Below are 55,616 nucleotides of genomic sequence, written 5' to 3' on the forward strand. Positions count from 1 at the left end.
TGGCGAAGTCGGTCAGAGTGCTCATGCGCATGCCTTTCGGAGAACTTTGTCTAGGCCGTTAGCATAAAGCAAAGCGCCGGTGTCGTGGCAACGACAAACGAGGTCAGACGGTGGGACGAGGAACGTTGATCATCCAGGGAATGCCGAAGCGGTCGATCACCATCCCGAAGCCCAGGGCCCAAAACGTTGCCTGAAAGGGCATGTTGACGCGACCGCCAAGTGATAACGCCTGAAAATAACGCTCGCCCGCGGCCAAGTCGTTGGAGGCGATCGACAGGTGGTAGCCGGTATGTGTCGCGCCTTCCTTGCCGTCGCCGTCGGACATCATCACATTGCTGTCGCCGATCTTGAGCGTGGCATGCATGATCTTGTCGGCCGAGTCCGGCGCGGGCGGGCAGTCGGGATTGGGCGGGGCGTCTTTAAAGTGCAGCTTCATGAGGACTTCGGCGCCCAGCGCCTGGCGATAGAAGGCGATGGCTTCCTCGCAGCAGCCTGGGAAAAAAATATACGGTTGGACTTGCATGGCAGATCTCCTGCGGTTGGGGGGCGGCGGCGAAAGGTCGGGGGCAATCGCCCGGACAGAAAAACGACAGTGGAAGCGAAATATAGTCTATGACATGCAGTTTTGCTCGGGCGAGCGCATGGCGCCCATGATCGCTTGTCATGACAGTGTCCGGACATTAAAATGAATGCATTGAGAACCCGCAGGGGTAATGTATGAGCACTTTGAATCTTTCCAAAACAGAGCGCATCGATGTCCGGGCCAGTAGCCCGGTCAAGCAGCTCCTTCAGGAGGCTGCGCGTGCTTGCCACAAAAATGTCAGCGAGTTTCTGCTGGACGCGGGTGTGACTGCGGCCACGCAGACGCTGGCGGATCGCCGACAGTTCTTGCTGGACGAGACGCAGTGGCAAGCGTTTCAGGATGCACTGGATCGTCCGGTGGTGCACAAGCCACGCCTGAAAAAGCTGCTGGGTGAGCCAGGAGTCCTGGATTGAGCGGAGGCTATTCGCCCGTCCGTAAACTTGCGGCAACGGACGAGGTTGATGCCTTCGATTGCGGCCAGGTACCATTGGATCAGTTTCTGCAGCGCTATGCACTGGTCAATCAGAAGGCCAACAGTGCGCAGACCTACGTGTGCAACCAGGGTAACGCGGTGGTCGGTTTTTACAGTCTTGCCGTTGGCAGCGTCGATCCGGTGGGGGCGCCTCCCAGGGTGCTTAAAGGTCTGGCGCGCCACCCGGTGCCGGTGATGATTCTGGCACGGCTCGCCGTGGACAAGGAACACCAACGAAAAGGCCTGGGGAAGGCCCTGTTAAAGGATGCCCTTCTGCGTACATCGCACGCCGCCGACATCGCGGGCATCCGATGCCTGCTGGTGCACGCCAAGGACGACACGGCGCGGCAATGGTACGAATCCTGGGAGTTCGAGCCCAGTCCGAGCGACCCTTATCACCTGTTCTTGTTGCTCAAGGATCTGAATAGCTTGTTGGGTGTCGCTTGAGTCGGCTCCAATGCCCAATGAACATTGATTACAGAAAAAGGACCGCTCACCGAGCGGTCCTTTTGGGTTTTAGCCGTCGCAGACCGTCTTACTGCTCGCCATCCTTCTCCGCACTACGCGAGTCGTAGTAGTCCTTGTTGTCCAGATAATGCTGGTAGCGCGCCATCTTTAGATGGTGTGTGTGCTTGAACTCCAGCAATCAATACAAATGGTTGGGGTATCAGGTGGATGTTGCCTATGGCTTCTCTGTTTTTATATGACGAAAGCATTGTTGTTTTTGAAGTCTAGCATTATCTGCTATGCATATATTAAGCATATGGGGGTGATGAAATGCTTAATTCCAAAACAACTGTGATATTAGGGTTTTTGAGTCTTCTAGGGCTGGCTGCTTGTGGGAGCAAACAAGTGGCCATGCCTGCTGAAGCTCCCGCCGCCGCTTCAGAATACCAACCTGCCGCATCAACCCTTGCAGTGGAAAGCTCGGCAGGCGTTGTCGCTCCAAATGAAGCAGGAGGCATCACTGCAGATAAAAACAAAGCAGAAGGCGTAACTGCCGATAAAAATAAAGCGACAGGAGTCACACCCGAAAAGAATGAAGCAGGAGGTGTGACTGCCTATAACAACGATGAAGAGGTCGCTAAAAAAAGAGAGGAATACATTAACGCTTTGCATAAGGGAAATGCGGTAGCCGCTGGCCCGAGCGACCTTGATTTCGGTGTGAGCGCAAAATTCATGCTGCGATATTCGCCTAAAAAAAATATCGAGCAGCTTGCGCAAGAGGTGAGAGAGACCTTTCGTAAAAATGGGTATCAGAATGTAGAGGTTCAAAGCGGAGGAGTCACTGCTGGGTTTACTATGAAAGCCGAGTTAACGGGCAGCCCGGACCAAGTGGATATTGTTGCGGATAGTGGAAATGGCCCGTCTGGCGTACAAGATGTCCTTAATGCGAGGGATCGCACGTGGATTTGGTATGTCAGGCCAAAGGTACTTTCAGGCGATATCCCTCTTCAATTTCATCTTTATGTCGTCATGCCCAAAGAACTGGGAAAGCCTGAACTGCTGGATACCCTTGATAAGAAGTTGATTGCTCATCCAACAATCGTTGGGGTGTTCCAAAAGTATTGGGTGATTGTTTCAGCCGTTGGAGGCTCGTTAGGTTGGTACTTCCGTGAGTTTTTTAGGGCGCTTTTGAAGAGGCTTTTTGGAACTGGTGAGCGGTAATCCGTTTTCTCTTCGTCCAATGGATAAAGAAAACCCCGGAATCCCCGCGTCCTTATACTCGACACGTTCATCCGGGGTCTTCAGTTTTGCTACAAAACGATCAGTAAGATGGGTCTCATCGTTCGTCACTGGGATCGAGCGATACAAACATCATCTAAAGCAGGCTACTGTTCGTCCTTCTCCGCGCTACGCGAGTCGTAGTAGTCCTTATTCGCCAGATAGTGCTGATAGCGCGCTTCCTTTTTGGCTGCGCTCTCGGCCAGTATGCGCGCCTTCTCGTCCGCTTCGGCCTTTTTACGGGCTTCCTTGGCGGCCTTGTTGGCGGCGATGCGGGCGGCCTCAAGCGCTTCCTCGGCGGCGATTTCCTCGCGACTCTTGCCCGGGCCGGTTTTCTCGAACCAGGCCACCGATTCGACGTGCGCGGTGTGCGGGAACATATTGATGATGCCGGCGGCTTTCAGGGTGTAGCCCTTGGTATTCACCAGGATGTTGGCGTCGCGCGCCAGTGTGGCCGGGTTGCAGGAGACGTAGACCAGGCGCTGGGGCGCGGTGTCGTCGTTGAGTGCCTTGCAAAGCTGTACCGCGCCGTCGCGCGGCGGGTCGATCAACATCTTGTCGAACTTGCCCAGCGCCGCGAAGCTCTCTTCGGTGACTTCGAACAGATTGGCCATTTCATAGCTGACACGGTGTTGCAGACCGTTGTGCGCGGCGTTTTCCTCTGCGCGGCGCACCAGCGGCAGGCTACCCTCCATGCCGTGCACTTCGGCGCCGGAACGGGCGATCGGCAAGGTGAAGTTGCCGATGCCGCAGAACATGTCGGCGATGCGCTCGCCAGGCTGCGGGTCGAGCAGACCCAGCGCGCGCTTGACCATGATGGCGTTGATCTGCGGGTTGACCTGGGTGAATTCGGTCGGGTTGTAAGGCATCTCGACGTTGAATTCCGCCAGGCGGTAAGTCAGGCGCGGCGCGGTCAGCGGGTAGAACGGATAACAAGTCTCCGGGCCTTTGGGCTGCAGCCACAGTTGCAGCGGGCGCGGGCCTGCGTGACGATCGGCGAAGGCGCGCAGCAAGTCTTCGTCGGCGGTGCTGATGGCATCCATATTGCGTAGCACCAGGACGTCGACGTTCTCGCCCACGGCCAGCTCGACTTGCGGCATGCGTTCGCGGATCGACAATTGGGCGATCAGCGCGCGTAGCGGCAGCAGTAGTGCCGAGATGTGCGGCGGCAGGATATGGCATTCGCTCATATCGGCGATGTAGCTGGAACGCTTTTCATGGAAGCCGACCAGCACGCAACCCTTGCGTGCCACCCAGCGCGCCGATAGGCGGGCGCGGTGGCGATATCCCCAGGCCGGCCCGGCGATCGGGGTCAGCATGCGCTCCGCCTTGACCTTGCCGATATGCTGCAGGTTGTCTTCCAGCACGCGCTGCTTGATGGCCACCTGGGCGGAGAAATCGACGTGTTGCATCGAGCAACCGCCGCAAGTGTTGTAATGCGGGCAGCGTGGCGTGGTACGGATGAAACTTTCTTTTAACACCGATACCGTGTCGGCGTTTTCGAATGTGGGTTTTTTACGATAGGAGCGGTATATTACCCGTTCATATGGTAGTGCGCCGTCGATAAAAATTGTTTTGCCATCGACGTGAGCGACGCCATGCCCTTCATAGTCGAGCGACTCAACCAGGGCAATCGTTTCGGACGGATTCATTGTTCGGAGCCAGATCAACGACTAAAGTGGCGATTTTCTCAAAAAGCGGCGCATTGCGCTGGTTTTTTTGTGAAGTCGACCAACGAGCAAGCGCGTGTGCGCGGATTCATCGGGGTGAAGGTCGGGATGTCCAAGTTTGTAGCGAGTATTTTGCTGGCGACGATTTGCCTGACGGCACGTGCCGGTTTGCCTGAACCGGATGTGCTGGTGGTCGAGCATGGCCGCCAGGTGGTGATCAATGTGCCGCAGACGCGGTTGTTCCTGTACCAGGACGGCAAGCTCGTGAAATCCTGGCCGGTGGCGGTGGGCAAGATGCTGACCGGCACGCCGACCGGCAGCTTCGACATTACCGGCATTTACCATGACCCGACCTGGCACGTGCCCAAGTCGATCCAGGCGGAAATGCGCGCCCAGGGCAAGCCGGTGCTGACCGCCGTGCCGCCCGGCGACGACAATCCGCTGGGCAAGGTGTTCATCCGCTTCGGCGAGCCGGGGCTGGGGCTTGGCATGCACGGCACCAACGCGCCGGGCAGCGTGCCGGGGTTCCGTAGTCACGGCTGCGTGCGGCTGAAGAATCCGGATGCGCTCGATTTGGCTGGACTGGTCAGCGTCGGCGACGCGGTCACGGTGGCTTATCAGGCGATTCTGCTCAATCAAGATCCAGCCGGAAATCTGTGGCTGACGGCCTATCGCAATCCCTATGGCCACGACGATGTCTCGATGCCGTGGCTGGCTCAAGTGCTGCTCAAGTGGCAGCGCGATCACAAGGTGGCGATTTTCGGCCAGCGCGTCGACGAATCGCTGCATCTGCGCAACGGCAAGCCGGTGTGCCTGACATGCCAGGGATCGGCGCCGGATTACCGAAACGTCGGGCTGACGGTGTACCGCTGGTTGTCCAATCCGCCGGATAGCACGCTGCCGGGCGATAGTTCGGCATCGCAAGGTCGACCGCCGGCCAGCGAATCGTTGCCGCCGCAAATCTGAATATCCATTTTTCATAGTAAAATCGTCGCTTTCCTTCTGATCGAGAATTGGCGATGACCGCACTGAGCGAGCATGTAGGCGATTTGTCGGCCTGGGCGCTGTCGCGCGAATATGCGCCCGGCCAAACGGTGGGGCCGCATGCACATGCCGAGGGGCAACTCATCGTGTCGATCGGCGGAGCGATGTCGCTGCAGTGCGGCGATCGCTTGTGGCTGCTGCCGCCGCAGCGCGGCGTATGGATGCCGCCGGGCAGGGTGCATTGCATGCGTGCCCGAGGTGCGGTGTCGTTACGCACGCTGTATGTGATGCCGGATTCGCGTTATCTGGCGCGTTTGCCGACCGAGCCGCGCGCCTTGACGGTGTCGGCGCTGTTGCGCGAACTGATCCTGCGTTTGGTGCGCACCGAGCGGGTGCGCTGTTCGGACGAGCGCGAGCAGCGGGTGATGCAATTGCTGGTGGACGAACTGTCCTGGTCGGACGACCTCGGTTTGCCGATGCCGGTCGATGCGGACGAACGCTTGAGCCGAGTGTGCCTGCAGTTGGTCGCCGATCCGGCCGACGGTCGCGACCTGGAGACGCTGGGCGTGGCGGTGGGGGCGTCGGGGCGCACGCTGTCGCGGTTGTTCGCCGACGAACTGGGCATGTCGTATCAACTCTGGCGCCAGCATCTGAGCGTGATGACGGCTTTGCCGCGCCTGGCGGCCGGCGAACCGGTGAGCGTGGTGGCGCTCGACCTCGGCTACGATAATCCTGGCGCTTTTGCCGCCATGTTCCGCCGCTTGATGCAGCAGGCGCCGTCCGAATATGCCCGGCAGTTCGCCGGTTGATGCGATGTTGTCCGGTTCGCCGCCGTGCCTGTCGGTTTGTCGGCGGCGCGGCGTTGGCGACATGTCTAGCATGACAGCCATTCCTGTTTTTGAAAGGCGTGTCGATGGACAGGCGCTATCTTGCCGCGCTGGTCGCGGCGACTTTTTTGTTCGGTTCCACCTTTCCTGCCAGCAAGCTGGTGTTGACCCAGGTCGGCCCGTTGTGGACGGCGGCCATGCGCTTTGCTTGCGCAACGTTGTCGCTGCTGCCGCTGGTGTGCTGGCAGCGACGGCGGGCGCCTTTGGCCGGTCGTTTGCCGCTGGGGCGTCTGGCCTTGATTGGCGCGCTGCAGACCGCGGGGTCGATGGGCTTCCTCAACTTGGGGTTGCGACATACCGCTGCGCCGCGTGCGGCGATTTTGATGGCGTGCACGCCGTTATTGGTCGCGCTGCTGTCGCGATTGTGGCTCAAGACGCCGATTCGGCCGCTGGCCTGGACAGGATTGGGGTTGGCCTTGTGCGGGGTGGTGCTGTGTGTCAGTCCTGGCGGATTGGCGGCGCCGCAGGCTGGCGATCTGCTGGTGCTGGGCGGCGCGTTGTGCTGGGCGGTGGCGACGCTGGTGATCAAGCGCATGCCGGTGGTGCTGGACATCTGGCGTCTATCGTTTTGGCAGATGTTGTTCGGTTCGCTGCTGTTGGCCGGCCTGGCGCGATGGCAGGGCGAGCCGATGCATTGGCCGCACGCCGCGGCGCTGGCGGCGTTTGTCTGGTTGGCGCTGCCCGCCACCACCGGCGCCATGGCGTTGTGGTTCCTGGCCCTGCAGTGGGGCGGCGCGGTACGCACCAGCGGATTCTTGTTCCTGTCGCCGCTGTTCGCCACCTTGTTGTCCTGGTGGCTGTTCGGCCGGCCGTTGTCTTGGCCGGAAGCAGCGGGCGGCGTGCTGGTCGGCGCGGGGCTGTATGCCCTGGCCCGCGGGGCGGAGGCGCCGGCCGAGATCACTTTTGTTTCGAGGTGTGCCCATGTCGCTTGTGACTGAACGTGCGCCGTTGGCGATGACCCCGGCGCAGCGCGGCCGGGGTATTTTGCCGCTGGCGTGCCTGGTGGTATTTATGGCGCAGATGGCGACGACCGTGTATCTGCCGTCGCTGCCGGAGGTGGCGCGCGATTTGGCGCTGCGGCAAAGCCAAGTCGAGCTGTCGATTTCCTTGTTCGTGCTCGCGGCGGCGCTGCCGCTGCTATTCTGGGGGCGAGCCGCCGACGCTTACGGGCGGCGCGCGCCGCTGCTGGGCTCGCTGGCGCTGTTCCTGCTCAGTAGCCTGGGGCTGGCGTTCTGCACCACGTTGACACAGTTACTGTGTCTGCGCGTCGTGCAGGGCATGGCGGCCGGCGGAGCGACCATCGTCGGCCGCATTCTGGTGCGCGATTATTGGCAGGGCAACGAGCTGGCGCGGCGTTTGTCGCTCTTGTCGATGGCCTTTATTTGCGCGTTGGGCGGCGGGCAGTTCGTCGGCGGCTTGATCGCGCGCTATGCCCACTGGCCGCTGGGGTTCGGCTTGATGGCTCTGGTAGCGCTGTTGGCACTGGGCTTGACGTTGGCGGTGCCAATCGAGCCGGTCGCAACGGCCAAGGCCGATGCCGGTTGGCACGCGGTGCGCTGCCTGCTTGCGCGCCGCCGTTATGTGCTGCCAGCCTGTGTCGGCGGATTGGGGTATGCGGTGTTGGTGACGCTGCAAGAGTCGAGTCCGTTTGTGTTCCGCCACGATTTTTCGCTCGGCGCGGCAGCGTTCGGTAGTCTAGGGCTGCTGTTTGCCCTGAGCTATCTGGCGGGTTCGCTGCGCGTGCATCGCCAGGCGCTGCGATTGGGCGCGCCGCGGCTGCTGGTTCGCGGTGCCCTGCAAGTCGGGTTGGCGGGGCTGGCGATCTGGTTGTTGATGGGTGTCTGGCATGCGCCGGGCCTGGTCGGTCTGCTGCTGTTTGTGCTGTTGTATGGCTTGGCGGTTTTCGGCCAGGCGGTGCTGTTTCCCAATAGCATGGCGTTGGCGGTGGACGAGGGGCGCGATCAAGGCGGCATGGCGATGGCCTTGTGCGGCTTCCTGCAGCAGATGCTGGCCGGCGCCGCCGGCATGCTGGCACTGGTACTGCCGCATGGCGCCGGCTGGGCCGTGGCGGTGTGCTGCCTGGGGCTGGCGACTTGGTGGTTGGCGCGTTTGGCCGTTAAGTGATTTGCGGGGCCTTTTGCCAACAGCGTACAATATGCGTTTATTTTTCCCTGCTGGACCCGACTCATGATCCGTACCCGTTTCGCTCCGAGCCCGACCGGTTTTCTGCATATCGGCGGCGTGCGCACCGCACTGTTTTCCTGGGCCTATGCCCGCAAGCACCAAGGGGTGTTTGTGCTGCGCATCGAAGATACCGACCTGGAGCGTTCCACCCCGGAGTCGGTGAAGGCGATTCTCGACGGCATGCATTGGGTCGGGCTGGATTACGATGAAGGCCCGTTCTATCAGACGCACCGCTTCGACCGCTACAAGGCGGTGATCCAGCAGTTGCTGGCAGACGGTCACGCTTACCTTTGCTATTGCAGCAAGGAGGAGTTGGAGACCATGCGCGCCGAGCAGGAGGCTCGCGGCGAGAAACCGCGTTACGACCGCCGCTGGCGTCCCGAAGCCGGCAAGACACTGCCGCCGGTGCCGCAAGGTATCGAGCCGGTCGTGCGCTTCAAGACCCCGCTGACCGGTGTCGTTGCTTGGGACGATGCGGTCAAGGGCCGGATCGAGATCGGCAACCAGGAACTGGACGATCTGATCATCGCCCGGCCGGACGGCAGCCCGACTTACAACTTCTGCGTCGTGGTGGACGACTGGGACATGCAGATCACCCATGTCATCCGCGGCGACGACCATGTCAACAATACCCCGCGCCAGATCAACATCCTGCAGGCGCTGGGCGCGCCGCTGCCGGTGTATGCCCATTTGCCGATGATCCTGAATGAGGATGGGCAGAAGATGTCCAAGCGCCGCGATGCGGTCAGCGTGGTCGACTATGCCGACAAAGGCATCCTGCCCGAGGCTTTGCTCAATTATCTGGCACGGCTGGGTTGGGGGCACGGCGACGACGAGTTCTTCGATATGCCGCAGTTCATCGAGTGGTTCGATCTGCAGGACGTCAGCGCCTCGGCCTCGCGTTTCGACGGCGAAAAGCTGCTGTGGCTCAACGCTCAGCACATCAAGTGTGCCGACTTGCAGCGGCTGGCCGATCTGGTGGCGCCGCGCCTCGCGGCCGAGGGAATCGCGCTCGCCGACGGCCCGGCGTTGACCGAGGTGTTGTCGCTCACGCGCGAGCGGGTACAGGATCTGAACGCGCTCGCGCGCGAGGCCGATTACTTCTACCGCAAGCGCGAGGCTGCCGACGAGGACGTGGCCAAACACCTGTCCGACGAATCGCGTGCGCGCATGGCGCGCTTCGCCGAGCGTCTGGCGGCGCTGCCGACTTGGACCGCCGAGTCGATTCACGAACTGTTCAAGCCGTTCTGCGCCGATGAGGGCATCAAGATGGGGCTGCTGGGCATGCCGCTGCGGGTGCTGGTGTGCGGTACCGCCCAGACGCCGTCGGTGGATGCGGTGTTGGCGTTGATCGGCAAGGACGAAGTGCTTCGGCGCATGAAGGGCTGACTTTGTAAATTTATCCGGGGGAAGCATGACCCGGTCGGAGGATGGACCTTTAAACATGCAAACCCCGGATATTCTCCAGGCCCTACTGGTTGTCGTGCTGTGGGGCTTCAACTTCGTGGTGATCAAATGGGGCGTCGCGGACGTGCCGCCGCTCCTTTTGGGTTGCCTACGTTTTTCGCTGTTGGCGCTGGGCGGTCTTTTTTGGGTGGCGCGTCCGCGCCTGCCTTGGCGCTGGGTGGCGCTCTATGGCCTGACGGTGGGTTTCGGTCAGTTCGCCGGTCTGTTCTGCGCCATCAAATTCGGCATGCCGGCCGGCTTGGCCTCGGTGGTGCTGCAATCCCAAGCATTTTTCACCATGCTGCTCGCCGCTCTGTTCCTGCGCGAGCATTGGCGTCCGGCCCAACTGGCCGGACTGCTGCTTGCCGCGGGCGGGCTGGCGCTGATCGGCCTGGCGCGCGGCGGCAATATGACGCTGATCGGCTTCGTGTTGACCTTGCTGGCCGCGAGTAGTTGGGCGCTGTCGAACGTGGTGGTGCGTGCCATGGTACGGCACGGACTGCAGATCGAGCCCTTGGGCTTGGTGGTATGGTCCGGCCTGGCGCCACCACTGCCGTTTCTGGCGCTGTCGCTGTGGCTGGAGGGCGGGGCGCGCGACTGGCATGCCCTGACGCATTTCTCTTGGGGATCGTTGGCGGCCGTCGCTTATCTGGCTTTTGCCGCATCGATGCTCGGTTACGGTATCTGGAGCCGCTTGCTGTCTCGCTATCCGGCCAACTCGGTGGCGCCGTTCTCGCTATTGGTGCCGTTGGTGGCGCTGTTGTGCTCGACGGTATTGCTGGGCGAGCAGCTGACGGCCATTCAGATGCTGGGCAGCGTGCTGTTGTTGTCAGGGCTGTTGGTCAACCTTTTTGGGCCAAAATTGTTGAATTCTTTGTTAAAACAGAGCAGTTAAGATTCTTATGCTCAAGTTTTTCTTTAATAGGTCGATGTAGCGGTTGACGTTGGCTGGTAATGGTTCATACCATTCGAAATATTACAAATGGGGTCTGACATGAGAAATACCTATAAAACCATCCCGCTGCTACTGTTGCTGACGGCTTGTGCCCATGCCGATAACCCTCAAGTCATGACACCCCCCGCTCCCGAACCGGTCGTTGCCGCGGCGCCTGCCCCCGCACCCATGGCGCAAGTGGATGCCCGTACCGGCGTTGGCTTCGTCGGCGCGGGTATCGAACCGGAGGCACCGAAGGTGGTGGTTAAGGAAGTCGACCCCTATCAACCGATCAAGATCCGAGTGACGGGGCAGGGCACGGTGCCGGTATCCAAGGCGCTGTCCGCCTCGCAACGCAAGCTGCTGTCGATTCGCGCCGCCAAGCTCGATGCTTTCCGCGCTATCGCCGAGCAGGTGCAAGGGATGAAGTTGGTGGGCAATAGCTCGGTGGCGAACATGGTGTCCGTCAGCGATAGCTTCCGTACTTATGTCGATGCCTATCTGCGCGGTGTGAACATCGTGTCGTCGTCGATGCAATCCGACGGCACCAGCGAGGTGGTGGCCGAGATCGTGCTCGACAAGGATTTCTACCTGCAGTTTAAGTCGGCGCTCAGCCAGACCGGCAGTGTGATGAAGGCCGCGCAGCAAAACGGTGCGCAAGGCGTTCAGTGCGGCACGGATAATTGTGCGTCCGCGCGTTACGGCAGCAACTTCTATAACGCCCAATAAACAGGATGCCATGCGCCTGAACAAGCTCTCCGCCGCCCTTGTGGCGGCTTTGTTTTTATCTGCGGCCGAGGCCGCGCCGATCGAGGCCAATGGTTCGGCGCCTCTGGATGCCGGCGTGACCGCCGCGCGCGAGATGGCGATCCAGGATGCATTGCGCCAGGCGGCGCTGTCGCAGGGGGCGCAGGTGAATTCGGCGCAGTACATGAATTCGGGTGTGGTGAGCGAATCCACCAGCCTGTCGGCGGCCCCCATTTCCGGCAAGGTCAAGGTTCTGGATGAACATGCCGATGGCGATTTATATCAGGTGCGGGTACAAATCGACCCCGATCAGCCCGTTCAGTCTGGCCCGTCCGCCGGCAGGGCGCCTGCCGGCTGTGGCGTGCCCGATGGCCGCGCGTTGCGTCGTCGGGTGGCTGCGGCCTATTTCTATGTTGATCATCCGGCGGATGCCAACGACCTGGATGCGCTGGGCGTGCGCTTGGCGCACGATATGGCACGCCGCCTGGCGCTGCGCAGCAATGAGTTTGCGGCGCGCGATGCCGGCAATATCGGCCTGCTGCCCAACGACCGCCTGACCGAGCCCGCCTTGGCCGCCGGCACCGTGCGCCAGCTGGCGGGGAGTACCAATGCGCAGTTCGTGGTGGCAGGACGGGTATTATCGACGTCGGTCACCAAGCGCGCACTTCGTCCCACGCTGTTCGGCTCGACCGTCACCAGCCAGCAGGGTGCGTACTATTCCGGTCCGCTCTCGGCGCTGTTAGGGCCGGGAGTGATCTATCGCCCGGTTGCGCGCGAGTTCCAGTTGGAGCTATGGATCTACGATGGCCTGACCGGCAGCCTGCTGCGCACGCAGCAGTTTTCCACCTCCGCCACCGGCTATATCCAACCTAAGGTTCAGCCGGTGTTCGGTTCGGAGGCCTTCTGGCAGACCGACTACGGCGAAGAAATCAATACCTTGCTGGACCAAGTGACCGAGGATGTGACAGCGACATTGAGCTGCATTCCGTTCACGGCGCGCGTACTGCGCGTGGCCGACGGGCAGGTTTATCTGGATGCCGGCGGACTGGATGGATTGCAGGTCGGCGACAAGATGCTGGTGTATCGTCAGCGCCTATCCAATACGCTGGTCGATCCGCTCAGCGGACAGGAATTGGGGGTGCCGGAGACGTTGCTGGGCGATGTGTCGTTGATCCAGGTGCAGCCGAATCTGTCGGTGGCGCTGGCGCACGGGGTGAAGAGTTCGGTGCAGGCGGGGGATTTGCTACGATTTATTCCTAAGCGTTAAAGATCTTTTGACGCCATAAATAAGAAAAAAGCGCGAAATTCGCGCTTTTTTCTTATTTGCCATTCGGCCTGGTGGGCGATCAGCTCGCCGCGAGCCAGCTCTGCGGGTGGCTTTCCAACCAGCTCTTGATGGCTCGCGCATCGTTGGCGCGCGATTGGCCGCCGCCGGAAGACAGGATGACGATGATCAGCGGCTGGGTACCGACGGTGGCTTCCATCACCATGCAATGGCCGGCTTCGTTGATGTAGCCGGTTTTTTGCAACGCGATGTCCCAACTGCCTTCGCGCACCAGCGCATTGCTGTTGCGATACTGCAGCAGGCGGTTGGAGACCGAATAGATTTCATGTTGCGAGGTGGTGGTGAATTCTTTGATCAGCGGGTAGTTTTGCGCCGCCTTGACCATGCGCGCCAAGTCGCGGGCCGTGGAGGTATTGCGCATGTCCAGGCCGGTCGGGTCGTAGAACACCGAGTCGCTCATGCCGAGCTGGCGCGCTTTGTCGTTCATGCGCGCGACGAAGGCGCGGGTTCCGCCGGGCAGCGCGGTCCGCGCTAGTGCGGCGGCGGCACGATTCTCGGACGACATCAACGCCAACAGCAGCATTTCCTTGCGCGGTAGGGTGGTGCCGACGGCCAGGCGCGAACGGGTGTGCTTGACGCGATCGATTTCGGCGTCGGTGACGGCGATCGGCTCATCGAGCGATACGCCCGAATCGAGCAGGACCATAGCGGTCATCAGCTTGCTGATCGAGGCGATGGGTTGGCGTTGGTCGACACGTTTTTCGTAGAGCGGTTCGCCGGTATTGCCGTTGAGCACCAGGACCGACTGGGCCGACAGGCGCGGAGCGGTATAGAAAGCCATCTGCTCCGTCACGCGGACGGTAGCGGTTTGGGCGATCGGTTGGGCCTGCGCCCCTGCGGGCACGGCCGCGGCGGCCAGAGTCATGGCCAGCCAGCCAGCGAAATGCTTCAACATCAGGTACCTTTCCTATGCCTGGCGGAACCCGTCTAAAACCCTCGCCGATCGAAGATGGGAAAGGGTTTTAGAGGAGTACCGCCGTTAGGGATAAATGTTTGTGGCCCTATTTTAATCAAGCATAGTTTTTGTGTGGGCAATAATTCGCAAATTTTGCCTAAAAAGGCCCAATTGAATCCGTGTCGGGCCAAGTGCGCTAAAATACGATTTCGATCCGCAGCCGAGTTTGCCGCCATGCAAGTCAGCTTTCCTGACAGTCCGTTCTTACTGAATCAACCGTTTCCGCCTGCCGGCGACCAGCCTGGCGCCATCGACCAACTGGTCGAAGGGCTGTCGGACGGGCTGGCATATCAAACGTTGCTGGGGGTGACCGGCTCCGGGAAAACGTTCACGATGGCCAATGTTATTGCGCGAACAGGTCGCCCGGCGATCATTATGGCGCACAATAAAACCCTGGCTGCGCAACTTTATGCCGAGATGCGCGAGTTTTTCCCGAGTAACGCAGTCGAGTATTTCGTTTCGTATTACGACTACTATCAGCCGGAAGCCTATGTGCCCAGCCGAGATCTTTTCATCGAAAAAGACTCGAGCATCAACGAGCACATCGAGCAGATGCGTCTGTCGGCCACCAAGTCGATCCTGGAGCGCCCGGACTGCGTCATTGTTGCAACAGTTTCCGCAATATATGGTATCGGCGATCCCTCCGACTACCATCAAATGATTCTGCATTTGAAGGAAGGCGAGCGCCTGGAGCAGCGTGCGATCATCGCCCGCCTGGTCGGCATGCAGTACGAGCGGGCGGAAATGGATTTTCGCCGCGGCTCGTTCCGGGTACGCGGCGACGTCATCGATATTTTCCCGGCGGAAAGCGCGGAGTTGGCGTTGCGGGTGGCGATGTTCGACGACGAGATCGAGGCCTTGACGCTGTTCGACCCGTTAACCGGCACCACGCGCCAGCGGCTGGGCCGCTTTACGGTGTTCCCCGGCAGCCATTACGTGACGCCGCGCGATACCGTGCTCAAGGCCTGCGAGAAGATCAAGTTGGAGCTCAATCAGCGGGTGGCTTTCTTTCAGCAAGAGGGCAAGCTGGTCGAAGCGCAGCGGCTTGAGCAGCGCACGCGTTTCGATCTGGAAATGCTGTACGAGATGGGTTTCTGCAAGGGGATCGAAAATTACTCGCGCCATTTTTCCGGTCGTGCGGCCGGCGATCCGCCGCCGACGCTGATCGACTATCTACCGAAAAACGCGCTGATGTTCATCGACGAGTCGCACGTGACGATTCCGCAGGTCGGCGGCATGTATCGCGGCGACCGGGCGCGCAAGGTCAATCTGGTCGATTACGGCTTCCGCTTGCCCTCGGCGGTGGATAACCGGCCGCTGACCTTCGAAGAGTTCGAGCGCTTGATGCCGCAGGCTGTCTTCGTGTCCGCCACGCCTTCCGAGTACGAGGCAACGCATGCCGGCCAAGTGGTCGAGCAGGTGGTGCGCCCGACCGGCCTGGTCGACCCGGAAGTGATTATCCGTCCGGTGACCACGCAGGTGGACGATCTGCTGTCCGAGATTCGCGCCCGCGTGGACAGCAATCAACGCGTGCTGGTGACCACGCTGACCAAGCGTATGGCGGAGCAGTTGGCCGACTATTACACCGAGCACGGCATCAAGGTACGGTACTTGCACTCGGACATCGACACCGTGGAACGGGTGGAAATCATTCGCGATCTGCGTCTTGGTATGTTCGACGTGCTCATCGGTATTAACCTGCTGCGCGAAGGGTTGGATATTCCCGAGGTGTCGCTGGTGGCGATCCTGGATGCCGACAAGGAAGGCTTCCTGCGTTCGGAGCGTTCGCTGATCCAGACCATCGGCCGCGCGGCGCGGCACTTGCACGGCCAGGCGATTTTGTATGCCGATCGTATGACCAATTCGATGCAGCGCGCGATCGACGAAACCGAGCGCCGGCGTCATAAGCAGCTCGGCTTCAATGAGGCGCATGGCATCGTACCGACAGGCGTGAAGAAGGAAATCAAGGATCTGATCGATGGCGTCTATCATGCCGGCGGCGAGGCGGAAAATCGCAAGCGTGCACTCGATCGCCGCGTGGCGCGCATGGACGAGAAGGAACTGTCGCGCGAGATCAAGCGCCTGGAGAAGGAGATGATGACCGCGGCGCGCGATCTGGACTTCGAGCGCGCGGCGCAGTTGCGCGACGAATTGAAGGCGCTCAAAGAGGCCGCCTTCATCAATGGCGAGTGAGGAGAAGCGAATGATCGATGCTAAGCGCGGCTTCGCGGTATTGTTTGTTTGCCACGGCAATATCTGTCGCTCGCCGACGGCGGAGGGGGTGATGAAGAGCCGGGCTGCTCGGGCCGGCTTGAGCGAGGTGCTACGGGTCGACTCGGCGGGTACGAGCGGTTGCCATACCGGCGAGGCGCCGGACCGCCGCTCGCAACGCACGGCCGGTCAGCGCGGTTACGATCTGTCGGCGCAGATCGCCCGGCAGGTCACTGCGGACGATTTCGAGCGTTTCGATTTGATTCTGGCGGCCGACCGGCACAATCTGGCCGATCTGCGCGCGCGTTGCCCGGCACCGCTGCAGCACAAGTTGGCGTTGATGTTGGATGTGCTGCCGGCGGGGAGCGAGCGCGAGGTGCCGGATCCCTACTACGGCGGGCCGACTGGCTTCGATCATGTACTCGATCTGCTCGAAGCGGCGTGCGATGGCTGGATCGAAAAGATCGTCGACAGGCCCTAACCCATGCGATTTGTTTGTGTGTAATAGATAGTGGTGCGCGGTCGCAACTGCTAAGCTAAAGCCAATCGATCCAACAAAAAATAAAGGGGTGAGCAATTCATGGAGCGTGCGCGTTCTGATCAGCCTCTGCATGTTGTGCCTAGCCTCAGTGCCGATGTCATTTTGCCGCTCACGCCGGGGCGCCAGCCGCTGGCGCGGCAGACGGTGATCGTCATCGGTTCTTCGACCGGCGGTACCGAGGCGCTGCGTGTACTTCTCACGGCCTTGCCCAAGGAAATGCCGCCCATCTTGATCACCCAGCATATGCCCGAGATGTTTACCCACTCCTTCGCCGAGCGGCTCAACAGTCTGTGCAAACTGGAGGTCAAGGAGGCGCGAAGCGACGAGCGTTTGCACGAGGGGACGGTCTATATCGCGCCGGGGCATTCGCATTTGATGGTCAAGTCGGCGCCGACCATCGGCTATGCCACCGCCTTGTCGAACGGCGAGCCGGTCAATCGCCACCGTCCGTCGGTGGATGTGTTGTTCCGCTCGGCCGCCAACGTGGCCGGCCGCAACTGCATCGGCGTGATCTTGACCGGCATGGGGCGCGATGGCGCCAACGGGATGCTGGAGCTTCGGCAGTCCGGCTCGTACAATATCGCCCAGGATGAGGCTAGCTGCGTGGTGTTTGGCATGCCCAAGGAGGCCATCGCCAACGGATCGACCCACGAGGTGCTGCCGCTTAACGCCATTGCCAGTCGATTGGTGGTGCTGGCCAAACAACGACAACCGACTAACTGATTTTCTATCCGATGAATTTTCTCCCTGTTCTGGTGGTCGAGGACGATGCCGACCTGCGCGAGGCCATTGTCGATACGCTGAGCTTGGCCGGGTATCAGACGCTGGAGGCCCACGATGGCACCAGCGCGCTGGCGCGCCTGCAAGAGGCGCCGGTCGGTCTGATCATTTCCGACGCGCAGATGGCGCCGATGGACGGTTACACCTTGTTCGCGGAGGTCAAACAGCGCCACCCGGGCCTGCCTTTCATTCTGATGACCGCCTATGGTGTGATCGAGCGTGCTATCGATCTGTTGCGCGCCGGCGCGACCCACTATCTGCTCAAACCGTTCGAGCCGCAGGATTTGATCTCCGAAGTGGAAAAGCACTTGCTGCGCATGCCGGAAGAGGATCGTGGCGAGGTGGTGGCGGAGTCCGCGGCGATGCGGCAATTGTTCTCGCTGGCAAGCCGCGTGGCGCAGAGCGACGCCACCGTGCTGCTGTCCGGTCCGAGCGGTAGCGGCAAGGAAGTGTTGGCGCGCTATATCCACCGTCACTCCAAACGGCGCGAAGGCCCTTTCGTGGCGGTCAACTGCGCCGCCATTCCCGATACCTTGTTGGAGTCGACGTTATTCGGCCACGAGAAGGGCGCGTTTACCGGTGCGAGTCACGCCATGCCGGGCAAGTTCGAACAGGCGCAGGGCGGCACGTTGCTGCTGGACGAAGTCACCGAAATGCCGCTGGCGCTGCAGGCCAAGTTGCTGCGGGTGTTGCAGGAGCGCGAATTGGAGCGGGTGGGCGGCTCCAGAACCATTCGGTTGGACATTCGTATCGTGGCAACCACCAACCGCGATATCCAGAGCTTCGTCGACGATGGCCGCTTCCGCGAAGACCTGTATTTCCGTCTGAATGTGTTCCCGCTGAAGATCCCCGCGCTGGCCGATCGGCGCGATGATATTCTGCCCCTGGCACGGCGTATGCTTAAAAGGTATGCACAGGCGGCGGAAAGAACGAATTTGACGCTGTCTGTCGAGGCGGAACGTCAATTGACGGCCTATGAGTGGGAGGGTAACATCCGCGAACTGGAAAATGTGATGCAGCGGGCGGTGATTCTTGCCGCCGGACCGGCAATTCTTGCCGCCGATCTAATGCTGGATCCGCACTCCGGGCTTGCGGAACAGGTTGCCCCACGCGCCGAACTCGCGAACGACGAGGCTGATGCCGATATGCGTTCGTTGGAAAAGCGCCATATTTTGGAAACCCTGGCGGCCGTGGGCGGGGTAAAAAAGCTGGCAGCCGAGAAACTCGGCATCAGCGAACGCACCCTGCGCTACAAGCTGCAGCGCTATCGCGAAGAAGATGGCGGTGCGGCAATGCCACCACCGTAACAAGTTTGGGAGTTGACCATGTCGACGCAAGGAATCGATCAGCTGCTGAGTGAGCTCAGATCGGCTTCCGCCCTGGCCGCGGGCAAGCCGGCCGCTTCGCAGCAGCAAGAGACGCCTCAGGTTGATTTTGCCGATGTGCTGAAGTCCACCATCGATCAGGTGAATTCCGCACAGCAGACGTCGCAGGAAATGCAAAAGCAGTTCGAGTTGGGGGACGAGAGCGTCAATCTGCAAGATGTTATGGTATCTTTGCAGAAAGCCAGCTTGTCGTTCCAGACCATGGTCCAGGCGCGCAATAAGCTGGTCTCCGCCTATCAGGACATTATGAATACCCAGGTCTAGCGCTGTCCTGTCCGCTTGCCGGCAGCGGTTAGAACCGAAAGCTAAAACCACTGTATGGCAGATCTGGCAGAAAACGAAAATACACCCGCGTGGCGTGTCCGCCTGAATGAAGCGCTCGAGCGCTTCAAGGCGCTGCCGCCCAACAAGAAGTTTCTCTTCTACGGCGCCATCGCGGCGCTGTTCGCTGTCGTCATCGGTTTCGCGTTGGTCAACCGCGAGCCGGCCTACAAGATCCTGTTCGCCAATTTGGCCGATCGCGATGGTGGCCAGGTCACCGCGGCCCTGCAGCAGATGAACGTTCCCTATCAGCTCGGTGCCGGCGGTGTCATCTCCGTGCCGTCCGATCAGGTGTACGACATCCGCCTCAAGCTGGCGGCGCAAGGTTTGCCGAAGGCCAGCGGCGTCGGTTTCGAACTGATGGACAACCAGAAATTCGGCATCAGCCAGTTCGCCGAGCAGGTCAACTATCAGCGCTCGATCGAGGGCGAGCTTGCGCGGACCATCGAATCCGTCGACGCGGTGCAAAGCGCCCGCGTGCATATCGCCACACCTAAGCAGAGTGTGTTCGTGCGCGAGCAAGAACCGACGACCGCGTCGGTGATGCTCAGCCTCTACCCGGGTCGCGTGCTCGACGCGGGACAAGTCGCCGGCATGTTGCACCTGGTGTCGAGCGCCGTGCCGGGGCTCGCGGTCAAGAACGTGACCATCGTCGACCAGGACGGCAATCTGCTGTCGCAATCGCCGGATCTGGACGCCTCGGGCAATGGGCTCGATTCGCGGCAGTTGAAGTATGTGCGTTCGGTCGAGGACGATTACGCCAAGCGGATCGAGGCGATCCTGGAACCGATCTTCGGTAAGGGCAACGCACATGCCCAGGTCAGTGCCTCGCTCGATTTCTCCGAAGTCGAACAGACCTCGGAAACCTATCGCCCCAACTCCAGTCCGAATCCGTCGTCGACCCGCAGTCAGCAGATCGTCGAGAAACTGAACAATTCGAGCACCCAGCCGACCGGTGTGCCGGGCTCGCTGTCGAACCAGCCGCCGTCCGCGGCCTCCGCGCCGATCACGCTGCCGCCGGGCGCGTTGCCCGGTACGCAGACGCTGTCCGGGCAGTCGTTAGGGCAGAACGGCGCGGTCGAGCGCGACATCACCACCAATTACGAAGTGGACAAGACCATTTCGCACACCACCCTGCCCAAGGGCATTCTCAAGCGGCTGACCGCCGCGGTGGTGGTCAACTACCGCAATCTGCCCGACCGTAACGGCGACTTGAAGCCCACGCCGTTGACCGCGCAGGAGATGCTACAGGTCAACAATCTGGTGCACGAGGCCATCGGCTTCAACCAGTCGCGCGGCGACAGCGTCAACGTGGTCAATGCGGCCTTCGCCGATGCGCTAGCGCCGGTGACGTTGAAGGATCGTGCCTTTACTTTCGTCAGCGACAACGGCACCGCCATTCTGAAGTACGCGTTGGTGGCCATTGCCGCCCTATATCTGCTGTTCGGTGTGGTGCGCCCGGTGGTGCGCGAGGTATTGCGGCCGCCGCGTCCGGCTACGCCCGAGTCCGGCGGCATCGAGCCGGGGCTCGCGGTCGAGGGCGGACGGCTGTTGGCGGTGGCAGGCGACGAGGAGTTGGTGGACGAAAACGGCAATCCGTTGTCCGAAGAGGCGCGCAACAAGGATCCGCGCTATCTGCAGCGTAAGCACTATGCTGACAATATCGAGCTGGCGCGCGAGATGGTGAAGGCCGATCCGCGCATGGCCGCTCAGATCATCAAGGAATGGATCAGCTCAGATGAGTGATGCCGGAGTCCACCGTAGCGCCGTGCTGCTATTCAGCCTCGGTCAGGCTCATGCCGTCGAGGTGTTCAAGTATCTCGGCCCGAAGGAAGTGCAGAAGATTTCGCTGGCCATGGCCGCGATCAATAACCTCAGTCACGAGGAGATCGACAAGGTCATCGGCCAGTTCCGCGAGGAGTGTCAGGCACGCGCCAGCATCGGCGCGTCCGACGAATACCTGCGCAACGTGCTGGTCGAGGCGTTGGGGCCGGATAAGGCGGCCAACCTGCTCGACCGCATCATGCAGGGTAACGACCACAGCGGTATCGAGAGCCTGAAGTGGATGGATCCCAGCTCCGCTGCCGATTTGATCCGCAACGAACACCCGCAGATCATCGCGACCATCCTGGTGCATCTCGACCCCGATCTGGCGAGCTCCATCCTGGCCTATTTTCCCGAGCGTCTGCGCAACGAGGTGCTGATCCGGACCGCGACGCTCGAAGGCGTGCAGCCGCAGGCGCTACGCGAGCTCAACGATGTGCTGACCCAACTGTTGTCGGGGTCGGATCGTCTCAAGAAGAGCGCGGCCGGTGGCGTGGGCATGACCGCCGAGATCCTCAACTTCATGGGCAACACGGTCGAGGCGTCGGCGCTCAACTACATTCGCGAATACGACCCCGAGCTGGCGCAGCGTATCCAGGACAAGATGTTCGTGTTCGAAAACCTGCTCGAAGTCGACGATCGCTCCATCCAGACCATTCTGCGCGAAGTGCAGACCGACTCGCTGGTGGTGGCACTCAAGGGTACCAGCAGCGAACTCAAGGAAAAGATTTTCCGCAACATGTCGCAGCGCGCAGCGGAAATGTTGCGCGACGATCTGGAAGCCAAGGGGCCGGTCAAGTTGTCCGAGGTCGAGGCCGAGCAGAAGGAAATCCTCAAGATCGTGCGCAAACTCGCCGACGATGGTCAGATCGTGCTAGGCAGCAAGGGTGGTGATGAAGGACTTGTCGAATAAGGGCATCATCCCGGCCGACGAGCTATCCGATTGGCAGAGCTGGTCGATGGGCGAATTGCAGTCCGGGAAGCTTGGCGAGCAGAAGTCTGCGCAGCCGTTCGATGGGTTGACTGCCGCCCAAGTCGAAGCGCTGACCGCCAGTCTCGCGCCCGCTGAAACGCCTATGTCGATCGAACCCCTACCCGAGCCCGACGAGATCGAGACCGCTCCGCCAGCCCCGCAGCTGGGGTATCCCACGGCCGCCGAACTGGAGTCGATTCACCAGGAAGCTTGGCAGACGGGTCATGATGCCGGTTTTGCGGCCGGCGAAGCGGAAGGGCGCGAATGGGGACAGCGAGAAGGCCTGGCCGCCGGTTTGGCCGAGGCTCAGCAGCGCTTTACCGAAGCCTGGGCGCCACTGGAGCAGTTGGCGACGGGGTTTTCCGATGCCTTGCATGCGCTCGAAACGCAGCTGTCGGGCGACGTGCTGGCGCTCGCGGTAAAGCTTGCCGAGCGACTGGTGGCTGCGCACTTGGCCGCTGATCCCCGTGCGATCGAGCCCTTGTTGCGCCAGGCTTTGGCCGCACTGCCCGCCACGCTGGCGCAAGGGCGGCTGAGAGTCAACCCGCTCGACCTCGGCGTCGCGCGCGCATTCTTGCAGCAAGAGCGCCCGGAAACGGTTTGGCAATGGATCGAAGATGCGTCGGTGCCGCGTGGCGGCTGCCTGGTGGAAACCCCCTCGCTTAGCCAAGACCTGACACACCCTGCGCGGTTGGCCGCCATGTCGCGCGCGCTGGGTCTGGCGGAGGAAACCGACGATGACGATGTCGACAACGTTTGATTCGCTGGGGGCGCGTCAGCGTCAGTTCTTGAGCGAGTGCGGTCGTGTCGCCGACGAGGCGGTGTTGTCGCCTGCGAGCGGTCGGCTCACACGCGTTACCGGCATGGTTATGGAGGCCGTGGGTCTCAAGTTGCCGGTCGGCAGTGCCTGCCAGGTCGAGTTGGCCGAAGGGCATCGCGTAGAGGCCGAGGTCGTCGGCTTTTCCGGCGATAAATTGTTTCTCATGCCGCTGTCCAATGTGCACGGTCTGCAGCCCGGCACGCCGATTACGCCGCTCGCGCCCAATCATCCGCCACACTACGGCAAGACCGCCGTCGCCGCCCGGGTCAATGGCCCGGCGGGGCGCCTGGTGCCGGTCGGCGCCACTTTGCTTGGGCGCGTGCTCGATTCGCTCGGGCGGCCGCTCGATGGGTTGGGGCCGATTCATCCCGAGGCGTTCTTCCCGCTGCACAGTCAACCCATCAACCCGCTCGGCCGTTCGCTGGTCAAAGATGTGCTCGACGTCGGTGTACGCGCCATCAATGGCCTCTTGACTGTCGGGCGTGGCCAGCGTCTTGGGCTGTTCGCCGGTTCCGGCGTCGGCAAGAGCGTGCTGCTAGGCATGATGGCGCGCTTCACCCGCGCCGATGTGGTGGTGGTCGGCCTGATCGGCGAGCGCGGCCGAGAAGTGAAGGACTTCATCGAGAACATCCTGGGCGACGAAGGCCGCCGCCGCGCCGTGGTCGTGGCCGCACCGGCCGATATGCCGCCGTTGATGCGTCTGCATGGTGCCGCCTACGCCACCGCGCTGGCCGAATATTTCCGCGATCAGGGCCTCGACGTGCTGTTGTTGATGGACTCGGTGACGCGCTACGCCATGGCGCAGCGAGAGATCGCGCTGGCCATCGGCGAGCCGCCGGTAACCAAGGGCTATCCGCCGTCGGTGTTCGCCCGGTTGCCGCAACTGATCGAGCGTGCCGGCAATGCCGCCGAGGGCGGTGGGTCGATCACGGCTTTCTATACCGTGTTGTCCGAGGGGGACGACCAGCAAGACCCGGTCGCCGACGCATCGCGCGCCATTCTAGACGGCCACTTCGTGTTGAGTCGCGAACTGGCCGAGTCCGGTCACTACCCGGCCATCGACATCGAACAGTCGATCAGCCGGGTGATGGTGGATGTGGTCGACCGCGAGCATACCGAGCTCGCGCGTCGCTTTAAGCAGCTGTATTCGCGCTACCAGCGCAATAAGGATCTGATCAGCGTCGGCGCTTACGTGCCGGGCTCCGATCCGTTGCTTGACGAGGCCATCCGCCGCGAGGCCCAGATGGCGGCGTTTTTGATGCAGCCGATGCACGACTCGCACGATTTTCCCTCCACCGTCGAGCAACTGCGCAACGTGCTGCGCTGACCATCGGGTAGCCGCTCATGGCGCAAAGCAAATATGCCCTGCTGTTCAATCTGTCCCAGGAAAAGGTCGAGGCCTGCGCCGAGCGTATGCGTAAGGCGCAGGCAAGCCAAGTCGCCGCCCAAGGCAAGCTGGCGCAGCTGCAGACCTTTTTGCAGGAGTATCAGCAGCGCCTGACCTCCGGCGGCATCCGTGGCATGGGCATCACCCAGTGGCAGGATTTCCAGCGCTTTTTGCGGCGTCTGGAGGAGGCGCTGGAGATTCAGCAGGGCGAAGTCGACCGCTGCATTCAGCGCTTTATGCTGGAACGCCTGGCTTGGCAGAACGAACGCAAGAAGCTCAAGGCCTACGAGAAGTTGATGGCGCGCGAGGCGCTACGCGCCCAGCGCGCCGAGGCCCGGCGCATGCAGAAGGCCACGGACGAATTCGCCACGCGTCGTTTCTGGGATCAATCGCAGCCGGAAGAGTGATTGGCACGCTAATTGCTTTTAAATGGGCAATTTTGTGGAGGTATGCTCTATGCCCATCGCCCTGTCTGTCTCGCCTGCCGCCTCGGCACTGGCTGCCAACAGTTCTTCGCCGGCCGCCGCTTTTAGCGCGCAAACGCCGCCCGCTCAAGGGAGTGGCTCGGGTAAAGACGCGACCGGCAATGCGACGCCGTCTACCGATCAGAGCGGGCAGGCGGCCCAGACCGGACAGAACGTCCAGAGCGCCCAAAATACCCAAAACACCCAGGCCAATCAGGGGCAGCCGCAGAACGGGCAAGACGTCTTCGCCCGTATGCTCGACGCGCAGCTTGGCGCCCTCGATGGCAGCCAGGGAACGATCGCCGGTGCAAACCCTTCGTCCCAGGATGGCGATAAGTCGGCCAAGCCCGCCAAACACGGCGATACCGATGCCAGTGCCGTCCCCGTCAACCCCTTGCCCAATCCCGCCTTGCTGTTGATACAACCGCAGGTGCCGCCGACGCCGGTCCCACCGACGACGGCTGGCGATAGTGCGGCGCAAGACGCCAAGCGCACGGTGGCCGATCCGCTCAGTGCCGCTGAATCCGCCACACTGTTGGCGCAGAACGGCGCGGCCTCGATGGGCGACAAAGCCGGGCAGACGTCGGCCGATAGTCTCGGCAATCTGTTCCAGCCGCTTTCCGCCGGCAAAGACGATGCCCTGCAAAAATTGCCGCAGGATGCCGCCTCGCAGCCGACAAATTTGCCGCAATCCCTGGCGATGCAGGCGCATGCCGTGCCGCAAGATACGCCAACGACCAAGCCGACCTTCAATATTCCGCAACAGGTCGGTACGCCTGCTTGGACCAAATCGCTGGGCGATCAGGTGATGGGCATGGTGACGCTCAAGGCCGAAACCGCGCATATTCAGCTCAATCCGCCCGAGCTTGGGCCAATCGACGTGACGCTGAAAATGGACGGACGCAACAATGCCCAGGTGACTTTCAACGCCGACTCCGCCGCTACACGGGCGGCGCTGCAAGATAGTCTGCCGCGCCTGCATTCGATGATGTCTGCCAGCGGCATCCAGCTCGGTGACGCCCAGGTCTCCGGCGGGCAATCTCAGCAACAACAACAGAACGCCCGTAATGGACGAGGCAATGGCCAAAATCAGCCGTCCGAAGGGGAGGAGTTCGATACTCTGGCCAACATCAAGGCCTCTCGCGGAGTGCTCAGTATCTTTGCTTGATCTTGACCATTGTCCTGCACATGTTGGTTTCTGACAGATATAATAAAAAACTAGTTTAGAATCTCGGAATACCAACATACAGGCTGACAGGCAATGGCAGAAGAGAAAAAAGCGGATAAGGGCGCTCCCGAAGAAAAGCCCCGCGGTGGCGGCAATAAGCTCATGATCATCGTCGCGCTGCTCCTGGTCGTCTTGATCGGCGGTGTCGGCGGCGTCGGCTATATGATGTTCTTCAGCCACAATTCTGCCGGCGGGCAAGCGCAAGCGGCGGCGCAACCCAAAAAATCCGACGCGCCTCCAGTCTTCTCCAAGCTCGATACTTTCGTCGTGAATCTGTCCGGGCAGGGCAGCGCGCTGTTGCAGGTCGACATGCAGGCCGAATTGACCGATGCCAGCGCGCAGGAGCGCTTGACCAGTTACATGCCCAAGGTGCGAAGCGCCGTGATCCTGCTTTTGTCGGCCAAGTCGGCCGAAGAGCTGGGTACCCCGGAAGGTAAGCTAAAATTAAAAAATCAGGTCAAGCAGGTGATCAACGGCGCCATGGATAGCGGCGGCGACGAGCCTGTGAAGAGCGTCTTGTTTACCTCTTTCATCATCCAGAACTCGTAGGCTATGGGCGACGAAATCCTGTCCCAGGAAGAGGTGGATGCCCTGCTTAGGGGCGTCACCGGCGAGAACGATGAGGACAACGGCGGCAGCGATTCGGAAGGTGTTCATAACTATGACATCGGCCGGCAGGAGCGTATTGTCCGCGGCCGTATGCCGACGCTCGAGATCATCAACGAGCGTTTCGCGCGCAACCTGCGCATCGGCCTGTTCAACTTCATCCGCCGCAACGCCGAAATCTCGGTCGGACCGGTGCGGGTGCAGAAATACAGCGAATTTATTCGCAACCTGGTGGTGCCGACCAATCTAAACCTGGTACACGTCAAACCCCTGCGCGGTACAGGCCTGCTGATTTTCGATCCGGACTTGGTGTTTCTGGTGGTCGACAATCTGTTCGGCAGCGACGGCCGCTATCATGTGCGGGTCGAGGGACGGGACTTTACCCCGACCGAGCAGCGTATAATCCGACGCCTGCTGGAAGTGGTGTTCAACGAATGCCAAAAGGCCTGGGAGCCGGTGTACCCGATCGAATTCGTCTACTTACGCTCGGAAATGAATACCCAGTTCGCCAACATCGCCACGCCGACGGAAGTCGTGGTGGCCATGACATTCCATATCGAACTGGGTGCGGGCGGCGGCGATTTCCACATCTGTCTGCCGTATTCGATGGTCGAGCCGATTCGAGACATCCTGTCGAGTACCATGCAAGCCGACCGTACCGAGGTCGATAACCGCTGGATCACCCTGATGTCGCGCCAAGTGCAAGCGGCCGAGGTCGATCTGGTGGCGACGCTGGGTGCGACCCAGGTGACGTTGGGACAGATTCTCACTCTGAAGCAGGGCGATGTGATCATGATGGACATTCAGGACAAGATCGTGGCCGATGTGTCTGGAATTCCAGTTTTCGATTGCAAGTACGGCACGCTGCAAGGCCACTATGCGTTGCGTGTCGAAACCGTGTTGGCTGGCGCGAATGAGTTCGCCGAGCCGCCGGCGGGAGGAAGCGAACACGATGACTGATCAGCAAAATACCGGCGCGGGCGCCGAAGATGAAATCTCCATGGACGACTGGGCGGCCGCGATGGCCGAGCAGGAAGTCGCCGACGCCGCCGTCGCCGAGCCAGCGGCCCCCGACCCGCTGCCGGCCAACAACCTGTTCCAGGAGCTCAGCGGCGGGGCCGATAGTGGCGGCGGCGTACCCAGCAATCTGGACATGATTCTGGATATCCCGGTTCAACTGACCGTCGAGCTGGGGCGAACCAAAATCGCGATTCGCAATCTGCTGCAATTGGCGCAAGGCTCGGTGGTCGAACTCGACGGCCAGGCCGGCGAGCCGATGGACGTGCTAGTCAACGGCTGCCTGATTGCCCAAGGTGAAGTGGTGGTGGTCAACGATAAGTTCGGTATCCGCCTGACGGATATCATTACGCCGGCAGAGCGTATTCGCCGGCTTCAGAAATGATCCGGCCCGCGCTCGCGCTTTGTTGGCTGCCCGGTGTCGCGCTCGCCGCCGACGGCGTAGCCGTTGCGCCGACTGGGCTACTCGGGCTGTTGCAGGTGATATTCGGTCTGGCTGTGGTGCTGGCGGTCATCGTCGGCTGCGCCTGGCTGTTTCGCCGCTTGTCGAGCGGCATGGTCGGCATGCCGCGTCATATGCGCGTGGTCAGTGCCGTCATGGTCGGTCAACGAGAACGGGTGGTGATCGTCGAACTCGAAGAGCAATGGCTGGTACTGGGCGTCACGGCCCAGTCGATCAATCTGCTCGAGAGTCGGCCGCGCCCGGCCGGCACCGAGCTGCCGCCTGTGGCGGTAGCCGACCCGTTCGCCCGCTGGTTCAAGGCCGCGTTGCAACGTCAGCGGTCCGTTAAAGACGATAACAATCGATGAAACGCTTTATTTTGCTTTTTGGGCTGCTTTGGGCCCTGATGCCGGTGGCGAGTCAGGCTGCCGGCTTGCCGATGATGACCAGCACCCCCGCCGCCGGCGGTGGGCAGAATTATTCGCTCAGCGTGCAGATGCTGCTGTTCATGACCGGGTTGACCTTCATTCCGGCCATGCTGCTGATGATGACCTCGTTCACGCGCATCATCATCGTACTGTCCCTGCTGCGCCAAGCCATGGGTACTACCACCACGCCGCCGAACCAGGTGGTGGTGGGGTTATCGCTGTTCCTGACGTTGTTTATCATGGGGCCGACGCTGGATCAGGTCTATGCCAACGCCTGGCAGCCGTTTTCGGCCGACAAGATCACCATGGATCAGGCGCTGGACGCGGCAAGCCGCCCGATGAAAACCTTCATGCTGCGCCAGACGCGCGAGAAGGATCTGCAGTTCTTCATCGATATCTCGCAGTCGCCGCGGCCGGCGACCAAGAACGACGTTTCGATGAAAACCCTGATCCCGGCCTATGTCATCAGCGAACTGAAGACCGCCTTCCAGATCGGCTTCATGGTTTATATCCCGTTTATGATCATCGACCTGGTGGTGGCCAGTATCTTGATGGCCATGGGGATGATGATGGTGTCGCCGGCGATGATATCCCTGCCATTCAAGCTGATGCTGTTCGTCCTGGTGGACGGCTGGACGCTGTTGATGGGGTCGCTGGTACAGAGTTTCTACACCGGCTAAGCACAGGGAGCCCGACATGACCCCGGAACTGGTCATCAACATCGTTCAAAACGCGTTGTATATGCTGATTCTGATCAGTGCGCCGGTCCTTTTGGTGTCGCTGGTGGTCGGCCTGTTCGTCAGCATCATGCAGGCGGCGACGCAGATCAACGAAATGACCCTGACCTTCATCCCCAAGCTCCTGGCGCTGTTCATCACCCTGGTGCTGGCCGGGCCGTGGATGCTCAATACCCTGGTCGACTATACTGTGCGGTTGTTCAAGAGCATACCCAACGTTATCGGCTGACGCGCACATGGTGACTTTCAGCGATAACGAGATCAATGCCTTGCTTGGCCTGTTCGTCTGGCCGTTCGCGCGCATCACCGGCATCATGATGGCCGATCCGTTTTATTCTTCGCGCAATGTGCCGCGAACCTATAAAGCGGGATTCGCCTTATTTCTGACCTTGCTCATCACGCCGGTGTTGCCGAAATTCCCGCTGATTGCCCTGGTTTCCGCCGAAGGCGCTGTGACGTTGATCCAGCAAGTGCTAATCGGTATCGCCATCGGCTTCGTCATGCGGCTGGTGATGAGTGCGGTCGAACTTGCCGGTTTGATCATCGCCAACCAGATGGGGTTGGGTTTCGCCACCATGTTCGATCCGCAGAATGCGGCCCAGGTGCCGACTGTCGCCACCTTGTTGTCGCTGTTCGTCACCCTGCTGTTTCTATCCTTCAACGGCCACCAGGTGATATTGGCGACGCTGATCGACAGCTTTCAGGTGATGCCGATCGGCAAGTCGATCCCCTGGCTGACCTGGCGCACGTTGGCCGAGTGGGGGAGCCACATTTTCTTCTGGGGGCTATGGCTTGCGCTGCCGGTGATTGCCGCGCTGCTGATGACCAACCTGGCCGTCGGTGTCATGACCCGTGCCGCGCCACAATTCAACATCATGTCCTTCGGCTTTCCGTTGACACTGGGTATCGGCTTCATCGCCCTCTATATTTCCCTGCCGATGATGGTGCCGATCGTCGAGCAGATGTACCAGCAGGGCTTTGCCTTCGCGCTGGCGATGTTCCGTGTGACCCACTAACGACTGAACTTCCTGTAAATCATAACGGTCTACCGAAACCATTATTTTTTTCCGGATCGATTATCATGCGTTTCCTTTCTGCATCGCTAGCGGCGGGACTGTGCCTGTCGCTGTCCGCCATCGCTGCCGTGGCGGCGCCGGTCAATTTCCTGTTTGCGAGTTCGGGCGATCTACCTCGATTGCATGACTTGCTAGCGCGCCCGGACATCGCCGGCGTTCAAGTGGTGTACAACTGGAAGGGCCTGGAGCAGGGCAAGGGCCAATACGACTTCTCGGCCATCGAAACCGATCTGGCCTATACCGAGAAGCTGAACAAGAAGTTGTTCATCCAGATCCAGGACCGTTTCTTCGAACCCACCGCCAAAAACGTGCCGGCCTACCTGATGGACGACCCGGTATACAAGGGCGGCATCGTGCCCCAGGTGGACAATCCAGGACAGGGCAAGGCGCCGGCCATGGGATGGGTGGCACAGCAATGGAACCCGGCGGTACAGCGGCGTTACCAGGCGCTGCTCAAGGCGCTGGCGGCGCGGTTCGACGGCAAGGTGTATGGCGTCAACCTGCCGGAAACCGCCATCGACATCGACCAGAAGCACGACAAGACCGGCTTCAGCTGCGAGCGTTACTTCAATGCCGAGGTGCAGAACATGAGCGTGACGCGCAGCGCCTTCAAGAAGTCGCTGGTGGTGCAGTACGTCAACTTCTGGCCGTGCGAATGGGATAACGATCACCGTTATATGTCGCGCCTGTTCACCTTCGCCGCCAACAATCGCATCGGCCTGGGCGGCCCGGACGTGGTGCCGTACCGCAAAGGCCAGATGAAGAATGCTTATCCGTTCTTCCACCGCTACAAAGGAAAACTGCCGGTGGTGGCGATGGCGATCCAGGAGCCGACGCTGACCTATACCAATCCCGAAACGCACAAACCGTTCACCAAGGACGAAGTGGTCAACTTCGCCACCGATTATCTCGGTGCGGATCTGCTGTTCTGGACCCCGGAGGCGCCTTGGTTGAAACAGCCCTGACGGATGGGCGGCGGCAGCCTGGGGGGATAGTGCGAAAATAACGCCAGACTGCTAGAATGCCCGCACGTTGCGGGGTGCTCGCGGCATATGCCGTCGGTGCCCGGGACGTTCCGGATTCAAACCGGGCCGCGGTCGGTAGATCGGCGGCCCTTCATGTGTTGAGGCGACTATGGCAGGACATAGCAAGTGGGCGAATATCAAGCACAAGAAAGAGCGCGCCGATGCCAAGCGCGGCAAGATCTTTACGCGCCTGATCAAGGAAATCACTGTGGCGGCTCGCATGGGCGGCGGCGATGCCGACATCAATCCGCGTCTGCGCCTGGCGGTGGACAAGGCGCTTGACGCCAACATGCCCAAGGACAACATCCAGCGCGCCGTCGACCGAGGTAGCGGCAGTCTGGAAGGCGTCGATTACGTCGAAGTCCGCTACGAAGGCTACGGCATCGGTGGCGCGGCCGTGATGGTCGACTGCTTGACCGACAACAAGACCCGCACCGTGGCCGACGTGCGCCATGCCTTCTCCAAGTACGGCGGCAACATGGGTACCGATGGCTGCGTGGCTTTCCAGTTCAAGCATTGCGGCTATTTGGTATTCGCGCCGGGCGCGAACGAAGATGCCATCATGGAAGCGGCGCTGGAGGCCGGCGCAGAAGATGTGGTGAGCAACGACGACGGTTCGATCGAAGTGATCACCGGTCCATACGAGTTCAGCGACGTCAAGGCTAGGCTTGAGTCCGCCGGCTTCAAAGCCGAGATGGGCGAAGTGACCATGCGTCCGCAGAACGCGACCGAACTGGCGGGCGACGATGCCGCGCGCATGCAAAAGCTGCTCGATGCGTTGGAGGACCTGGACGACGTGCAGGAAGTGTATACCTCGGCCGAGTTCGACGAAGCGTAACGCCATCGGTAAGTATGTGATATGAAACGGCAGGCGTCAGTCCTGCCGTTTTGCTTTTTGGGATATTGATTCGTCATCTCTGCTCGGTGCTCCACGCCAACTGCATAGAGGTGTACACTGCACCTCGTCTCAAGCTCGAAAGAACCCGATCATGAAACAGATGCATGCAGAACGACGCGCTCGTCTGATGGCGCAAATCGGTTCCGGCGTCGTGGTGTTGGCCACCGCCCCCGAAGCTATTCGCAATGCCGATACCCACTATCCCTACCGTTCCGACAGCCACTTCTGGTACCTGACCGGCTTTGGCGAGCCCGGTGCCGTGCTGGTGCTCGACGCGACCAATAAAAAGAGCATTCTGTTCTGCCGCGAGAAGAACCCGGAACGCGAAGTGTGGGACGGTTTCCGTTATGGCCCGGAAGGCGCCAAGCAGGAATTCGACTTCGACGAGGCTTACGTGGTCGGCGAGCTGGATAGTCGCATGCCCGATATTTTGGCCGGGCAGCCGAGCGTCCATTGGCCGGTCGGCCGTAACGCGGCGTTCGACGCCCGCGTGTCCGGCTGGCTGGATGAATTGCGCGCGCGCTTCCGCATCGGCGTCGAAGTGCCGGCGCATTTCGGCGACGTGCTGGCGCTCTTGGATGAAATGCGCATCGTCAAGGACGAGTACGAAATAGGCATGCTGCGCCGCGCCGGCAAGCTGTCGGCCGAAGCGCATGTGCGCGCCATGCAGGCTACACGCCCAGGCATGAACGAATATCAGATCGAAGCCGAAATCCTGCACACCTTCATCAAGAACGGTGCGCGCTACCCATCCTACGAAAGCATTGTCGCCGGCGGCGCCAATGCCTGCACGCTGCACTATGTCGGCAACAATCAGCGTCTCAACGACGGTGAGTTGCTGCTGATCGACGCCGGTTGCGAACTCAATGGCTACGCCGGCGACATTACCCGCACCTTTCCGGTCAACGGCAAGTTCAGCGCCGCGCAGCGCGACGTCTACGAAATCGTGTTGGCCGCCGAGCTTGCCGCCATCGACACCCTGCGTCCGGGGGCGCGCTTCAACGCGCCGGGCGATGCCGCACTGCGCGTGTTGGCTCAGGGCATGATCGACCTGAAACTCCTCGCGGGCACTGTCGACGGCATCATCGAATCCGAAGCCTATCGCCAGTTCTACATGCATGGCGTCGGCCATATGATCGGCCTGGACGTGCACGATGTCGGCAAGCGTAAGGTGGGTGGCGAGTGGCGCGAATTCAAACCCGGCATGTGCACCACCGTCGAACCGGGCCTGTACATCCGTCCGGCCGACAACGTGCCCGAAGCGCTGCGCAATATCGGCATCCGCATCGAGGACGACGTGCTGATTACGCATGAAGGCCGCGAGATCTATACCGCCGAAGTGCCCAAGCGCATCGACGATATCGAAGCGCTGATGGCTTGATGCCGGGTCGACGCAGCTCATGAGTATCGATGTTCTGCACGGCGATATTGCCGTGATCGGCGGTGGCCCGGCCGGCGCGTTGGCCGCCTTGCTGTTCGCCCGCCAGGGGCGGCGCGTGCTGTTGTTCGAAGCCAGGTCGGCCGGCGCCGCGATTCGCGACGCCCGGGCGCTGGCGTTATCGTCCGCCAGCCAGCGCCACCTTGCGGACGTCGGCGGCTGGCCGGTCGATCTGCCCGCCACCGCGATCGACACCGTCCACGTTTCGCAGCAGGGTTGTTGGGGCCGCACGGTGATCCGCGCCGCCGATGTCGGCTTGCCTCACTTGGGGCAGGTCGTCGACTACCCGGCGCTGACCGCGGCACTCGATGCGCAGTTGGCGGCATCCGGCGTCGAGGTGCTATGGGGCTGCCGCGTCGAGGCACTCGATGCCTTGTCCGGCTATGTCCGCCTTCGCTATCGGGATGGCGAGCGCGGCGGTGACGCCACCGCCCGGCTGGCCGTGCTGGCCGATGGCGGCGCCTTGATCGACCAACTGCCCGATATCAGCCGGCGCGAGCACGACTACCGGCAATCGGCGCTGCTGGCGCAAGTGCAATTCACCCACCCGCATGGCGGCGTGGCCTACGAACGATTCAGCCGTCAAGGCCCGCTGGCGCTGTTGCCGCACGGTGAGGATTGCATGTTGGTCTGGACCCGCGACACGGCCGATGCCGCGCGGCTTTGCGAAGGCCCGCCGGATGCCTTGGCGGCCGCCTTGCAGCAAGCCCTCGGCGAACGGCTAGGTGCGGTGCGCTCGATCGGCGATGTCGCCAGCTTTCCGCTAAGGCTGCGACAAGCCAGCCGTGTGGTCGGCAACCGCGTGGCCTTGATCGGCAATGCCGCGCAGACGCTGCATCCTGTCGCGGCCCAGGGCTTGAACCTGGGTATCCGCGATGCCGTGTCGCTGGCGCGCCTGCTCGACGGCGCGGCGGATCCCGGCGAACGCACGCCGTTAGCGCGTTACGCCGCCGCTCGCAAGCTCGATACCCGCGCGGTCATCGGCTTTACGCATGGATTGATGCAGTTGTTCGAGTCGCAAGCGCCGCTGGTCGGCGCCGCACGCGCGCTCGGCATGAACCTGCTCGATGTCTTGCCGCCATTGCGTAGGCGCTTTGCCGGCCACCTGGTGTTCGGTGTAGGGGCCGGTTTATGAGCGAGCAAACCTTCGATGTGATCGTCAGCGGAGGCGGTCTGGTCGGTGCCAGCCTGGCGCTGGCGCTGGCGAGGCAGGGGCGCGAGGTGGCACTGGTCGAGCCGAATCCGCCGGCGTTGGCCGGCCTGGAGGCGGGCTGGGACGCGCGCATCTACGCCGTCAGCCCACAGAACCAAGCATTCTTGGCAAGCTTGGCGGCCTGGCCCGGCGCCGAGCGTATCGGCCGCATCGCCAGCATGGATGTGCGCGGCGATCTCGACGGTCGCCTGGTCTTCAGTGCTGCCGAGATCGGCGCAACCGAACTGGCTAGCATTGCCGAAAACCGTTGGATGCTGGCATCCCTGTGGCAGGCGATCCGCCAGAGCGATATCGTCGTGATCGAAGGGCAACGGGCCCGACATTTCGACAGCGACGTCCGACAAGCCAAGCTGACGCTGGATGACGGCCGCATTCTCAAAGCCGCGCTGTTGGCCGGGGCCGACGGCGCCAACTCCTGGTTGCGGCGCGAGGCGGGTATTGCCGCCTCGGTCAAGTCCTATGGCCAGTCCGGCGTGGTCGCCAATTTTGCCTGCGAGCGGCCTCACGGCGAGTGCGCACGCCAGTGGTTTCTCGGCGATGGCGTACTGGCTTGGTTGCCACTGCCAGGGAACCGAATTTCCATGGTATGGTCAATGTCCGATTCCGCGCGTCTTTTGGCATTGGATGACGCCGCGCTGGCCGACACGGTGGCCCGTGCCGGTGGCGAGGCGCTTGGCGCATTGACCACCATGACGCCCGCCGCCGCATTTCCGTTACGCCTCATTCGGCCGGAGCATGTCGTTCGGCAGCGGCTGGCGCTATTGGGCGACGCGGCGCATACCGTGCATCCGCTAGCCGGGCAGGGCGTCAATCTGGGGTTCCAGGATGCGGCGATGTTGGCCGCATCGATCGGACGGCAAGGCGACCCCGGCGAATGGATACGCTTGCGGCGCTACGAACGCAGTCGCAGGGAAGCTGTGTTGACCATGCAGACAGCCTGCGACGGTCTATTCCGCCTGTTCCATCAACCAGCGTTGCCCGGTCTGGCGCGGTTGCGCAATACCGGGTTGTCGCTCGTCAACCACCTTGGGCCGCTCAAGCGGCAGCTGGCCCGCGTTGCCGTGGGTTTTTAAATAAGGACTGCAATGAACAAAACCCTGATTCGCCTGGCACTGGCCGGGATTTTGCCGGCGCTCTTGTCTTGCGGCGCCAATGCCGACAACAGCGGCAATGCCACGCTCGTCGCGGTGAAGAAAGCCTTCGAACAGCGCTTTGCCGACCGCCAGGTGCTGGCCGTGCGAGCCACCCCGCTCAAGGGCATCTACGAAGTCGACGTGCAGGGTAACCAGATCGTCTATGTCGACCAGAAACTCAGTTATCTGTTCGTCGGCGATCTGATCGACGTCAAAAGCGGGCAAAGCCTGACCGAAGCGCGTCAGGCCGAACTCAACCATGTTGCCTGGGATTCCCTGCCGTTCGCCGACGCCTTCAAGGAAGTACGCGGCAACGGCGCGCGCAAACTGGCGGTGTTCACCGACCCGGATTGTCCGTACTGCAAGCAACTGGAGCAGGAGGGGCTGAAGGGGGTCGACAACGTCACCATCTACACCTTCCTGTTCCCGCTGACCCAATTGCATCCGGATGCGATGCACAAGGCCAAGCAGATCTGGTGTTCTGCCGACCGGCTCAAGACCTGGCGCACCTGGATGGACACCGGCGTCAAGCCTGCGGGCAGCGACGCATGCGACACGCCGATCGAGCGTAACTTGGCGCTGGGCGAAAAGCTCGGGGTGACCGGCACGCCGGCACTGGTGTTCGGCAACGGCCGCCTAGTGGCTGGGGCGCTGGGCAAGGCGCAGCTGGAACAGTTGCTCGACGCCAAGTAAGCCATTGCGGGTGGCCTGGCGGGGGCAAGGTGGCGCAGAGGGTAATGAAAAAAACATGTTTTCGTGTATATTAATGCCGTTGGGCTAACGAAAACCTATAAAGGAAAAACCATGTCTGATCTGCAAACCTTGTTCACCCAGGCCCAGGCCGATGTCAAAACGTTGTCCGAACGTCCGGACAACCAGACCCTGCTGCAACTGTACGCACTGTTCAAGCAAGCCAGCGAAGGCGACGCCCACGGCGAACGTCCGGGTGTGATGGATTTCATCAACCGCGCCAAGTTCGACGCTTGGGAAAAGCTCAAGGGCATGTCTGCCGACGCCGCCATGCAAGGCTATGTCGACGTGGTCAAGGGCTTGTTGGAAGCTTGATGACACCGGGGTGGGCATCCCACCCCGTTTGTTTTAGAACTCGGTATCCGTTTTTCTTCGCAAGGACACTTCGAAATGAACACCCGCATCTGATCGCCCGTTTCCGGGCAAACCAACGTTCCATTGCCCACTGTGCGAGAGGTGTTCATGTCGATGCTTCAATGGCAAGGCCTGTGCCTTGCCTTCCCCCACAAAACCTGTTTTTCCGATTTCACCGGCTCCCTGGACTGGGGACAACGTATCGCCATCGTCGGCGACAACGGCTGTGGCAAATCGTCGCTGTTACGCGTACTGGCCGGCCTGCAAACACCGTCCGAGGGCCATATCGAACGCGAGGCGGATTTGCGCATCGGCTACGTCGCGCAGGTATTGGATGGCGACGCGGCGCTTTCCGGCGGCCAGCGTGTCAACCAGGCGCTAAGCCGGGCTTTGGCGGGCTACCCGGACCTGTTGTTGCTCGATGAGCCGAGCAACCACCTGGATGCCGATAACCGCCGCGCGATGTTGCGCATGCTGCGGCATTACACCGGTACCCTGGTGTTGGTAACCCACGATAGCGAGTGGATGGATCGACTGTGCGACCGCGTGTGGATCGTCGAGGATGAGCGAGTAGAGGCATTCGGCGGCCGTTATCGCGACTACCTGGACGAGCGTGCCGCGCAGCACGCGGCGTTGCTGCGTTCGCGCGAACAACTGCGACGCGACCGACAGGCGACGCACGAGCGTCTGATGAAGGAACAGGAGCGCGCCAGCCACGCGCGCCAACGTGGCGAGACGGCGATCCGCGAGCGGCGCTGGGCCACCGTCAAATCGGCCGCCAAGCTCGGGCGCGGCAACACGACCGCCGGCGATAACCGTGCCGAGCTGCGTGCGCGCCGCGAGGACATTCAACACGAGCTGGCGCGTCTGTCGCCCGGCGCATCCGTCGATCCCGCTTTCTTTCTGCCGGCTGGCGGCCAGCGAGGCCGTGGCCCGGTGGTTCAAATCAGCGACGGGCAGTTCGGCTATGGCGTCGCGCTGGCAGCGCCGATCCACTGGGTGATCGAAGCCGGCGAACGCTGGCAGATCGCCGGCGCCAATGGTTGCGGTAAGTCGACACTGGCGCGCGCCTTGGCCGGCGAGCTAGCCTTGCGGCTGGGCGGCGGCTGGCTGACCCCGCCGTCGATGGACATCGGCTATCTCGACCAACACTACGCCAATCTGCCGGCCGGCCGGACAGTACTGGACGCGCTGCGCGACCATGCCCCCGACTGGACGATCAGTGCCTTGCGCCACCATCTGAGTCGTTTCCTGTTCCGCCACGATGCGGCACTCGACGCGCCGGTCGAGACACTGTCGGGCGGCGAACGCGCCCGGCTGTCGCTTGCCTGCATCGCCGCACGCACCCCCCGGTTGCTGATTTTGGACGAAGTCAGCAATAACCTGGATGCGCGCTCGCGCCAACAGGTGGCCGAGATTCTGTGCGCCTACCCGGGAACCTTGCTGTTGATCAGCCATGACGAGACCTTGTTGCAGCAGTTGACCGGCCTACGCCGGCTGGAAATGTAAAGCGCTTTAGCGGCCTGGGCGCTACGGATCGCTATACGGGGCTGTGGCGGCAAAACCGCCGATCAATCCGAGCTTCACTGATATGGCGCAGAAAATGCGCTGACAATTTTGCCCACAGCGGCGGCCTTCCATGTTGTAATGGCGGAAATTTACCGAACAGGCAGGTTATGCATGCCGATGCATCCTTTTCGATACGAGCGTCGGCTGGTCCTGAAGTGGGGAACCGTCATTACCATGAGTACCTTGTTATCCGCCTGCGGTACGCCGAAGGAGGCGGGCGAACCACGGCCGATCGCGCGTCTGATGGCGCTGGGTGGGCCGATGAACGATCCGGCTCGCGCCAAGCGCGGCGTCGACGCCCTGCATGCGCTCGGTTTCGAAGTCGATAATCTGTCCGTGTTGGCGCGGCGCCATTCGCGCTTTGCCGGCACCATCGCCGAACGCGCCGCCGATCTCAATGCCCTGGCCGATCCGGCCGAGGCGATGCCGGAACTGATCGTCGCCACCCGCGGCGGTTACGGCGCCATCCAAGTGCTGGAACACCTCGATTTCGACCGGCTGTGTCCGCGACTGATAAGTAGCGGCACCGTGCTCATGGGCTATAGCGATAACACCGCGGCGCAGCTGGCGCTATTGACCCGCGGTGGCGTGGTCTCCTGGTCCGGCCCGATGCTGTACGGCGATTTCGCCGCACAGCCGACCTCGGCATTCACCATGAATTGGCTGCGCCAGGCGCTCGCCGCCGGACGTTTCTCGTTGCGTGTCGATGCGCCGCAGAAGGCGGCGGCCACGCGTCTCCACGGCACCCTGTGGGGCGGTAATCTGACGGTGCTGACCAGTCTGGTCGGCACGCCGTGGCTGCCCGCGCTGTCGGACGGCATCCTGTTCATCGAAGACGTCGGCGAAGACGTCTACAAAGCCGACCGCATGCTCGAACAGTTGCGACAGGCCGGGATACTCAGCCGACAGCGTGCCATCTTGTTCGGTCATTTCTCCGGTCAGCGCCAGGACGGTTACGATCCCGACGGCTATACCATGGATCGGCTGATCGAGCGGGTCGCCGCCCAGACCGGCGTGCCTGCCTTCACCGGCCTGCCCATCGGCCACGTGGCCGACATCGTGCCGTTGCCGATCGGCGGGCAAGGCGAATTGATCGCCGACGTCGACGGTTTTACTCTCAATGTCAGCGGCGCGCCGGCACTCAAGCGCCTGCCCGTCGCCTGGATCGAGCCCACTGCGGCTAGCTCCCTGTAAGGAAAGAACCCCATCCATGGAAACTCGCTGGCTGGAAGATTTCATTGTGCTGGCCGAAAGCGGCAGCTTCACCCGTTCGGCGCAGGCGCGTCATCTGACCCAACCGGCCTTCTCGCGTCGCATCAAGGCGCTGGAAAGCTGGGTCGGCTGCGATTTGATCGATCGTAGCAGCTACCCGACTCGACTCACGCCAGCGGGCGAGGTGTTCAAGGAGCAGGCGGTCGCCATGCTCAACCAGATTCACGCCACCCGCGCGTTGATGCAAGGTATGCGGCCGCTGCCGGAAGACACCATGGAGTTCGCGGTGCCGCACACCTTGTCGTTCTCGTTCTTCCCCAAATGGCTGTCGCGGGTGCAGGATGGCTTCGGCGACCTGTCCTGCCGTCTGCAGGCGAGTAATGTGCACGACGCCCTGTTGGCCTTTGTCGAAGGCGGCTGCGATTTGCTGATGTGCTATCACCATCCCAAGCAGCCGGTCGAATTGTCCGGCGACCGCTATGCCGGTCTCAATCTTGGCGTCGAGCGGCTGATGCCCTATGCCAAGAGCGACGCGCAAGGACTGCCCGAGTTCAGCCTGCCCGGCAGCGCCAAGGCGGCGCTACCGTTCCTCGGCTATGCCGCCAACGCCTATTTCCGCCTGATGACCGAACTCATCATGGAAAACGCCCCCGAACCTTGTCACCTGCATCAGCGCTACGAGACCGATATGGCCGAGGGCCTGAAGAACATGGTGCTGGAAGGTCACGGTGTGGCTTTTCTGCCCGACAGCACCGTCGAGCGCGAACTAGCGGCCGGACAATTGGTTCCGGCGGCCGATGCGCGCTGGGGGGTCGATATGGAAATCCGGCTCTATCGCGACTTGAAGCGCAGCCGGCCGGCATTGGAGTCGTTCTGGCAATATCTCCAGGGCCAATATCCCGCCGTCTAAGGTTCGGAGGAACCTTGGGTATCTATGCATTTAATGCATGGACAAATCGATAATCGGGATTGGCCAACGTCATGGAACGCGGCTTAGAGTGCTTGCCATCAACCCTCGTTGTGGACAAGGAAATATCATGAGCACTCGTGTTGAACATGACCTGATTGGCGAACGTGAAGTCCCCGCAGCCGTTTACTGGGGTATCCACACGCTACGCGCACTGGAAAACTTCTCGATTACCGGCAAGACCATCTCCAGCTACCACGATCTGATCGTTGCGCTCGCCGCGATCAAGCAGGCGGCCGCGATGGCCAACCGCGATCTGGGGCTGTTGGACGACAAGATCGCCGGCGCCATCATCGAGGCCTGCGAACAGATCCGCGCCGGCCGCTGGCACGAACAGTTCGTGGTCGACGTCATTCAGGGCGGTGCCGGTACCTCCACCAACATGAATGCCAATGAAGTGATCGCCAACGTGGCGCTGGAAATCCTCGGCCACAAGAAAGGCGATTACGACTTCCTGCATCCGAACGAGCACGTCAATCTGAGCCAAAGCACCAACGACGTCTATCCGACCTCGCTGCGCCTTGCCAGCTGCTTCGGTGTGGCCCGCCTGATCGCCTCGATGCAGAACCTGCAAAACGCCTTCGCGGAAAAGTCGCTGGAGTTCAAGGACATCCTGAAGATGGGCCGTACCCAGCTGCAGGACGCGGTTCCGATGACGCTGGGTCAGGAATTCCAGACCTACGCCGTGATGCTGGGCGAAGACCGTCAACGCCTGGAAGAAGCGTGCACCCTGATGCACGAGATCAATATGGGTGCCACCGCCATCGGCACCGGCATCAATAGCCATCCGGACTATGCCCGCCTGATCTGCCAACACCTGGCCAAGCTGACCGGGCTGGAACTGATCACCGCACCGAACCTGATCGAAGCCACCCAAGACTGCGGCGCCTTCGTCCAGTTGTCCGGCGTGCTCAAGCGCGTGGCAGTCAAGCTGTCCAAGACCTGCAACGACTTGCGTCTGTTGTCTTCCGGCCCGCGCGCCGGCATGGGCGAAATCAACCTGCCGGCACGCCAAGCCGGTTCCTCGATCATGCCGGGCAAGGTCAACCCGGTGATCCCGGAAGTGGTCAACCAAGTCGCCTTCGAAGTGATCGGCAACGACGTGACCGTCAGCTTCGCCGCGGAAGGCGGCCAGCTGCAGCTCAACGCTTTCGAGCCGGTTATCGCCTACAGCGTGTTCAATAGCGTCAACCACCTGCGCGCAGCTTGCGACACCCTGACCGAAAACTGCGTACGCGGCATTACCGCCAACGGCGAATATCTGCGCCACCTGGTGGAAAACTCCGTCGGCCTGGTGACCGCGCTCAGCCCGTTCATCGGCTACTCGGCCGCCAACGAAGTCGCCGCCGAAGCCCATGCCAAGGGTGGCAGTGTTGCACAAATCGTACTGGCACGCGGCCTGATGACCCGTAAGGAACTCGACGCCGTTTTACAGCCTGAGGCACTGACGCAGCCGCGTTGGGTCAAGGCCTGATAGTATTCACCCTTGTCCGGCGGTCCTGTCCTGGCGCCGGACGCTTTTCTTCGGCAGACTCGTTTGGGTCTGCCGTTTTTTTTTGCATTCGTTCAAGCGCCGAACAGGTGAGCGGCTTCCTCGGTAATCACTGTCCTGACGAATCCCTGCAGTAAGTCGCCCGATAGCCTCGGGTGCCACACCATCTCGATATCGATATGCAAATCCGGCTCGTCGATCGCCACTTGCCGTAGCGCCGGATGTCGTTGGCTCAGATAAGCCGCCATGGCATCCGGCAATACCGCCACCGCCGCCATCGACTCCAGCAGTTCCGGCATCGCCAGCAGACTTGCGCCACGCGCCACGACCCGGCGCGCCAACCCGTGTGCACGCAGGCCGCGCTCGATCAGGCCGTCGCCATCGCCGGCATACGAGGTGTGCAGATGCACCACTTCGGCCAGATCCGCCAAGCCGAGCCGCTCGGGTAGCGTCAGCAGGGCGGGGTGGTATAGCGCGATGAAGCGCGAACGAAACAGTGCCTGGCGCGGCAGCCGCGTGCTCAAGCCGGGGAAATAGCCGATCGCGCAGCCGATGCGCCCATCTTCCAGTGCCGCCTCGACTTGGCGGGCCGCCATGGCCTCGATCGATAGGTTCAAGCCTGGCGCTTGGCCATGCAACGAACGCAAAACATTGGGCAGCAGTACCGCCTCCAGCAAATCCGGCATGGCCAGCTGCACGGTCGCGATGGCCGCTGCCGGGTCGAAGGCCGCCGTCGAGAGAAACAATCGCTGCGCCTCGGCCAGCCACGCCTGTAGTGGCTGGCGCAGCGATTGCGCCAGCGGTGTCAGCGCCATACCGCGCCCGTGGCGGTAGAGCAGTTCGTCGCCCAGCTCCGAGCGCAAGTGCTTGAGCACATGGCTGACCGCCGGTTGGCCCAGGCAAAGCCGCTCGGCGCTCAGACTGACGCTGCCGGTCTGCAACAGCGAATGCAGCACCACCAACGCGTTCAAATCCAGGCGGCGTAAACGCACGCTATTAATATTATCCATTTCGATTTTATGTATTAAATCTATTGATTTTTTGAATATTAATGACGTCATTATACTCAAACCATTGATCTCATTGGTTACTTGTCATGTCGTCCTCTCCCTCGCCCGATCGCAGCTTGCCACTGCACATCCTGTGCATCATGGCCGTCGCCGCCATCGAGTTTATCCAGAACGGCATGCTCAACTTCGCCGCCAGCGACGTCATGGGGGGGATCGGCGCCGGGCCGGAGGAATTCAGCTACGCGGCCATGGCCTATGCCAGCGCCGCTATCGTCGCGCTGAGTCAGCAGCGGCGGCTGAGCCTGGCGTTCGGCCCACGCCGCTTATTGCGTTTCTCGATGCTGTGCTTCGCCGCCGGCGCCGTGGTCTGCGGTACCGCCCACGGCCCGGCGGACTTTATCGTCGGGCGGGCGTTGCAAGGGCTTGGCGCGGCTGCGTTCTTCACCGGTGCGCGCGTCGAGGTCAATCGCTTACCCGAACGGCAGCGCACCGCCGCCTTGCTCGGTTTCGGCTATGCCTTGCTGGGCGGCTCGGCGCTCGGGCCGCTGCTGGGCAGCCTGGCGCTGACACTGGCCAACTGGCGCTGGCTGTGTCTCGGCATCCTCCCGTGGACCGCGCTGGGCGCGCTGGCCAGTGGCCGTTTTGCGCTACGCGACGACATCGCCTACCAGGCCGGGCATGCCACCCCGCGCGCGCTGTGGTGGTTCGCAGCATCGGTGCTGCTATTGCAGTATCTGATCCAACAGACGCCCTATGACTTTTTCGGCCGCCCCGACATTCTGCTCGTCGTGCTCTCCGGCCTGCTACTTGCCGCCGTATTTTGGCTGCGTCGCGCGCGCCCGAGCGGCGTAGGCGCCCTATGGCGCCAACTGGCGCGTCGGCGCTATTTGATCGGCTTGCTGTACTACTTTCTCTGCTACACCATGGTGGCGGCCAACAGTTACATCATGCCGCTGTTGGTACAACAAGGACTGGGCTTCAACGTGCCGACCACCGGCATCCTGCTGTCGACCAGTTTTCTGGCCGGCATCGTCTGCGCCAGTGTCTACGCCGTGCTGCTGGCGCGCGGGCGGGTTGCAACGCTCAAGCCGGTGATGGTGTTGGGGATGCTGTTGTTGGCCGGCTACGGCCTATTGATGAGCGGGCTGAACCCGGACGCGCCGGTTTGGCGCATCGCCGTCATTCTGTTCCTCAATGGCGGTTTCATGTCGGTATTCATCATCGCCGTGGCGCAGGGTACCTTCAGCGCAGTCGATCCGGCCGCGTTCTCGCACGCCTACCAGAGCAAGAACATCATCCGCCAAGTGGCGCTGTCCAGTGCCGTATCGCTCAGTACCGTGTTCATCCAGGGGCGCAACGCGTTGCATTACAACCGGCTGAGCGAACGTTTCGACGCCGGTAGCCCATGGCTGGCCGATGCCCTGGCCCAGATCCGCATCGCATTGCCCAGTTTCGATACCCCGCATGCCATGGGCTTGTTGAGCGGCGAATTGACGCGTCAGTCGCTGATGCTGTCTTGCTTGGAGTTTTATCGCTTGGAAATGTGGTTGGGGCTTGGCATGGCGCTGCTCTTGTCATTGCAGCGGACGTTTCGCTGAACGATTGGCTTGGCCAGGCCCGATCTGACACGACACGGCGGATGGCCGTATCATTGTCGCCATGAGTCAGTCGAACGCCCCGGTGCCCATCCGTCATGGTCTATCCCCCAGCCAGCTCCACCTGCCGCCAGGTCAGTGGCCGTCGCTGTTGGCTTTTCTGCTGCAGCGCTTCCCCCATGTGGATGCACTGGCTTGGCGTCAGCGCTTAGCCGACGGGCTGGTATTCGATCAGCAAGGTCGACCGTTTCGTTTGGAAAGCGCCTACCCGGCCAATCAGCGCATTTGGTACTACCGCGAGGTCGCGACGGAGGTCGCCGTGCCCTTTGCCGCGCCGGTGCTCTATCGCGACCAGAGGCTGGTGGTGGCCGACAAACCGCATTTGCTGGCCTGTATGCCGGCCGGCCGCCATGTCCAGGAAACGCTGCTGACTCGGTTACGTACCACGTTGGCACTACCCGAACTGAGCCCCATCCACCGCCTAGACCGCGAGACGGCGGGGGTGATCCTGTTTTGCGTTCGCCGGGACGACCGTGGCGCCTACCAGCAGCTATTCCAGCAGCACCAAGTCCAGAAGGAGTACGAGGCCATTGCAGGCTTTCGCCCGGATCTGGCGTTGCCGACAGTGCGGCGCAGCCGGTTGCAGGAACGGCGCGATACTTTTTTGATGACCGAGGTGGCCGGCGGCGAGGTTAACAGCGAGACACGGATCGAGCTGATCGAGCGGCGCGGGGCATTGGCACGCTACCGGCTCATCCCGCAGACAGGCAAAAAACACCAATTACGCGCCCATCTGGCGGCGATGGGCATCGCTATCCACGGGGATCCCTGGTATCCCGAGATGTTACCCGCCAGACCCGACGACGACTTTTCCTCCCACCTATTGCTGCTCGCGCGCGCCATCTCCTTTGTCGACCCTTTCGATGGTAGCGTTCGCAGCTATCGCAGCACGCGCACGCTGGCTTGGCCGGAAAGTTAGGATGCTCAACCCGCGCCTGCCGGTTTGACGGCAGGCGCGGCGTGTTGCATTACGGCTTGGTCCGATCCGCAGCCGAGCCGAGCGACAACGGCAGCGCCGACTTGGTCAGGGCAGAGAGATCGACGTCGGGCAGCAGCTTGGTCAGCATGCCCATCAACCCATCGGCGGCATGACCGCCGCCGGTCACCAGCACATCGGGCACGATCTTGATGTGGCCGGCTTCGATGGCGCTGGCAATCAGTTCGACGATCTTGATCTGCTTGATCGCCTCTTCGCCGATGGCCTGCTGCTGTTTGTTGTAGGCTTGCGCGGTCGCCTCGCCGATGGCGGCAATCTTGGACGCTTCGCCATCGCCGATGGCGGTCAGCCGTTTGCCCTCGCCAGTGCCTTCCAGCGCCTTGGCTTCCGCGGCGCCTTCCGCCAAGGTGATCATCTCGGTTTTCTTCTGCGCCGCTACCTGCACGGCAATCTCCGACGCGACCAGCGTCGGCTGCTGATCGGCGGTCGCACGCATCTTCTCCATTTCGGTGCGCTCGGCCTGAGAGCGCTGTTCCATCTTGTACATTTCCTGCTGCTGTTCGGCGATGATGCGTTTGGTCTGCGTTTGCATCAAATCTTCCGGCAAGCGGATCTGACAGATGAGCACCGATACGCACTCGACGTGGTAGCGCTCCAGATCGGTACGAGCCCGATTTTCCGCCTTGAGCTGTTCTTCCGAGCGGCTTTGCAAGAAATTCATCGCCGAAGCGGTCGAGGCCTGATTACGGAACGAGGAGTCGATCATCGGATGGATGACGTGCTGGATCAGGTTATCGATAGAGCCGACTTTGGCGACCATATACGGGGCTTGATCCGGTCTGACGCGAATCACCACCTTGACCGAGACCTGGATCGGGAAGCCATCTTTGGAAATGACCATCAACTGGTCGAAGCGGGTTCCTTCCTGATCGTCCCAATCGATGGTGATGTTGGTGGTATCGATGATGTAGGCCATGAAGGCGCGGCGATTGAGGTAATAACGCCCCGGACCCGCCACTTCTTCCTGGATGCCGCGGAATCCCTTGGGTACGACGTAGCGCTCCTTGCCTTCTTCCGCCAGAGCATCGACCTGGCTAGAGCCGATACGATGCTTCATCTCGTCGGTCGGATCTTCGCCGACGTTGGAGACGATCACGCCGACCTGGCCACGCTCGATCACCGCGACATCGTCTTGAGCGACACTGAACATCGACGGATTGATGTAATACGTCCCCGGGCGCAGCACATCCAACTGCGGCCCGCGCTGGCCTTGGCGCGTCAGAAAGGCGGAACCGTCCTGATAGTCGTTGTGACCGGTGATCGGGCAGGCAACGTATTCGCGCTCGGGCAGCGGTACACCGTCAAGCGCGGTCACCAGGCCGACCTTGTTGGCTTCGATCACCACCGCGGGCGCCACCTGCACGACAAACAAATTGAGGTTGATCCGGTAGGTACCCGGCAACAGCACGTCAATCTGCGGTCCCTTTTGTCCGCCGTTTTTCAGGAACGCATCGCCATTCTCATAGTTCGAATGGCCGGCAACGCTCTGTGCCAGTAATCGTCCCATCTGGATCGGTGCGCCATCCTGCGCCGTCACGGTGCCGACTTCGCCTTTGCCGATGACCACCGCCTTGGCCGACGTGATTTTGAATAGATTCGGGTGAATACGGTACATACCTGGCGGCAATATCTCGATTTGCGGTCCCTTTTGCCCGCCATTGAGGATAAATGCCTCGCCATCCTGGAAAGAATTATGGCCGCCCACCACCTGGGCGAAAATCCGCCCAGCGGGAATAGCCGCGCCATCGGAAGATTCGACCAGGCCAATTTCGCCTTCTTTGATTTGAGTGGCCGAGCTCTTGGTCACCTTGAACAGATAAGGATTGATCCGATAACTGCCCGGCGGAATGATTTCGATCTGGGGGCCTTTTTGGCCGCCGTTTTTAATAAAGGCATCGCCATTCTGGAACGACGAATGTCCCGACACGGCTTGGGCAAAGATTTTACCCTCCGGAATAGCCTCGCCATCGACCGATTCAACCATGCCGATTTCAAAATCTTTGATTTCGGTGACTGTGCCCTTGGTAATCTTGAACAGATAAGGGTTGATCCGATATTTCCCCGGCGCCAGCACTTCGATTTGCGGTCCCTTTTGACCGCCATTGCGAATGAATGCTTCGCCATCCTGGAAGGAATTATGATCGGCCGCCACCGAAGCGAAGATCCGCCCGGCGGGGATGGATTGACCGTCGACCGACTCGATCATGCCAATCTCATTATCCAGAATTTCGGTGAAAAAGCTCTTGGTTGCCTTGTAGATGAATGGAATCAGAAAATGCAGGCCCGGCCCGAGGGTGCGCGCTTGAATGCCGACCTCGTTGCCCAAGGCCACCACCCGTCCTTGCGGCATTTTTTTACCAAACCAACGACGCTCGATGAGTGCAATTTCATTACCGCCGACCACCACGACCGATGCCCACAGCAGAATAGCCACCGGAATAATCGAGAGATACCAGCCGTACGTCACAATCAAATCAAGAGGCATAATCTAGCCCTTTTTATGTTGATTTTATGAAAAAAGCATTAATTGTTTTAACTTTGAATGTCATTATACTTATTCGATTCATTTCTGGGTACTAGACTGGCGGCGATCGCTATTGCGGCTATCGGTGTTTGGCTTTTTATCCCCGTGAATTGAGACGGCTACCCAATACTTCCGTGCGGGCGCCCCATGGCCTATTCTGACAGTGAGTTTTGGGGGTAAGCCAAAATGAAAAAATGGTCGAATGGGGTCGCTAACGCATTATTGATGCTGTTGCTCGGGATTGGCGCCGTGCCGGCGTCGGGGCAGGCGCTGACGGTCTACACCGCATGGGTGCCGGACTATATGATCAGCACCGGTGCCACATTGGATCAATCTACCGGGCTGATTACCGAAATCGCCGCCGGCGCTTTCCGGCAGGCGCATCTGCAGGTGAACATGGCGCCGGAGATGCCCTGGCTGCGGGCGCAAACCGTTGCCATGACGCAGCCGGGAGCCATCTTGCTCGGCTTGAGCCGAACGCCTGCCAGAGAGCGACACTGGCAATGGCTGGCACTGACTTTCGACGAGCAGATCTACGCCATGACGCTGCAAGGACGACCGAGCTACACCAGCATCCTGGATATGAAGGTGCGGCACGCCCGGGTGGGAACCCGTTTGGGCTCCGGCAGTGCTTCGTTATTGCATAGCAACGGCATCGCCGTGGTCGAGGCGGTCGATACCGACACCAGCTTCAGTCAGCTGTCGGCTGGGATGATCGACGTGCTGTTGGTGCAGAAGTTCGCTTTGCGCCCGGCGCTCGACAGTTTGTCGTATGGCGCGCATGCCGAGTTGCTGAGCGGATTGTTGCCAAGACTACACGCCACCCTGTTACCGGACGATATACAGCAGTGGATGGTGGCTTCGCTGACGACACCGGCAGAGGAAGGGCAAAAGCTGAGAGCGGCGATAGAGAGTTTCCGCAATACAGAGCAATACAAGGCCATCCTGACCAAGTACGAGGAAACCGTGCCGCATTTGGCCGAACCCGCCCGCGACAACGGCCAGCCCTAAGGCCGGGCGCTGGGCGCCCATGTGGCAAGCCGCGCCGAGCACAGGCAGGGCGCGGCCATGGGTCTGTTCGCAGCCGAACGGTTACTGGACCGGGTGCTTACTCTGGTACTGGGCAATGGCGACCTGGAGATCCTTGCGTTCTTCGCACGAGGATGGACACAACTCATCCAGTCGCTTGAGCTGTGCCTGGGCTTTGACCAGGTTGTTGCTCATCAAGTAGGCCTCGCCCAGATATTCATAGGCACCGCGATGGCGCGGATTGATCGCCAACGCTTTCTCATAGGCCGCAAAAGCATTCGGCAGATTCCCGGCTTTGCGGCTGGCATAGCCTAGCCAATTCCAAGCATCGGCATCGCCCGGGTTGCGTTGCAAATGGCGATTGAGCAATTGCGTGGCATGGGTGAAGTCGTTGGCTTTGATCGCATTGAGCGCGCCGGCGTAGTCGTCGCTTTGCATGGCGGGCGAGGGCGCGGCCAAGTTATCCGAATTGCTGCCAGAGGCGATGGCGGCGGGTGAGATCAGGATCGGAGCCATCAGCACCATGATGGCGATGAAATGTCGAGGCATAAGCCATTCTCCTTTCATGCTTGGAGAAAGTACGTGGGTGGAATTCACTATAGCCAACATCGCAATCCTGTACGTATTTTCCGATAACCAACCGCTAATGACTTTCGTCATGCAATGGGTATATTCACTTTGACTGCATTTAGGCAAAAGCCATACTGAAAGAATAACCGTTATCTGTTGAAGGTCTTTATATGAAAGTTGCGGTCGTTTCCGATATCCATGGCAACATCTGGGCGCTGGAGGCGGTCATCGCCGACATCGCTCGTCGACAAGTCGATTTGGTCATTAATGCCGGCGACATCCTGTCGGGGCCGCTGGAACCCGCCGCTACCGCTGAACGGTTGATGGCGCTGAAGTGGCCGACCATTCGCGGCAACCACGAGCGGCAATTGCTGGCCTGTGCAGAGGCGCCGGGCGGTTTGTCCGACCAATTCGCCTTTGAGCACACCACGGCCGCGCAACAGGACTGGTTGCGTGCCCTGCCAATCGATCTGTCTTTGAGCGAGCCGGGCATCTACGTCTGCCACGGCGCGCCGGGCGACGATCTGACTTATTTTCTCGAAGAGGTGGGGTTGGGCGGCGCCCACGCGGCTTGCGACGAATCGGTGGAGCTACGGGCCGCCGGCATTCGTGCCGGGCTGATCCTTTGCGGCCATTCGCACAAGCCGCGCGTGCGCGCGCTGTGCGATGGGCGTCTGATCGTCAATCCGGGCAGTGTCGGCTTGCAGGCCTACGACGACGATCATCCCCATCACCATGTGATCGAGAATGGCAGTCCGCACGCGCGCTACGCCATTTGCGAATGGCGCGACGGACAGTGGCAAGTGGACTTGTGCGCAGTCGCCTACGACCATCGCTCAGCCGCCGCGGCGGCGCGGGCGCACGGTAGCGATAGTTGGGGACGTTGGCTCGAAACGGGGCGGGCACGGCACTGAGCGGTGGGTGCCATACGCTTGGTCAATCGCATACATACATTGAGCTGTTCATCGGAAGCCTGCCTCGGCGAGCCAATTACGCGTGCGCGTGATGTTCTGGCTCGACCGACAGTCGCATGCCGACAGTCTTCAGCACGGCCAGCAGTGTCTTGAGTGTCGGGTTGCCTTTGGGTGACAGCGCCCGGTACAGCGATTCGCGGCTTATCCCAGCCTCGGCCGCCACCGCACCCAGCCCACCGTAGGCTTCCGCCACGGTGCGTAGAGCTAGTAAGCCCGCAGCTCGGTCGTCCGGGTTGTCAAGCGACTCCATTGCCGCTTTCAGGTATTCGATCGCCAACTCGCGATCGGCGCGCAGTTCGGCAACTTCTTCTTCGTGGTGCGATACCACGCCTTTGAGCTTGCTCATGTTTGCCTCCGTTTCCATTCCGACCACAGTTCCTTGGCGCACTTGATGTCCGCCGGTTGACTGCTCTTGTCGCCGCCGCACAGCAGCAGCACGACCGACTTGCCATGGCGGCCGCAGTAGACGCGATAGCCAGCGCCGACATGAATGTACGCTTGGGCCAACAGTACGCTGGCCCTAGCCCTGATCGATCTTGCGGATCACGCGTGCCGGGTTGCCGACCGCCATCGAATCCGGCGGTACGTCTCGGGTGACGACCGAACCTGCGCCGATCACGCTACGCGCGCCGATGGTGACACCCGGCAGAATGATCGCGCCGCCGCCGATCCAGCAGTCGTCCTCGATGACCACCTTTTTGCAGGTGGTATGCCAATCGCGGCGCGGACGGTAATCCAGCGGATGGGTGGCGGTGTAGATCTGCACATTGGGCGCGATGAGCACGTTGCTGCCGATCACCACCTCGCCCAGGTCGACGATGGTGACGTTGAAGTTGACGAAAGTGTGTTCGCCGAAACGGATATTGCGACCGAATTCGCAGGTGAAGGGCGACATCAGTAAACAAGAGGAGGGGCAGGCGGCGAATAGTTCGGCGGCGATGGTTTGTCGCGCCGCCCGGTCGTCCGGCGGCGTCGCATTGAAGCGCGCCACCAGCCGTTGCCCATGCAGGCGGTCTCGGTTGATGGCCGGCATATTGTCGTCCAGTACGCCGCCGGCCAATATCTGATCCCATTCGCTTTGCATCTCTTGGTTCCTCAGTACTCCAAAATAAAACGAATCGTCGGCCGTAGCATTGCCAACAACCTCTCGCGATCAATGGTGCCAGAATGGATGGCGCGCGCCATCAGACCATCGCACAGGGCGCCGATCAAGTCGAACTTGCTGTCGATTTCCGCTTGGGTCAGCGGTCGGGGACTCCCTTTTCTCAGTAGCTCGCTGATCGTATCGCGTACCTTTTCGTGCGAGGCCCGCACGATGGCGGCCACTTTGGCGTTGCGCCCAGCCTCGGCCAGAATTTCGATCTGCAGTGCTGCGTAGTCGGCATCGAGCCAATCTCTGACCGGATCGTCCAACTGCGCCAGCATATCCTCGAAAATGTTGCTGCTATTCAATAGATGCTGGATCGAGGCCAGCCATTCGTCCAAGTCTTGTTGCACGATGGCATCGATGATGGCTTCTTTGTTTTCGAAATAATGGTAAATGTGGCCGACGCTCATGCCGGCTTCCTTGGCCAATTGCGCCATGCTGCAGCCGTGGAAGCCGTGTTGGCGAAAGCTGCGCGCAGCGGCTTCCAGCACTTGATTGCGGCGCTTGCCGGCGCGTTCTTGCTCGGGCGTGATAGGGGTAGTCGCCATGGCATGTATCCAGAAAGTAAACAGCTAAGCAGTTGTTCAAACTTTTCCGATTGCGGAATGCGTGAACTTTATCATAGAATGAACGCTCGAACTAGATTGAATGTTCATTCTAAAACAAAGCGCATGCCGCCGCGCTGTCCCTCCGGCCAGCTGGCGCTCTCATTGGAAACAGGTCTCCTATGCAAAGAAATGTCCCGTTATTTCGCGGCGCCGCGCTGGCGCTCGTCTTTGCCGCCGGCTTGAGCGCCTGCGACAAAGGGGCGGCGGGCCAGCAGCAAGTCGCCACGGCGCCCCGCGTCGGGGTCGTCGCCATCGCCCCGCAGCGTGTTGCGCTGGATACCGAATTGCCTGGTCGAACGGCCGCCCACACCTTGGCCGAGGTACGGCCGCAAGTCGGCGGTATCGTGCTCAAGCGCCTCTTCACCGAAGGGGCCGACGTCAAGGCCGGCCAGCCCTTGTATCAAATCGATCCTGCGACCTATCGCGCCAGTGCGCAAAGCGCCGAGGCGAATCTTGCCGCGTTGAAACTCAAGGTGGATCGTTACAAGCAACTGATCGCCATCAACGCCGTCGGTCAGCAGGACTACGACGACGCCGTGTCGGCGCTCAAGCAAGCCCAGGCCGCGGCCGACACCGCGCGCATCAACCTCGGCTACACCCGCGTGCTGGCACCGGTGTCCGGCCGCATCGGCAAGTCGACGGTGACCGAGGGTGCGCTGGTGACCGCCGATCAAGCCACTGCGTTGACCACTATCCAAGCGCTCGACCCGATTTATGTCGACGTGACGCGTTCCAGCGGCGAACTGTTGCAACTGAAGCAGCAACTGGCCAGCGGCACCTTGAAGAGTGCCGGGGCGGATGCCGCGCGCGTGCGGCTGGTGCTGGAGGACGGCAGCGCCTATCCGTTGGAAGGCAAGTTGCAATTTACCGACGTGACTGTCGACCCGAGCACCGGCGCGGTGACGCTGCGCGCCGAATTCCCCAATCCGAAGCATGCATTGCTGCCGGGCATGTTCGTGCGCGCCAAGCTGATCGAAGGCGTCAACGAACAGGCGATTCTGGTGCAGCAAGACGCGATCAGCCACAACGAGAAAGGCGAGGCGGTGGCCATGGTGGTGGGGGCCGGCAACAAGGTCGAGGCGCGGGTGGTGCAGACGCCGCGCGCGGTCGGCAACCGCTGGCTGGTGAGCCAGGGCCTGAAGCCGGGCGACCGCGTGATCGTCGAAGGCCTGCAGTATGTCCGTCCGGGTATGCCGGTGCAGGCAACGCCGGCGCAAGGCGGCGGGGCGGGGGAATAAGCCATGGCAAGATTCTTTATCGATCGCCCGATCTTCGCCTGGGTGATCGCCATCATCATCATGCTGGCCGGCCTGCTGGCGATCACCGGTTTGCCGGTGTCTCAGTATCCGAATATCGCGCCGCCGCAGGTGTCGATTCGCGCCACTTATCCGGGCGCTTCGGCCAGCACCATCGAGAACACCGTCACCCAGGTGATCGAGCAGAACATGAAGGGGCTCGACGGTCTGCTGTATATGTCCTCGACCAGCGATTCGTCCGGCGGCGTCAGCATCAACCTGACCTTCAACGCCGGCACCGACCCCGACATCGCCCAGGTGCAAGTGCAGAATAAGCTGTCGTTGGCGACACCGCGTCTACCGCAGGTGGTGCAGCAGCAGGGCATTACCGTCAACAAGGCCAACGCCAGCTTTCTGATGGTGCTGGGCTTCGTGTCGGAAGACGGTTCGATGAACGCCACCGACTTGGCCGATTACGTGTCGACCAACGTGCTCGATCCGATCAGCCGCGTCGATGGCGTCGGCAGCGTACAGTTGTTCGGCGCGCCCTACGCCATGCGCATCTGGCTCGATCCGAACAAGCTCTATACCTATAAGCTCAACCCGTCCGACGTTTCCAGCGCCATCCAGGCGCAGAACGCCGAGGTATCGGCCGGCCAACTGGGCGGCACGCCGTCGGTCAAGGGACAGCGGCTGAACGTCACCGTGACCTCGCAAACGCTGCTGCACACGCCGCAACAGTTCGGCAACATCTTGCTGCGAACCAATGCCGACGGTTCGTCGGTACGGGTGCGCGACGTGGCGCGCGTCGAACTGGGCTCGGAAAGTTACGAAAACGTCACCCGCTTCAACGGCAAACCGGCCACCGGCCTTGCCATTACCCTGGCCACCGGCGCCAATGCGCTGGCGACCGCCAAGGGCGTGGAAGCCCGCATCGACGAGTTGGCGAAGTTCTATCCGAGCGGGATGAAGACCGTCTATCCGTTCGATACCACGCCGTTCGTCAAGATCTCGATTCGCGAAGTGATCAAGACGCTGGCCGAAGCCATCGTGCTGGTATTCCTGGTGATGTATCTGTTCTTGCAGAACTTCCGGGCCACGCTGATTCCGACCATCGCCGTGCCGGTGGTGCTGCTCGGCACCTTCGGCGTGCTGTCGGTCGCCGGTTTTTCGATCAACACCCTGACCATGTTCGGCATGGTGCTGGCGATCGGCCTTTTGGTCGACGACGCCATCGTGGTGGTGGAGAACGTCGAGCGCGTGATGAGCGAGGAGGGGCTGTCGCCCAAGGAGGCCACCAAGCTATCGATGCAGCAGATCACCAGCGCGCTGGTGGGCATCGGCCTGGTGCTGTCGGCGGTGTTTGTGCCGATGGCCTTCTTCGGCGGCTCCACCGGGGTGATTTACCGCCAGTTCTCCATCACCATCGTCGCCGCCATGGCGCTGTCGGTTCTGGTGGCGCTGGTGTTGACGCCGGCCTTGTGCGCCACGCTGCTCAAGCCGGTGGAGAAGGATCACGAGAAGCATCACAAGGGCTTCTTCGGCTGGTTCAACCGCATGTTCGACCGCAATACCGAGCGCTACCAGGGTGTGGTCGGACGCGTACTGGCGCGTTCCACCCGCTACTCGCTGATCTATCTGGCG

At 61.3% G+C, this 55,616-nt stretch carries 57 protein-coding genes (2 of these 57 cut by a window edge); 46 read left to right on the forward strand and 11 right to left on the reverse strand.

Features of this window, described 5'->3' with window-relative positions; all coding sequences use genetic code 11:
- Together DFP86_RS01525 and yjdN are read right to left on the reverse strand one after the other, a co-directional pair.
- Nucleotides 1-25 carry the beginning of a glutathione S-transferase N-terminal domain-containing protein gene (locus DFP86_RS01525; protein WP_133678227.1) on the reverse strand. It extends 680 nt beyond the left edge of the window, so 25 of the gene's 705 nt are visible here — the first part of the coding sequence; it begins with the start codon at nt 23-25; the stop codon falls past the left edge of the window.
- Nucleotides 26-103: 78 nt separating this feature from the next.
- Nucleotides 104-523 carry a VOC family metalloprotein YjdN gene (gene yjdN / locus DFP86_RS01530; protein WP_133678228.1) on the reverse strand — a complete coding sequence of 140 codons (420 nt, stop codon included), beginning with the start codon at nt 521-523 and terminating at the stop codon, nt 104-106.
- A gap of 194 nt (nt 524-717) precedes the next feature.
- Between yjdN and DFP86_RS01535 the strand changes: the two genes are divergently transcribed.
- From DFP86_RS01535 to DFP86_RS01545, 3 genes are all read left to right on the forward strand, one after another.
- Entirely contained in the window at nt 718-996 is a 279-nt protein-coding gene (locus tag DFP86_RS01535) for a type II toxin-antitoxin system TacA family antitoxin (protein WP_133678229.1), read from the forward strand.
- Entirely contained in the window at nt 993-1,502 is a 510-nt protein-coding gene (locus DFP86_RS01540; RefSeq protein ID WP_133678230.1) for a GNAT family N-acetyltransferase, read from the forward strand. Before DFP86_RS01535 ends, DFP86_RS01540 begins: the two co-directional genes overlap by 4 nt.
- A gap of 330 nt (nt 1,503-1,832) precedes the next feature.
- Nucleotides 1,833-2,723: a hypothetical protein gene (locus DFP86_RS01545; protein ID WP_133678231.1), complete on the forward strand. Its 891-nt coding sequence runs from the start codon at nt 1,833-1,835 to the stop codon at nt 2,721-2,723.
- A gap of 164 nt (nt 2,724-2,887) precedes the next feature.
- Here the strand turns inward: DFP86_RS01545 and rlmD are convergent, their stop codons facing one another.
- Nucleotides 2,888-4,432, reverse strand: coding sequence for a 23S rRNA (uracil(1939)-C(5))-methyltransferase RlmD (rlmD, locus tag DFP86_RS01550; RefSeq protein ID WP_133678232.1), 1,545 nt, complete (start codon nt 4,430-4,432; stop codon nt 2,888-2,890).
- Between the two features lie 126 nt (nt 4,433-4,558).
- On the opposite strand from rlmD, the gene DFP86_RS01555 reads away from it, so the two are divergent.
- The 8 genes from DFP86_RS01555 to DFP86_RS01590 all read left to right on the forward strand — a co-directional run bounded on the left by DFP86_RS01555 (nt 4,559) and on the right by DFP86_RS01590 (nt 12,899).
- On the forward strand, nt 4,559-5,416 hold the full coding sequence (locus tag DFP86_RS01555; RefSeq protein ID WP_133678233.1) for a L,D-transpeptidase: 858 nt from the start codon (nt 4,559-4,561) through the stop codon (nt 5,414-5,416).
- Nucleotides 5,417-5,469: 53 nt separating this feature from the next.
- Nucleotides 5,470-6,243, forward strand: a complete 774-nt coding sequence (locus DFP86_RS01560; protein WP_133678234.1) for an AraC family transcriptional regulator — start codon at nt 5,470-5,472, stop codon at nt 6,241-6,243.
- Between the two features lie 104 nt (nt 6,244-6,347).
- On the forward strand, nt 6,348-7,259 hold the full coding sequence (locus tag DFP86_RS01565; RefSeq protein WP_133678235.1) for a DMT family transporter: 912 nt from the start codon (nt 6,348-6,350) through the stop codon (nt 7,257-7,259).
- The gene (locus DFP86_RS01570; RefSeq protein WP_208108177.1) at nt 7,243-8,445 is read left to right on the forward strand and encodes an MFS transporter; all 1,203 of its coding nucleotides are present in this window, start codon (nt 7,243-7,245) and stop codon (nt 8,443-8,445) included. Before DFP86_RS01565 ends, DFP86_RS01570 begins: the two co-directional genes overlap by 17 nt.
- Nucleotides 8,446-8,508: 63 nt before the next feature.
- The gene (gene gltX / locus DFP86_RS01575) at nt 8,509-9,894 is read left to right on the forward strand and encodes a glutamate--tRNA ligase (RefSeq protein WP_133678236.1); all 1,386 of its coding nucleotides are present in this window, start codon (nt 8,509-8,511) and stop codon (nt 9,892-9,894) included.
- A gap of 55 nt (nt 9,895-9,949) precedes the next feature.
- Entirely contained in the window at nt 9,950-10,846 is an 897-nt protein-coding gene (locus tag DFP86_RS01580; RefSeq protein ID WP_133678237.1) for an EamA family transporter, read from the forward strand.
- A gap of 99 nt (nt 10,847-10,945) precedes the next feature.
- The gene (locus tag DFP86_RS01585) at nt 10,946-11,614 is read left to right on the forward strand and encodes an LPP20 family lipoprotein (RefSeq protein WP_243729282.1); all 669 of its coding nucleotides are present in this window, start codon (nt 10,946-10,948) and stop codon (nt 11,612-11,614) included.
- A gap of 10 nt (nt 11,615-11,624) precedes the next feature.
- Nucleotides 11,625-12,899, forward strand: coding sequence for a flagellar assembly protein T N-terminal domain-containing protein (locus DFP86_RS01590; protein WP_133678238.1), 1,275 nt, complete (start codon nt 11,625-11,627; stop codon nt 12,897-12,899).
- A 79-nt stretch (nt 12,900-12,978) separates the two neighbouring features.
- On the opposite strand, the gene DFP86_RS01595 is transcribed toward DFP86_RS01590, so the two are convergent.
- Nucleotides 12,979-13,872, reverse strand: coding sequence for a serine hydrolase (locus DFP86_RS01595; RefSeq protein ID WP_133678239.1), 894 nt, complete (start codon nt 13,870-13,872; stop codon nt 12,979-12,981).
- A gap of 234 nt (nt 13,873-14,106) precedes the next feature.
- Here DFP86_RS01595 and uvrB point away from each other — a divergent pair, with 234 nt between their 5' ends.
- The 29 genes from uvrB to aspA all read left to right on the forward strand — a co-directional run bounded on the left by uvrB (nt 14,107) and on the right by aspA (nt 42,205).
- Nucleotides 14,107-16,125, forward strand: a complete 2,019-nt coding sequence (gene uvrB, locus DFP86_RS01600; RefSeq protein ID WP_133678240.1) for an excinuclease ABC subunit UvrB — start codon at nt 14,107-14,109, stop codon at nt 16,123-16,125.
- 10 nt (nt 16,126-16,135) lie between these two features.
- The gene (locus tag DFP86_RS01605) at nt 16,136-16,624 is read left to right on the forward strand and encodes a low molecular weight protein-tyrosine-phosphatase (RefSeq protein ID WP_133678241.1); all 489 of its coding nucleotides are present in this window, start codon (nt 16,136-16,138) and stop codon (nt 16,622-16,624) included.
- Between the two features lie 99 nt (nt 16,625-16,723).
- Nucleotides 16,724-17,407, forward strand: coding sequence for a chemotaxis protein CheB (locus tag DFP86_RS01610; RefSeq protein ID WP_133678242.1), 684 nt, complete (start codon nt 16,724-16,726; stop codon nt 17,405-17,407).
- A gap of 11 nt (nt 17,408-17,418) precedes the next feature.
- Entirely contained in the window at nt 17,419-18,771 is a 1,353-nt protein-coding gene (locus tag DFP86_RS01615; protein WP_133678243.1) for a sigma-54-dependent transcriptional regulator, read from the forward strand.
- Nucleotides 18,772-18,789: 18 nt separating this feature from the next.
- Nucleotides 18,790-19,113 (forward strand): flagellar hook-basal body complex protein FliE, encoded by a 324-nt coding sequence (fliE, locus tag DFP86_RS01620; protein WP_133678244.1) that lies wholly within the window; start codon nt 18,790-18,792, stop codon nt 19,111-19,113.
- A 54-nt stretch (nt 19,114-19,167) separates the two neighbouring features.
- On the forward strand, nt 19,168-20,916 hold the full coding sequence (gene fliF / locus DFP86_RS01625; protein WP_133678245.1) for a flagellar basal-body MS-ring/collar protein FliF: 1,749 nt from the start codon (nt 19,168-19,170) through the stop codon (nt 20,914-20,916).
- Nucleotides 20,909-21,907, forward strand: a complete 999-nt coding sequence (gene fliG / locus DFP86_RS01630) for a flagellar motor switch protein FliG (protein ID WP_133678246.1) — start codon at nt 20,909-20,911, stop codon at nt 21,905-21,907. The genes fliF and fliG overlap by 8 nt, the downstream gene beginning before the upstream one ends.
- Nucleotides 21,888-22,727, forward strand: a complete 840-nt coding sequence (locus DFP86_RS01635) for a FliH/SctL family protein (protein WP_133678247.1) — start codon at nt 21,888-21,890, stop codon at nt 22,725-22,727. Before fliG ends, DFP86_RS01635 begins: the two co-directional genes overlap by 20 nt.
- Nucleotides 22,705-24,114: a flagellar protein export ATPase FliI gene (gene fliI / locus DFP86_RS01640; protein ID WP_279526881.1), complete on the forward strand. Its 1,410-nt coding sequence runs from the start codon at nt 22,705-22,707 to the stop codon at nt 24,112-24,114. Before DFP86_RS01635 ends, fliI begins: the two co-directional genes overlap by 23 nt.
- A 17-nt stretch (nt 24,115-24,131) precedes the next feature.
- The gene (fliJ, locus tag DFP86_RS01645) at nt 24,132-24,581 is read left to right on the forward strand and encodes a flagellar export protein FliJ (RefSeq protein ID WP_133678248.1); all 450 of its coding nucleotides are present in this window, start codon (nt 24,132-24,134) and stop codon (nt 24,579-24,581) included.
- 49 nt (nt 24,582-24,630) lie between these two features.
- Nucleotides 24,631-25,806 carry a flagellar hook-length control protein FliK gene (locus DFP86_RS01650; RefSeq protein WP_166642105.1) on the forward strand — a complete coding sequence of 392 codons (1,176 nt, stop codon included), beginning with the start codon at nt 24,631-24,633 and terminating at the stop codon, nt 25,804-25,806.
- Nucleotides 25,807-25,899: 93 nt separating this feature from the next.
- Nucleotides 25,900-26,415: a flagellar basal body-associated FliL family protein gene (locus DFP86_RS01655; protein WP_133678250.1), complete on the forward strand. Its 516-nt coding sequence runs from the start codon at nt 25,900-25,902 to the stop codon at nt 26,413-26,415.
- A 3-nt stretch (nt 26,416-26,418) separates the two neighbouring features.
- A complete protein-coding gene (fliM, locus tag DFP86_RS01660; protein WP_133678251.1) occupies nt 26,419-27,432 on the forward strand; it encodes a flagellar motor switch protein FliM in 1,014 nt (337 codons plus the stop codon).
- The gene (gene fliN / locus DFP86_RS01665; RefSeq protein ID WP_133678252.1) at nt 27,425-27,874 is read left to right on the forward strand and encodes a flagellar motor switch protein FliN; all 450 of its coding nucleotides are present in this window, start codon (nt 27,425-27,427) and stop codon (nt 27,872-27,874) included. The genes fliM and fliN overlap by 8 nt, the downstream gene beginning before the upstream one ends.
- A complete protein-coding gene (fliO, locus tag DFP86_RS01670) occupies nt 27,871-28,299 on the forward strand; it encodes a flagellar biosynthetic protein FliO (protein WP_133678253.1) in 429 nt (142 codons plus the stop codon). The genes fliN and fliO overlap by 4 nt, the downstream gene beginning before the upstream one ends.
- On the forward strand, nt 28,296-29,039 hold the full coding sequence (gene fliP / locus DFP86_RS01675) for a flagellar type III secretion system pore protein FliP (RefSeq protein WP_133678254.1): 744 nt from the start codon (nt 28,296-28,298) through the stop codon (nt 29,037-29,039). The genes fliO and fliP overlap by 4 nt, the downstream gene beginning before the upstream one ends.
- Nucleotides 29,040-29,055: 16 nt before the next feature.
- The gene (fliQ, locus tag DFP86_RS01680) at nt 29,056-29,325 is read left to right on the forward strand and encodes a flagellar biosynthesis protein FliQ (RefSeq protein ID WP_133678255.1); all 270 of its coding nucleotides are present in this window, start codon (nt 29,056-29,058) and stop codon (nt 29,323-29,325) included.
- 7 nt (nt 29,326-29,332) lie between these two features.
- Complete coding sequence (gene fliR, locus DFP86_RS01685) at nt 29,333-30,112, forward strand: flagellar biosynthetic protein FliR (protein WP_133678256.1); 780 nt, start codon at nt 29,333-29,335, stop codon at nt 30,110-30,112.
- Between the two features lie 65 nt (nt 30,113-30,177).
- Nucleotides 30,178-31,137 (forward strand): hypothetical protein, encoded by a 960-nt coding sequence (locus DFP86_RS01690; protein ID WP_133678257.1) that lies wholly within the window; start codon nt 30,178-30,180, stop codon nt 31,135-31,137.
- 169 nt (nt 31,138-31,306) lie between these two features.
- Nucleotides 31,307-32,035, forward strand: a complete 729-nt coding sequence (locus tag DFP86_RS01695) for a YebC/PmpR family DNA-binding transcriptional regulator (RefSeq protein WP_133678258.1) — start codon at nt 31,307-31,309, stop codon at nt 32,033-32,035.
- Nucleotides 32,036-32,186: 151 nt separating this feature from the next.
- A complete protein-coding gene (pepP, locus tag DFP86_RS01700; RefSeq protein WP_208108178.1) occupies nt 32,187-33,476 on the forward strand; it encodes a Xaa-Pro aminopeptidase in 1,290 nt (429 codons plus the stop codon).
- 19 nt (nt 33,477-33,495) lie between these two features.
- Nucleotides 33,496-34,668 (forward strand): FAD-dependent monooxygenase, encoded by a 1,173-nt coding sequence (locus DFP86_RS01705; RefSeq protein WP_133678259.1) that lies wholly within the window; start codon nt 33,496-33,498, stop codon nt 34,666-34,668.
- Nucleotides 34,665-35,819: a UbiH/UbiF family hydroxylase gene (locus DFP86_RS01710; RefSeq protein ID WP_133678260.1), complete on the forward strand. Its 1,155-nt coding sequence runs from the start codon at nt 34,665-34,667 to the stop codon at nt 35,817-35,819. Before DFP86_RS01705 ends, DFP86_RS01710 begins: the two co-directional genes overlap by 4 nt.
- Nucleotides 35,820-35,831: 12 nt before the next feature.
- On the forward strand, nt 35,832-36,572 hold the full coding sequence (locus tag DFP86_RS01715) for a DsbC family protein (RefSeq protein WP_133678261.1): 741 nt from the start codon (nt 35,832-35,834) through the stop codon (nt 36,570-36,572).
- A gap of 111 nt (nt 36,573-36,683) precedes the next feature.
- Entirely contained in the window at nt 36,684-36,944 is a 261-nt protein-coding gene (locus DFP86_RS01720; protein ID WP_133678262.1) for an acyl-CoA-binding protein, read from the forward strand.
- A 147-nt stretch (nt 36,945-37,091) separates the two neighbouring features.
- Complete coding sequence (locus DFP86_RS01725) at nt 37,092-38,492, forward strand: ABC-F family ATP-binding cassette domain-containing protein (RefSeq protein WP_133678263.1); 1,401 nt, start codon at nt 37,092-37,094, stop codon at nt 38,490-38,492.
- Between the two features lie 234 nt (nt 38,493-38,726).
- Entirely contained in the window at nt 38,727-39,746 is a 1,020-nt protein-coding gene (locus DFP86_RS01730; RefSeq protein WP_166642106.1) for an LD-carboxypeptidase, read from the forward strand.
- Between the two features lie 16 nt (nt 39,747-39,762).
- Complete coding sequence (locus DFP86_RS01735) at nt 39,763-40,674, forward strand: LysR family transcriptional regulator (protein ID WP_133678265.1); 912 nt, start codon at nt 39,763-39,765, stop codon at nt 40,672-40,674.
- Nucleotides 40,675-40,801: 127 nt separating this feature from the next.
- A complete protein-coding gene (aspA, locus tag DFP86_RS01740; protein ID WP_133678266.1) occupies nt 40,802-42,205 on the forward strand; it encodes an aspartate ammonia-lyase in 1,404 nt (467 codons plus the stop codon).
- Between the two features lie 92 nt (nt 42,206-42,297).
- Here aspA and DFP86_RS01745 read toward each other — a convergent pair whose 3' ends face one another.
- Entirely contained in the window at nt 42,298-43,233 is a 936-nt protein-coding gene (locus DFP86_RS01745) for a LysR family transcriptional regulator (RefSeq protein ID WP_166642107.1), read from the reverse strand.
- An 86-nt stretch (nt 43,234-43,319) separates the two neighbouring features.
- Between DFP86_RS01745 and DFP86_RS01750 the strand changes: the two genes are divergently transcribed.
- Nucleotides 43,320-44,831 carry an MFS transporter gene (locus DFP86_RS01750; protein ID WP_133678268.1) on the forward strand — a complete coding sequence of 504 codons (1,512 nt, stop codon included), beginning with the start codon at nt 43,320-43,322 and terminating at the stop codon, nt 44,829-44,831.
- Between the two features lie 61 nt (nt 44,832-44,892).
- Nucleotides 44,893-45,807, forward strand: coding sequence for a pseudouridine synthase (locus tag DFP86_RS01755; RefSeq protein WP_133678269.1), 915 nt, complete (start codon nt 44,893-44,895; stop codon nt 45,805-45,807).
- A 49-nt stretch (nt 45,808-45,856) separates the two neighbouring features.
- Here DFP86_RS01755 and DFP86_RS01760 read toward each other — a convergent pair whose 3' ends face one another.
- Nucleotides 45,857-48,319: an SPFH domain-containing protein gene (locus tag DFP86_RS01760; RefSeq protein WP_208108179.1), complete on the reverse strand. Its 2,463-nt coding sequence runs from the start codon at nt 48,317-48,319 to the stop codon at nt 45,857-45,859.
- Between the two features lie 276 nt (nt 48,320-48,595).
- On the opposite strand from DFP86_RS01760, the gene DFP86_RS01765 reads away from it, so the two are divergent.
- A complete protein-coding gene (locus DFP86_RS01765) occupies nt 48,596-49,420 on the forward strand; it encodes a type 2 periplasmic-binding domain-containing protein (protein WP_133678271.1) in 825 nt (274 codons plus the stop codon).
- An 81-nt stretch (nt 49,421-49,501) separates the two neighbouring features.
- Here DFP86_RS01765 and DFP86_RS01770 read toward each other — a convergent pair whose 3' ends face one another.
- The gene (locus tag DFP86_RS01770) at nt 49,502-49,987 is read right to left on the reverse strand and encodes a tetratricopeptide repeat protein (protein ID WP_166642108.1); all 486 of its coding nucleotides are present in this window, start codon (nt 49,985-49,987) and stop codon (nt 49,502-49,504) included.
- A gap of 191 nt (nt 49,988-50,178) precedes the next feature.
- Between DFP86_RS01770 and DFP86_RS01775 the strand changes: the two genes are divergently transcribed.
- Nucleotides 50,179-50,922, forward strand: coding sequence for a metallophosphoesterase family protein (locus DFP86_RS01775; RefSeq protein WP_133678273.1), 744 nt, complete (start codon nt 50,179-50,181; stop codon nt 50,920-50,922).
- A 76-nt stretch (nt 50,923-50,998) separates the two neighbouring features.
- Here the strand turns inward: DFP86_RS01775 and DFP86_RS01780 are convergent, their stop codons facing one another.
- From DFP86_RS01780 to DFP86_RS01790, 4 genes are read right to left on the reverse strand one after another with little or no spacing between them, the layout of a single operon-like run.
- On the reverse strand, nt 50,999-51,328 hold the full coding sequence (locus DFP86_RS01780; protein WP_133678274.1) for an addiction module antidote protein: 330 nt from the start codon (nt 51,326-51,328) through the stop codon (nt 50,999-51,001).
- Nucleotides 51,325-51,489, reverse strand: coding sequence for a type II toxin-antitoxin system RelE/ParE family toxin (locus DFP86_RS19205; protein WP_166642109.1), 165 nt, complete (start codon nt 51,487-51,489; stop codon nt 51,325-51,327). The genes DFP86_RS01780 and DFP86_RS19205 overlap by 4 nt, the downstream gene beginning before the upstream one ends.
- A 13-nt stretch (nt 51,490-51,502) precedes the next feature.
- The gene (locus DFP86_RS01785; protein ID WP_133678275.1) at nt 51,503-52,066 is read right to left on the reverse strand and encodes a sugar O-acetyltransferase; all 564 of its coding nucleotides are present in this window, start codon (nt 52,064-52,066) and stop codon (nt 51,503-51,505) included.
- A gap of 11 nt (nt 52,067-52,077) precedes the next feature.
- Nucleotides 52,078-52,677: a TetR/AcrR family transcriptional regulator gene (locus tag DFP86_RS01790; RefSeq protein ID WP_133678276.1), complete on the reverse strand. Its 600-nt coding sequence runs from the start codon at nt 52,675-52,677 to the stop codon at nt 52,078-52,080.
- Between the two features lie 179 nt (nt 52,678-52,856).
- On the opposite strand from DFP86_RS01790, the gene DFP86_RS01795 reads away from it, so the two are divergent.
- Nucleotides 52,857-53,975 carry an efflux RND transporter periplasmic adaptor subunit gene (locus DFP86_RS01795; protein WP_133678277.1) on the forward strand — a complete coding sequence of 373 codons (1,119 nt, stop codon included), beginning with the start codon at nt 52,857-52,859 and terminating at the stop codon, nt 53,973-53,975.
- Between the two features lie 3 nt (nt 53,976-53,978).
- Nucleotides 53,979-55,616: the 5' portion of an efflux RND transporter permease subunit gene (locus DFP86_RS01800; protein WP_133678278.1), read on the forward strand. 1,503 nt of this gene lie beyond the right edge of the window; only the first 1,638 of its 3,141 coding nucleotides appear in the window; its start codon is at nt 53,979-53,981; its stop codon lies beyond the right edge, outside the window.

Origin of the sequence: Paludibacterium purpuratum (assembly GCF_004363805.1) — a bacterium.
Classification (GTDB): Bacteria; Pseudomonadota; Gammaproteobacteria; order Burkholderiales; family Chromobacteriaceae; genus Paludibacterium; species Paludibacterium purpuratum.

What these genes read in the sequence shown, in the direction of transcription:
- DFP86_RS01705 (WP_133678259.1), top strand. Translation starts at nt 33,496, where the DNA reads ATGAGTATCGATGTTCTGCACGGCGATATTGCCGTGATCGGCGGTGGC.
- DFP86_RS01635 (WP_133678247.1), top strand. Translation starts at nt 21,888, where the DNA reads ATGAAGGACTTGTCGAATAAGGGCATCATCCCGGCCGACGAGCTATCC.
- DFP86_RS01750 (WP_133678268.1), top strand. Translation starts at nt 43,320, where the DNA reads ATGTCGTCCTCTCCCTCGCCCGATCGCAGCTTGCCACTGCACATCCTG.
- DFP86_RS01580 (WP_133678237.1), top strand. Translation starts at nt 9,950, where the DNA reads ATGCAAACCCCGGATATTCTCCAGGCCCTACTGGTTGTCGTGCTGTGG.
- fliG (WP_133678246.1), top strand. Translation starts at nt 20,909, where the DNA reads ATGAGTGATGCCGGAGTCCACCGTAGCGCCGTGCTGCTATTCAGCCTC.
- DFP86_RS01655 (WP_133678250.1), top strand. Translation starts at nt 25,900, where the DNA reads ATGGCAGAAGAGAAAAAAGCGGATAAGGGCGCTCCCGAAGAAAAGCCC.
- DFP86_RS01560 (WP_133678234.1), top strand. Translation starts at nt 5,470, where the DNA reads ATGACCGCACTGAGCGAGCATGTAGGCGATTTGTCGGCCTGGGCGCTG.
- fliR (WP_133678256.1), top strand. Translation starts at nt 29,333, where the DNA reads ATGGTGACTTTCAGCGATAACGAGATCAATGCCTTGCTTGGCCTGTTC.
- DFP86_RS01545 (WP_133678231.1), top strand. Translation starts at nt 1,833, where the DNA reads ATGCTTAATTCCAAAACAACTGTGATATTAGGGTTTTTGAGTCTTCTA.
- DFP86_RS01745 (WP_166642107.1), bottom strand. Translation starts at nt 43,233, where the DNA reads ATGGATAATATTAATAGCGTGCGTTTACGCCGCCTGGATTTGAACGCG.
- fliQ (WP_133678255.1), top strand. Translation starts at nt 29,056, where the DNA reads ATGACCCCGGAACTGGTCATCAACATCGTTCAAAACGCGTTGTATATG.
- DFP86_RS01605 (WP_133678241.1), top strand. Translation starts at nt 16,136, where the DNA reads ATGATCGATGCTAAGCGCGGCTTCGCGGTATTGTTTGTTTGCCACGGC.
- aspA (WP_133678266.1), top strand. Translation starts at nt 40,802, where the DNA reads ATGAGCACTCGTGTTGAACATGACCTGATTGGCGAACGTGAAGTCCCC.
- DFP86_RS01585 (WP_243729282.1), top strand. Translation starts at nt 10,946, where the DNA reads ATGAGAAATACCTATAAAACCATCCCGCTGCTACTGTTGCTGACGGCT.
- yjdN (WP_133678228.1), bottom strand. Translation starts at nt 523, where the DNA reads ATGCAAGTCCAACCGTATATTTTTTTCCCAGGCTGCTGCGAGGAAGCC.
- DFP86_RS01720 (WP_133678262.1), top strand. Translation starts at nt 36,684, where the DNA reads ATGTCTGATCTGCAAACCTTGTTCACCCAGGCCCAGGCCGATGTCAAA.
- DFP86_RS01590 (WP_133678238.1), top strand. Translation starts at nt 11,625, where the DNA reads ATGCGCCTGAACAAGCTCTCCGCCGCCCTTGTGGCGGCTTTGTTTTTA.
- rlmD (WP_133678232.1), bottom strand. Translation starts at nt 4,432, where the DNA reads ATGAATCCGTCCGAAACGATTGCCCTGGTTGAGTCGCTCGACTATGAA.
- DFP86_RS01770 (WP_166642108.1), bottom strand. Translation starts at nt 49,987, where the DNA reads ATGCCTCGACATTTCATCGCCATCATGGTGCTGATGGCTCCGATCCTG.
- DFP86_RS01615 (WP_133678243.1), top strand. Translation starts at nt 17,419, where the DNA reads ATGAATTTTCTCCCTGTTCTGGTGGTCGAGGACGATGCCGACCTGCGC.
- DFP86_RS01710 (WP_133678260.1), top strand. Translation starts at nt 34,665, where the DNA reads ATGAGCGAGCAAACCTTCGATGTGATCGTCAGCGGAGGCGGTCTGGTC.
- DFP86_RS01735 (WP_133678265.1), top strand. Translation starts at nt 39,763, where the DNA reads ATGGAAACTCGCTGGCTGGAAGATTTCATTGTGCTGGCCGAAAGCGGC.
- fliJ (WP_133678248.1), top strand. Translation starts at nt 24,132, where the DNA reads ATGGCGCAAAGCAAATATGCCCTGCTGTTCAATCTGTCCCAGGAAAAG.
- DFP86_RS01565 (WP_133678235.1), top strand. Translation starts at nt 6,348, where the DNA reads ATGGACAGGCGCTATCTTGCCGCGCTGGTCGCGGCGACTTTTTTGTTC.
- fliI (WP_279526881.1), top strand. Translation starts at nt 22,705, where the DNA reads ATGACGATGTCGACAACGTTTGATTCGCTGGGGGCGCGTCAGCGTCAG.
- DFP86_RS01790 (WP_133678276.1), bottom strand. Translation starts at nt 52,677, where the DNA reads ATGGCGACTACCCCTATCACGCCCGAGCAAGAACGCGCCGGCAAGCGC.
- DFP86_RS01755 (WP_133678269.1), top strand. Translation starts at nt 44,893, where the DNA reads ATGAGTCAGTCGAACGCCCCGGTGCCCATCCGTCATGGTCTATCCCCC.
- DFP86_RS01725 (WP_133678263.1), top strand. Translation starts at nt 37,092, where the DNA reads ATGTCGATGCTTCAATGGCAAGGCCTGTGCCTTGCCTTCCCCCACAAA.
- DFP86_RS01570 (WP_208108177.1), top strand. Translation starts at nt 7,243, where the DNA reads ATGTCGCTTGTGACTGAACGTGCGCCGTTGGCGATGACCCCGGCGCAG.
- DFP86_RS01555 (WP_133678233.1), top strand. Translation starts at nt 4,559, where the DNA reads ATGTCCAAGTTTGTAGCGAGTATTTTGCTGGCGACGATTTGCCTGACG.
- DFP86_RS01780 (WP_133678274.1), bottom strand. Translation starts at nt 51,328, where the DNA reads ATGAGCAAGCTCAAAGGCGTGGTATCGCACCACGAAGAAGAAGTTGCC.
- uvrB (WP_133678240.1), top strand. Translation starts at nt 14,107, where the DNA reads ATGCAAGTCAGCTTTCCTGACAGTCCGTTCTTACTGAATCAACCGTTT.
- fliO (WP_133678253.1), top strand. Translation starts at nt 27,871, where the DNA reads ATGATCCGGCCCGCGCTCGCGCTTTGTTGGCTGCCCGGTGTCGCGCTC.
- fliF (WP_133678245.1), top strand. Translation starts at nt 19,168, where the DNA reads ATGGCAGATCTGGCAGAAAACGAAAATACACCCGCGTGGCGTGTCCGC.
- DFP86_RS01650 (WP_166642105.1), top strand. Translation starts at nt 24,631, where the DNA reads ATGCCCATCGCCCTGTCTGTCTCGCCTGCCGCCTCGGCACTGGCTGCC.
- DFP86_RS01695 (WP_133678258.1), top strand. Translation starts at nt 31,307, where the DNA reads ATGGCAGGACATAGCAAGTGGGCGAATATCAAGCACAAGAAAGAGCGC.
- DFP86_RS01795 (WP_133678277.1), top strand. Translation starts at nt 52,857, where the DNA reads ATGCAAAGAAATGTCCCGTTATTTCGCGGCGCCGCGCTGGCGCTCGTC.
- fliE (WP_133678244.1), top strand. Translation starts at nt 18,790, where the DNA reads ATGTCGACGCAAGGAATCGATCAGCTGCTGAGTGAGCTCAGATCGGCT.
- DFP86_RS01775 (WP_133678273.1), top strand. Translation starts at nt 50,179, where the DNA reads ATGAAAGTTGCGGTCGTTTCCGATATCCATGGCAACATCTGGGCGCTG.
- fliP (WP_133678254.1), top strand. Translation starts at nt 28,296, where the DNA reads ATGAAACGCTTTATTTTGCTTTTTGGGCTGCTTTGGGCCCTGATGCCG.
- DFP86_RS01535 (WP_133678229.1), top strand. Translation starts at nt 718, where the DNA reads ATGAGCACTTTGAATCTTTCCAAAACAGAGCGCATCGATGTCCGGGCC.
- DFP86_RS01610 (WP_133678242.1), top strand. Translation starts at nt 16,724, where the DNA reads ATGGAGCGTGCGCGTTCTGATCAGCCTCTGCATGTTGTGCCTAGCCTC.
- DFP86_RS01690 (WP_133678257.1), top strand. Translation starts at nt 30,178, where the DNA reads ATGCGTTTCCTTTCTGCATCGCTAGCGGCGGGACTGTGCCTGTCGCTG.
- DFP86_RS01730 (WP_166642106.1), top strand. Translation starts at nt 38,727, where the DNA reads ATGAGTACCTTGTTATCCGCCTGCGGTACGCCGAAGGAGGCGGGCGAA.
- fliM (WP_133678251.1), top strand. Translation starts at nt 26,419, where the DNA reads ATGGGCGACGAAATCCTGTCCCAGGAAGAGGTGGATGCCCTGCTTAGG.
- pepP (WP_208108178.1), top strand. Translation starts at nt 32,187, where the DNA reads ATGAAACAGATGCATGCAGAACGACGCGCTCGTCTGATGGCGCAAATC.
- DFP86_RS01765 (WP_133678271.1), top strand. Translation starts at nt 48,596, where the DNA reads ATGAAAAAATGGTCGAATGGGGTCGCTAACGCATTATTGATGCTGTTG.
- DFP86_RS01785 (WP_133678275.1), bottom strand. Translation starts at nt 52,066, where the DNA reads ATGCAAAGCGAATGGGATCAGATATTGGCCGGCGGCGTACTGGACGAC.
- DFP86_RS01715 (WP_133678261.1), top strand. Translation starts at nt 35,832, where the DNA reads ATGAACAAAACCCTGATTCGCCTGGCACTGGCCGGGATTTTGCCGGCG.
- fliN (WP_133678252.1), top strand. Translation starts at nt 27,425, where the DNA reads ATGACTGATCAGCAAAATACCGGCGCGGGCGCCGAAGATGAAATCTCC.
- gltX (WP_133678236.1), top strand. Translation starts at nt 8,509, where the DNA reads ATGATCCGTACCCGTTTCGCTCCGAGCCCGACCGGTTTTCTGCATATC.
- DFP86_RS01595 (WP_133678239.1), bottom strand. Translation starts at nt 13,872, where the DNA reads ATGTTGAAGCATTTCGCTGGCTGGCTGGCCATGACTCTGGCCGCCGCG.